Source organism: Eubacterium sp. An11 (genome assembly GCF_002161065.1).
Lineage (GTDB): Bacteria > Bacillota > Clostridia > Lachnospirales > Lachnospiraceae > Anaerobutyricum > Anaerobutyricum faecale.
Map to the genome: position 1 here is coordinate 1 of NZ_NFLV01000027.1, position 46161 is coordinate 46161.

Consider the following 46161-nt stretch of genomic DNA (forward strand, 5'->3'; position numbering starts at 1 on the left):
ATTTCTATAACAGTACTAAAAGTTGAGTACTGAACTATTAGCACGGATTGATAAGAATCGAGTCTATTGTCTCACATATGACTATGATTTTCGAGGTACGGAGTATTTACCGTTTACGTTGTTCCGGCAGTTCCAATAGTACTTGACACGATTGCTGTGAGAGTAGCTTTTTCTAACTGAAGACCAAAACATGCAGTGATACCTGCTAACATTGCAACTTGCTCTAGTATAAGAACAGTAGCATCAGAAAACGGGATTGGCACGACTCCTGTTGCCGCTGCGGCTGAGGCTGCCGCAACTACTACGGCATATGCTTTTTCAATTTTTAATTCCAAATTTACAGACTGAATTGCAACAAATGTTTTTTTTACTGCATCTGGAATGACACTATTCATCATTGAAGCAAGAGTATCCAACCCAAAAGATTTAGCAGTATATTCATTATTCATTTCATAATCTTCAGCTAGTACCGGTACTATTCCGACAATTGGAAGATTCTCTTTTTCTATTTCCCATTTCATCTGCCTGGCAGCCTTTACAGAAAAAGATTGTGTCAATACAATAATTATGGGAACATTGTAAATGGATGTTTTATTAAGAAAATTTTTTTAAAAATCAATTTCGGTTTGTTTAAATCGGTTGGAATGAGTATTAATACAGTACCAAATACAATGATTGGCCTCGCCTACATCACCATTGCTAAATCCTTTTCTTATTATATCAATGACCTGATTCAATAAATTCTCAATATCATTTTCGCCTCCGTTCCAAATGTATATTTCCATTATCAAAATTACTAATAATTTACTAAAACCGGAGATAATTACATCTCCGGCTCAAAAAACTATTTTATAATTTGCATTCAAAGTGGGAACAAAAACTATGTGAATTAACTGTGTAATTTTTTAATCTGCACAATTTCTTTTCTCCAATAGTATATCGCCAGCATCTCGGGTTATTTTTTACTGGTTTAATAGCTGAATTCGTTGGATCGTACCAAATTTGCAGAAAGCACATTTTTTTATCCAATATTTCCTTCTTTGGCTATTCCCTGCATAACGTTCTCCTTAAAAAAATAATAAATAATTTTCTTCACGAGCATTTATTTTCATTATTCCACCCAAAACTAAATTATAAATAATAATACAATAGTTGCTATCAAAATAAGTACCCAAAAAATCATATATCTTTTTTTCATTTTTTCTGCTTTAGAATCCCAAACAGCGCATTTTCGTTTTTCTTCATCCCATTCTCTACTCCAACTCCAGGTCAGAGGATTTGTCCCAAATTATTTTAAGACTTTCCTGTAATTATTCTCGTTCTCCATGCACAATTGCGACATATCTATATCCGAATCGACATGATTATCCTCTACCATAGAGCACCATTTTGACAATCCCAGTGCCATATACAGAGCGGTACATTTTGAGCATCTGCTTATAAATGATACACGGTTCATTATATGTGCATATTAGAATACTCTTTATTAAAAAAATGCAACAAATAGGTTGAATTTCTCCTATTTTTGGATATAATAAAAATAATAAAAGCGAAGGAGGTTTTCTCTATGAAAATTAATACAAACAATCTGATCTCTATTACTGAAGCAAATCAGAACTTCTCCAAAGTTGCTCGCCTTGTAGATGAGAGCGGCTCAGTAGTTATCTTAAAAAACAATGTTCCTCGCTATCTTGTTATGGAATTTTCATCTGCTGAACAGGAACAGTTGGCTAATGATGAGGATGTCATGTCCATTTCCAAGCGCTTAATTGAAAAGAATCGTCAGGCTTATGAGGTACTTGCCAAATGATCATATTATCCAAATCTCAGGTATTGCTTATTCACGATCAGCTCATTACCGAGACCGGTGGTTCATACGGATTACGAGATGAAGGTATGCTGGATTCCGCATTGAATGCTCCGTTTCAAACTTTTGGTGGAGAGGATGTGTATCCGTCTCTTCAGCAAAAGGCAGCCAGACTTTGTTTTGGCCTTGTGAAAAACCATCCCTTTATAGACGGAAATAAGAGGATTGGTGCACATGCCATGCTGGTATTTCTTGCACTCAACGGTATAGAATTACAACATTCACAGACAGAGCTTTCCGATATAATCCTTCAGCTTGCTGCCGGAGAAATTGGTGCCGAAGATTTGCTGTACTGGATTCTTTCACATGAGATTTAATTCTTTCCGCAAATCAGAAGAAAACGCATACCCTTCATTTTTGATTTTGCACTAACATTGCACTAACAAATGTGCATCTGAATTGTAGTTTTTGTTCATGTGGTTTTTTCAGACGGATGTCCGTTATACGGCTTCAATAAAGGCTCTGGGTAATCTCAGACACTTTCAGAGAATCTCAGATAAATCTTTCATGACAAGGTTCGGGACGCAGAGGCCGTGGGTTCGAGTCCCGTCGCCTCGATTATATTTTAAAAAGCCGGATAACCGCATTTAAGCAGTTGTCCGGCTTTTTCTTGTGCAGACAGAAAAGCGGCTCTGTTGCTTTCCTGCCTGTCGTATTAAGAGGTTATCTCATGTCATCAACCAAAAGTCTCATCTGTCATGTTTTTGTCTGCGCTGTATCACAAGAATAGCTGCAGCTATGGTAAGGCTTAAAATTCCTATGAAAATCAGCGGGTAAATCGGAGTCGTATCTCCAGTCTTTGGCACACTGTCTGAGACTGACGATGAGGGTTGTTTTTCGGCAGCGATTTGTATCGCATCGCTGTCCTTCGTATACTCTGTCTCAGCTACCGAAGTTCCGTCATATTTTTTACCGGTGACTTTCACAGTGTTCTTCAGAGTATCTTTCGAGACCTGCTTCGCTGTCACCACAGCTTCAAATGTAACCGTCACGCTGTCGTTTGGCTTCAGCGTATCCAGAATCAACGTATTGTCTGTCTTATTCTTTACCCGGATTAAATTACCTTTGGCTGTTTCCAGTACTTCCCCGACAGATGCAGTGAAGCCTTCCGGTTCCAGAGCTTTTTTCCACGCTGCGGATGGAATTTCTTTTATCTTAATCTGGTTTACTGTTGCTGTTCCATAGTTGGAAACTGTGATCTTATAGGTAACACGGTCTCCTTCATAATAAGTGCCCGGTTTTCTCTTTCCCTGATAGCGGCCTTTTTTCAAAGTAATTCCTTTTGTTTTATCTGCTTTTTTTGCCACACGCAGATCAGGCTCACCCGGAATGTTGACATGATCCTGATCCTTCATCAATTCTGTCACAGGAATTGGCGTATACGGACTTTCTGACAGTTCATCTCCATCGTAGGAAGGGCTATCCCCATCAAAACTGCTCTTTGGCAGTTCTTCCCAGACAGCATAAAAGACGGTATCGCTGTCAGACACAGTATATGCACATCCCGGATAGATAATATCCGCCTGTTCCATGGCTTGTTCCCAAGTCATTTTTTCTTCATTTGATGACTGCTTCTGTTGCTCTGCTTTCAATGGTGCCAGCTTTTCTGTGCTCCAGCCGAGGAAACGGAAACCTTCTCTCACAAAAGATGACGGATTAATCCGAATACCTGTGTTGGACACGCACGGAGTCTCTTCATCAAGGAGCCTTCCATCTGCTTCCGCTTCAGACGAGGTACTTGTTCCCCCGTTTCCATCGTAATATACTTTATGGCTTCCGGCTTCTTCCCATACTGCATAAAGAACAGTATTTCTGGCCGGCTGTTCAAAACGCTGACCTGGCTTCAGAAGATTCTCCGAGTCCGCTGTAGCCTTCTCGTCTGAACTCCAACCCACGAAAGCCGCCTCTTTATTTGAAAACGGATTTGCTATGATCGTCTGAGGTGTACCTGCCGGCGATGGAGAATCCGGAGCCGCTTCCCAGACTGCCCCTTCTGTATTGGAGGAGTACATCAGAGTATATTCTTCACAATCGTCTGTCCAGATGGCGTAAAGCACGGTGTTAGTACTAATGGTATATTGCACTTCCGGCGTGATCAGCTCAGAACTGCCATCCGGTGTCAGACTCCAGCCAAGAAAACGATGACCATCGCACTGAAAACTACAGCCATCAATCCGGATAACCGTCTGTTCCGGACACGGAGTCTCACTGTCGATTCTTTCTTCGTGGGGTTCTCCCTCTTTTCTATTCGGATAATTTGAGACATACGTAAGCGTATGTTTTTCTGTTTTCTTCCACTGAGCATATAAATGCACATTCCGGTCCGGCATCACGAAGGTATCACTGATATTCCATGATGTTCCGGTGCCATCAGCTTTCGTATTCCATTCAGTGAAAACATACCCGTCATATACAAACAGATTATTTGAAAGAACCACAGCAGTTCCTGCGGAACACGGAGTTCCAAAATCCACAAAAGAATCATTGGTTTCGTTGTTTCCATGATACGTCAGCCGATACCTGAACTCTTCCTCTCCATCCTTCTCCTTTTCCCAAACAGCATACAAATCTGTATCTCTCTCCAAAAGGATCGTGTCCTGTGGATAAAACTCTGCTTTCGATGCTTCCTGCTCCCGGCTCCATCCAACAAAAACAGAATCCTCTCTCTCAAATTCACACTGTTTCACCGTGATCTCTGTTCCTTTTGCACACGGAGTCTGAAAATCTGTTTTTGTCTGCTCCTGTTCCGGAATGCCGGAGTGATAAGTCAGACTGACCTTGGCATCTTTTTCCCACTGTGCATACAAATGCAGATCTTTTTTCGGCATACGGCAGGAATCTCCCGGCTGCAGCAGTTCTTCCCTGTCATCAGGCGTCATGCTCCATCCCACAAAGTGATATCCATCATAAACAAACGAATTCTCATCAAGAAGCACCGCAGTCCCTGCAAAACATCTGGTCTCACTGTCCGGACGGGATTGAGACAGCGGATTATTGGAATGATAGATCAGCGCATAGGTATAGTTTTTCTTTAATATACTGCCCTTGCTTCCCCATCTGGCATACAAATGTACATCCTGCGCAGGCATTGTATATTCTGCTCCCGGAGCATAATCCTGACCAGTTCCATCTGCCTTGGTATTCCAGCCTAAAAATTCATAGTTCTCTTTTGTAAAAGGATTGCCATTAATATGTACAGCCTCCCCTTCATGGGCTGGTGTCTCACTGTCCGGAGTTTTTTCGTCAGTTCCGTTGTTGGCATGATATTCCAGCACATAGGAATGTCCTGCAGCTTCCGCTTCCTTTTCGTACTCCTGCTGATACTGTTCATTGCCTTTTCGGTAATGTCCTGTTACATATACCTTATTTTCCAGATTAAATAAGTCTCCCGCCTGCTGACTGACTGTCGCCCTTAACAACAGATTCACACTGTCGCCGGCCTTCAGATGATCCATCAGCAAAATGTTCTCATTCTTAGCTGTAGTCTCGATGCTATCACCTTTCATCGTGGTATACCTGCCATCCTGAAAACGAATGCTATCTTTATCCAGGGCGGACAACAGCTTTTCTTCCATCACATCACGGACTTTCAGATCATATAAATCCGCGGTACCAGAATTGGTAACAGTAATGGTGTAGACAATTTCATTGCCATTATCATAGCTGCCTGTTATCTTTTCATTCTGATATCTTCCATCAATAAGAACAGCTCCCGTAGTCCGGTCCGCCAGCTTTGCGATTTTTGCTTCCGGCACGCCCGGCAGCTCAATCAGATCAGTGTCTGACTTTTCCGGAACAGGCATATCTTCTTCTCCTGTAAAATAAGAAGCATTTACGATGACCTTGTTCATAAGATCATAAAAATTCGCAGCATCTTTTTTTACTTCCGCATAAAAATGCAGTACAATGGTATCTCCCGGCCGCAGACTGCCCTTCCCCGTCACGTCATCTACATTTTCACAGAGAATTATCCGGGCAGCATCAATCTGGCGGGCAGACACATATTCCCCTTGTCCTGTCAGAAGGGTAACTTCTGAATCATTCTTATCTTCTTTTTTACCCTTGTCCTCCGACGGCCGTTCATCTTTAGCCGGCTCATTCTCCGTCAGTTCCGCTGCCCGTTTGTCTTCTGTCGGATCATTTTCTGCCGGTTTGTTCTCTGTCGATTCATTCTTTGATGGTTCATTTTCCGTTGATTCATTCTTCGATGATTCATTTTCCGTTGATTCATTCTTCGATGGTTCGTCCTCCGTTGATTCATCTTCCGCTGGCCTGGCCTCGCTATCCAGACGGAACCCGGCCGTATTCTCCCGGATCACCTGTTTCAGGTCCTCAGACATCACATCGGTGACAAGGATATTTTTGAGGTTTGCTGTTCCGGTATTTTTGATATGAATATCAAAACGTACTGTATCCCCATCATAATAGAGACCCGGCACTTTGGTTCCATTCAGCTCACCATCGGTGACGAGAGCGCCGGTGGTTCTGTCCGCAATTTTTACCACAGACGTGTCCGGGGTTCCCGGAATATGAATCTGATCTTCATCTTCCGTCAGAGGATTACCTTCTTCATCCACCAGATCTTCTGTGTTTACAGGGATCAAATGCTGTCCCGGCCGCTCCTCATTATTATCATAACTTGCCGTCACCTTTACTTTATTGATAAGCTGATATACATTGGCTGCACTGTCCAGAACAGGCACTTCAAAATAAAGCTCCACGCTGTCTCCCACGGGCAGTCTGCTCAGGAGCACCATCCGTCTATCTTCTTCTGATACAGACACTGTGATTTTGCTGCCCTTTTTCGTCTCATAGCTTCCGGCAGCAGGAACGACGAAGGACGCCCGGTCTTTGTCCACATAATCGGACAGTTTCTGACCTGCCGCATTGGGTTCGTCCATGCTGTCATAAACACGGACATGGTACAGATCTGTATTGCCTGTGTTGGTAACGGTGATCCGATACCGTATGGTTTCCTTACCACGATAGATTCCCGGTACCTTTTCCTGGGTATATCTTCCGGTACCGGTGTCAAATTCCACTTCTCCGCCTTCCGGATTCCGGGTGCGTTCCGCCAGCTTCGCCACAGCCAGAGAAGGACGCATGATGACATTTCCTGCCTGTACTGTCTCTTCCACCACCGGGACATCATCCTTCTCCGGATATGCAAATGTGACCTCATACACTTCTCCGGACGGAACATGATCCGGTGCACCGCCGGTTTCCGTTATGTGATACCGACCGATGTAAAGTGGATTTGATACTGCGCTTCCGTTTTCATCTGTCGTCAGATACCCGCAAACCATCCCTTTTGGTACCAACGGCTCCTGGTTCGGGTCTGCAGTTCCATCTTCCTTATACTGCCACGGGGCATAAATATCTTCTGCTGCCTTAATTTCAAACAGCGCTCCTTTGACAAGAGCTCCTTCATCGTCTGTTTTGACAATTTTGAGAATTCCCTTCTGAAGATTATTATGATAAATCAGCTCCCCTTTCTGCGTTCTTTCCCGGCCATTTTCTGACGTATAGAGAAATTCTATGTTCTTTTCATCCTGAACATAGGCATCTGTGGTCACAAACGTCCAGCTCATCCCGGCATTATAACAGCCATAGGGCGCCTGCTCTTCTTTCACCATAAATCGGCCCAGATTATCTTCTGTGGCTGTGATATCTTCCGGATTGCGATAATACATCTGCCCTTCTTCATCTGTCGCTTCCTCAAGATCACAAACCTTCATATAACTTTTTCCCGCTGCAGACCACTGGTACAGAGCGAAAACAGCACCTTTCAAAAAATCACTGGTTTCTTTGTTCTTTTTTCTCACCCGGACGGTATATTTTTTGAGAATCTTCGCCACATCCTCCAGAGTGGACACACGTTTATCTCTCTCTTCTCCGTAGATAACCGGGTTACCTTTGTCGCTGGAAAAAGTATACTTCCATGTTTCGTCCAGCAGATATACATTCTCGAACTCTCCTCTGGATATTTCACGGACATAATATGGCCCGGCTTTTCCAGACAAGTCGAAAAATGACGCGGCCTTAAAATGTGCCACTCCGTCATCTCCCGTTACCGCCGTCATCAGCGGTTTCTCTTTATGGATATCCGCATCCGGACGGACAAAAATCCCAAAGGTGACTCCCTTCACCGGTTTCCCTTCTTTATTGACTTTTCTTACTTTAATCTGCTGCGGAATCACAGTCTCCACCTTGTTGGATGTATAATTCGTTCCTGTAGACAGCACAGCATGATTGTCAATGACATATCTGCCGGCCCTGGCTCCGCTGTTCACGTACCGTCCGGCAAAATCGAGTCCCAGGCTGTCCAGCTGCGCCTGAGTCTTAACCCGTACTGTGATATACAGATCATACCAGTTCTTCTCATAGAAGGACTGGGCTGCCGGATCAGAAGCCGTTGCTGTCACCACAGTGGAACCATCTCCCTGTACCTGCGTCTGTATTTTAAAATCTGAAGCCTGGCTGCCAGTGCCATCATAAATCACCGCCTGCTCCACCTTGAGATACGGGCTCACCTGATCCGTGACAACCCAGGAAGCATAGTGATGCTCCGAAGCATCTTCATATGGGCACACTGTCCGTACCTTATATGTAAATACATCGTTTACACTGGACAGCTCATTGGAAACTGCTGTGTGCGGTGTGCGAACTTCCGACTGTATATCACTGCCGTTAAACACAGACTTTTGAATCTCCGGCTGCGCCAGATAAGGCTGTCTCGCATCAAAGCGAATGTACCCACTGGATGAACTGGTAGAATAATCTTTCACATCCGAATTGTCAAACGGAACCTTATATTTTGTTAGATCACTGCCATTCTGCGGGCCTCCGTCATCCTGTCTGCTGCATTTGGCAAATGTATAGCGCAATGTCATCTGGGAACCTGAAAACAGGGTATAAAAAGAACTTCCTGCATTGCCTGAAACGGCTGCAGAGCTTAAAGAATAAATATACGCCTTGTTACCCTGTTGATACACCCCTTTGCTGTATCCCAGATATTGATTGGCTGCGTTGATCGCATAAAAATAGTCTGCTTCTTTTGAAAACTCAATTCCCTGCTGTGCATCCACATCTCGGAATCTGGTAAATCCCTTGACCTGAATCGGTGTCTGCGTACCATGAATATAAAAAGAATACCGGAGAGTCACTGCATCGCAGAAACTGGTCAGAACCCCGATGGAGCCGACAGACTTTCCACCGATAAAACAGAACAGCGGGCCTCCGGTATCATCCAACGCACCATCCGCAATGGCATTCCTGACATCTTCTGTTCCTTTTGGCTTCTTAGTAAAATCCGTGACTACCGCTTTCATATCAATCGCGTACGATCTGCCAGAACTTCTGTCATAGTATCTTCCCACATTGTAGTAGGTACAGCTTAAATTATTCTTCATGGAAGCCGTCAGCTTATACACCCGGCCGCCTACAATATTCGGAGTCATGGTTGCCAGACCGATGCCTCCCACATGCTGAGCCTTTTTGGGATCATTGACATAATAACTGGCATTTCTGGAACCATTCTGCGTGGATAAAGAAGCCGTGGTATCGGAACCCCAGTGAGGAGTAAAAGATACGTACTCGTTGTGCTTCTCTGTGATATCATTCTGAATGGCCTTTCTGGATGCGAGCATCGTCACCTTGCCGCTGTTCCCGATCTTCTGCCCTTTTCCATTCTTTCCCTGCAGAATGAATGTCTCATACGTCGCCTTCGGCATATTAAAATCATTCTGCGCCCGGGCGGCTGCACGCAGAAGGTTCCGGTTTAAAAGCTGATCAAACACCGTATTCTCTTCCCCGGAATCCGGCTGAGATTCCATCTCATGATTCTTCCCGCCGGCCGTTCCGTCAGAAACTCCGGAGTCTTCCGCTGCAGTTTCTGGATCTTTTCCGGAGTCCGAGGCAGCTCCTTTTTCACCAGACGCTTCCTCTGAAGAGTCCTGCCGACTGTTCCCGGAAGCCTCTTCCTCATCCTTCTTATCTCCTCCCGGCATCTCTGACTGATCCCCGGAAGAGGAAGTGCCCGGTCGATTCTCTTCCTTGTTCCCGCCAGGATTCTTACCTTCCGAACTCTCTCCATTCTGACCTTCCGGATCCTCCTTTCCGGAACTTGCCTCCGGATTCTTATCTCCTGCACCGCCTCCCGGGTTCTCCCCGCCGGAACTTCCATCCGGGTTCCTGTCTTCCGGGTTCCCATCTGAAGGCGTCATTCCTGTGCCGCTTTCTCCGGAATCTTCCTCTTCTGAATCATCCGCACTTTCATCTGAATCGTTCTCTCCTGTGCCGCTTTTACTTCCATCCGAATAACCTTCCCTGCCGGCGGCACCGCTGCCCGCGCTTTTATCTTCCGCCTTCTTTTCCGAGACTGCAATCCGGTTTCTTCCGAAAGGCATCTGCACGTTTCCTTTTTGTCCCGTTCCTGCCGTTTGTACCGTATCATTGTTCCTCCTGATCTTCTGTGTTGTCTCATCGGCTGTTCCCGCTTTCTCCTTCGCATCAGTAAAGACCGCTGTCATTCCTGCCGCGCCGACGTACAGAGGCGCCGGGACCTGCTGAAAAACCAGACACATGGTCAGCAGCAAAAGCAGCCATCTTTTCAGATGATTCTTCATAATTTCTCCTTTCTTTATTGGAAATATCTGGAACAGTTTCCATATTTATAGTACCATTACATTTGCGCAAAGTCAATCTTTAAAATTATTTATATTTTAAAAATATATTTTCATCAAACAAAAAGACCCTTTCCCCCGGAGCATCTATATTGCTTCTCTGGGGAAAAGAGTCTTATCCTGTCTTTATTCTATGGTGTATGCCGCCATATTATCTGGCTGTTACGTGTTATCTGGCCGTTATGGCCTGCCTTCCCGTTATGCCGATCTGTTCACTATATTTTATCTGTCCGTCATGCTTATGGATTCGATGGCAACGATACCACCGCGGACAATCTCCACCTGATCAAACTTACGGTTCAGCAGATTGATCAGATCATTGTTCCGGCCTTCTGTGGCCACACACTCCAGGAGCACGCTGTTGATACCGTAGTCAATGGCCTTTGCTCCGAATACCTGGGCGATACGGAAAATTTCTCCCTTCTCAAACTCGGAACATTCATGGATCTTAATAAAAAGAATCTCTTTCATGTGTGTCGGCGCATCGGTGATATCATTAAGCTTGATGACTTCCACACAGCGGTTCAACTGCTTTTTGATCTGTTCAAATGTGGCGTCATCAGAACTTAAACCGATGGTCATCCTTGAAACCGTAGGGTCCTCCGTCACACCGACGGTGATACTGTCAATATTATAGGATTTGCCGGACATCATGCCAGAAATCCTTGCCAAAACGCCAATACGGTTCTCCACATACATGGACACCCATCTTTTTCTTTTGGTATGATTCACTTCTCTCATGCTTCCGACCTCCTAATATATAATCTCTTCAAAGCTTGCCCCGCCGCGGATCATCGGCAGTACCAGCTCCTCCGGTGAAACCGCACACTCGATGATAACCGGCTTGTTATGCTCTTCTGCGTAATCTCTTGCCTCAATGATTGTCTTTTCCAGCTGAGAATCTTCTGTTACCAGATATCCCTTTGAGCTATAGGCTTCGGCGATCTTTACAAAGTTCGGGGAATACTCCGGACAGGTCCAGCCTGGCTTGCCGCATTTGCCTTTGCAGGACTTATGATAACGCAGGCAGGTAATGGTATAGCGCTTGTTATGGAAAAGATCCTGCATCTGACGAACCATTCCCAGATAGTTATTGTTCAGCACAATATTAACCAGCGGCAGTTCCTGATTGATAGCCGTCGCCATCTCCTGAATGTTCATCTGGAAGCCGCCGTCGCCGCTGATGGATACCACTGCTTTGCCCGGACATCCAATCTGGGCACCCACTGCGGACGGAAGCCCGAATCCCATAGTTCCAAGACCTCCGCTCTGCACCAGCCGGTGGGTGGCATCCAGTTTCAGATACTGGCAGGCCCACATCTGATGCTGCCCTACGTCGGAAGTGTAAATGGTGTCTCTGTCCGCATATACTTTATTCAACGTCTCCATGATACACTGAGGATTCACCCCTGCTTTTACCTGGATACCCAGAGGATGCTCCTTATCCCAGCTCTTCACTTCCTCAATCCATTCTGTGTGCTTCATCGGTTCTGTGTGATCAAGAATCTTCCGAATCGCCATCTTGGCATCCGCCACAATCGGAATATCCACCGTGACATTTCTGGAAATGGCCGCCGCCTCAATATCGATGTGGATGATCTTCGCATTAGGCGCGAACTTCGCCACATTTCCCGTCACCCTGTCGTTAAACCGGCATCCGATGGAAAACATCAGATCACATTCATCCGCTGTTTTGTTGGCGGCATAGGAACCATGCATACCGATGTTTCCTATGTACAGCGGATGGTCCGTAGGAATCGCTCCCCGTCCCATTACTGTGGTAACCACCGGTATATCAAGCTTCTCGCAGAGTTCTGTCATCTCCTCCTGGGCATGCGCCAGATTGACACCGCCGCCAATCAAAAACATAGGCTTCTTCGCTTCTTCTACCAGGGCAATGGCTTTTTTCAGCTGTCCCACATGAACGCCCTTATTCGGCTTATAACCGCGGATATTCACCTCAGTCGGATAAGATGTGGAACCAAGTTCCGCCATCACATCCGTGGGCAGATCCACAAGTACCGGTCCCGGTTTACCGGAACGGGCAATATAAAAAGCTTCTTTGATCCGCTGCGCCAGCATCTCTCTGTCTCTGACCATAATAACGAACTTGGCCACATTCCGGGTGATACCTACGATATCCACCTCCTGGAACGCATCATTGCCAATGAGATCTTCCGCCACCTGTCCGGTGAAACAGACCAGCGGAATACTGTCATAATTGGCTGTGGCGATTCCGGTTACCAGATTTGTTGCTCCCGGACCGCTGGTGACGAGGCAGACGCCGACCTTTCCTGTCGCTCTCGCATAACCGTCTGCCGCATGAATCAGCCCCTGCTCATGTCTTGGAAGCACCAAATCAATACTATGACAATCATGGAGTGCATCTAAAAGATTGACGACCATACCGCCCGGATATGCAAAAATAGTATCCACGCCTTCTTTTTTCATTGCCGTTACGAAAAGGTCATTTCCTGAAATCTTCATGGTTCCCACTCCTTTATATTGATAATTTTGCAAAACCGCTCTTTTTTCCCTTCAAAAAAGATGCGTAATGAGTTAATGATATAACATTATTTGCCGGATTGTCAACTATTGTTTGCAGATTCGTACAAAAGAAGACAGCACGGAAACTCCCGTCTTTCACAGGACATCCGTGCTGTCTCTAAATTAAACATCCGATTATCTTTAAAAATCCGATTATCTCCGGTTATAGTTGATCAGACATCCTTTCAGGATGATCTCTCTCTCATCATCGGTAAGCTCACCCATATGTAAGGTAAACTCATGAAGAGCGCCGTCTTTTACCTGGTAAACGGTAAACTCTGTGGCTTTGTCTTCCACCGCTTTGCGGACATCCGGTACGAAGAGGTAATCGCCGTTGGCAAACGGAAGATCTTCTCCGTCAATCAGGAATGGAAGCATACCCCAGTTGATCAGGTTGGAGCGGTACCGTTTTGTGGCATACTCGTTGGCGATATTGGCCCAGCCGCCCAACACTTTCTGGCAGGAAGCCGCCTGTTCTCTGGCGGAACCATCGCCTGGTTTTACAGCAAAAATAGTGCTGCCGACTCCCATGTTACCTGCATTGACTTCCGGATACTTCGTATGAATGGCATCCATGACCTCCTGCAGTTCTCCCAGCGCCTCCGTCGGGTTTTCTCCCGCTTCAATGGCTTTCTGCGCTTTCTGCACTTCTTTCGCTCTTCCCACATAGGCCGGATCCTTTCTGGAGAGAGTAAACTCTGCCAATCCGAGAGGATTAGAACGGTAAGAAGAAGTCTCGCCGGACGGAATCAGCTCATCGGTGGTGGTTACCGGATCATGAATCTCAGATACCACCTTGAGGATCAGGTTTTCCGGCAGCGGACTCATGGCCGGCCAGTCCTTGATGTTCGGTCCCATTTTGATTTCCACCGTAGGATCTGCCACGCCTTTGCTATCAAAGACACGGTTTGCATAAATGCTGCTGTCAAAGAAATATTTTCTTCCCTTGATCTCCACATCAAGATCGGTAGCCGGGGTCAGGAAGCCCTTGTTGGCTGCTGTCGCCGCGATAGAACGGGCATCCATCAGCGCTACGGAAGCAATCTGTCCGTTCTGGAGTTTGGAACCTTCTCTGTTCGGGAAGTTTCTGGTGGAGTGACGGATACTCAGGCTATTGTTGGAAGGTGTATCTCCTGCACCAAAGCACGGGCCGCAGAAGGCTGTCTTAACAATGGCTCCGGCTTCCATGAGGTCTGCCACCGCGCCGTTTTTCACCAGTTCCATGAAGATTGGCGTACTTGCCGGATATACGCTCAGGGAGAACTCATCCGGTCCGATGGAACGTCCCTTTAAAATATCCGCTGCCGCGCAGAGATTCTCAAAACCGCCGCCGGCGCATCCGGCGATGATTCCCTGTTCCACATACAGTTTTCCGTCATGCACTTTATCTTTTAAGGTAAAGTCTACCTGGCCGTCCAGGCTGACAAGGGCCTTTTTCTCACAATCTTCCAGCACATCCATCAGATTGGCATTCATCTCTTCAATGGTGTAGGTGTTGCTTGGATGGAACGGCATAGCGATCATCGGACGGATGGTGCTAAGATCAATCTTGATCATTCCGTCATAATATGCCACGTCAGCCGGATTCAGCTCTTCATAATCCTGTTCTCTTCCATGAATCTCATAGAATTCGCGGATGGTCTCGTCCGTTCTCCAGATGGAGGAAAGGCAGGTGGTCTCTGTGGTCATAACATCCACACCGATACGGAAGTCAGCGCTCAAAGATGCCACGCCAGGACCCACGAATTCCATCACTTTATTATTCACATAACCGTTTTTAAATACTTCACCGATGATGGCCAGGGCCACGTCCTGCGGTCCCACGCCCGGAATCGGCGCTCCGGTCATATACACGCCGACCACGCCTGGCATGTTGATATCATATGTCTGATTTAAAAGCTGTTTTACCAGCTCCGGTCCGCCTTCACCCATGGCCATGGTTCCCAGCGCTCCGTAACGGGTGTGGGAATCGGAACCAAGGATCATAGCGCCGCCGCAGGCCAGCATTTCTCTGGCAAACTGGTGGATGACCGCCTGATGAGGCGGAACATAGATGCCGCCGTAACGTTTTGCGCAGGTCAGCCCGAACATATGGTCATCTTCATTGATAGTTCCTCCTACCGCGCAGAGACTGTTATGACAGTTAGTAAGCACATACGGCATCGGGAACTTCTCCAAACCTGATGCTCTGGCCGTCTGAATGATACCCACATAAGTGATATCATGGGACGTCAGTTTATCAAAACGAATCTTCAGCTTGTCCATGTTATCGGACGTGTTGTGGGCTTTCAGAATTCCGTAAGCGATGGTTCCCTGCGCTGCCTCTTCTTTGGAAGGAGCAGTACCCAGCATGTTCTGAAGCTGTTTTTCCGCTTCCGGTGTATCTTCCACGATCTCACTGCCGTGAACCAGATACGCACCGTGTTGTAATAATTCAATCATGTTTCTGTCCTCCTGTGTGTCTGTGATGTTTTGCAATGAAAAATACTGCAAAATCTATATTTCAAGGCAAAATTACTGCCCTATTTCACTCAGTTTTTCCGCCTTCACAACAAAATATCGCTCTTATTTTATCATTATCCCTGAAAGTTGACAAGAATGTTCCTGCAGAAATGCAAATTTGTCGTTTTAATCCACAGGCATTGAAATTATCCAGGTGCGAATGAAGCAGACGGGATTTGCGGCTTTGTATATATCATAGAAAAACGCAGTCAGGGAAGTCTCCTCCTCCACTTCGGCAGGCTCATAATAAGCCCTCTTTTTACGACTACGGCCACGCCTGCGCTCACAGTCGTCGTCGATCTTCCCCGATCCGTTTTTCTATCATCATCAAACCATGCCGCAAATCCCTGTTATCTGCATCACCCGGATTATAGCAAAGTCACCGGATTCAAACTGATCGCAAAGCTACCCGGATGGCTTTCTCACCAGGTTGTCACTACCCCGCACAGACATTGCTTTAGATTTTAAAATCAAAGTATTTGTATGTTTCCATAGCCAACTGCTTTGCCAACGTAGCACAGGATTTTTGTAAATCTCTATACACGCAGACTGCATTTGGAGAAGACAAGTCATTGATGGGGTTTGACGACGACTGTGAGCGCAGGCGCCGCTGGCAGATATAAAAAGGTGCCGGTTATCCGCCTGCCGAAGTGGAGGAGGAAAACTTTTATCAATGACTTGTCTTCGGTAAAACCGTTTTCTGTGAGTTGCAAGGAGATTTACAAATCCCTTTTTCTCCGCAGCCACTGCCACCAGAGTTCTTTCCACAGGGCAACGCCGCCGCACACCAGGGAGGAAATCAAAAACATCCAGTGGAAAGTGTCCCGGGCTCCTTCAAAGATACCTGCCAGGAGCATGACTCCGTTAAAAATGCAGAGAGCCGCCAGAACTTTTTCCTGTATTTTTTCTGTTCCTGTCACAAAAGCATTCCACAAATATTCTCCCTGAAGCAGCTGAAAGAGACCTTCACTCCAGTGTTTCCGGAAATAGAACTCCCGGTCCAGGGCTCTTCCATCCAGAAAACCCAGCCAGGAAATCTTTTTCTCTTCTTCCTGCCATTCTTCCGGCAGTCTCCAGCTCCGGTCCGGAAAAATGTACAGCCACTGGCAGCCGTCCCTCCATGCTTCCATGACTTTTCTTTTTGACTGCCTGTCCAGTCCCGCGTAGGCCCGGATGGTATTCATCTGGCGTTCATAGCCTTTTCCAAGACGACGGTTTTCTTCCAGATAACAGGAAAATTGTTCCGCATCAATGATATCTCTTTTATTATCTGTGACATGAAGCTGATTTAAGATATCAAATGCTGTCTCACGGTTTTGGTCTGTAAAAAAGATCAGACGGATGTCGTTTTGATTCAGAAATTGAATCAGTTTTTGAAATGCGTGCGGTCTTAAAACCGACGGAAAACATTCCGTATCCAGGATGACCGCCTTCTTTTTCCGGCTGTCCGGAAGGCAGGCGCCGTCCATCACCGTCACGCCCCTCTGAAACAGCATCTCCTGTGCCCGTAAAGGAAAGGATGCCGATCCAGAAAGAATCCGGGGCAGGATTCCCTGTTTTTTAAGAACCGTTGACCCCGGCGGGCCGGCGGCCACTGCTCTGCCGGATTCTTCCGGAAATTTCTCGCCCTTTTCATAAATGACACCGGACTTTGTGAGACTGTGTACTGTCACCGGCACTTTTGCCCCCTTTTTCAGACGAAGAATATCTCCGGACACAATCTCTCTCACATCAATATACTGGTAGGTTCCGTCCCGAAAGACCTGCGCTTTCGGCAAAAACATCGTTTTCCGCTCCTCAAGAAACCGATGATTTCTCATCACCTGCCTCATCTTCAGAATAGACACCAGCACCGGCGCCGGGAGCGCAGTCAGCCATTCTTTTTCCCCAACCAGAAACAAAAAGGCACAGAGAAAAATGAGAAAAAAGAAAAGCGGATCAAGACATTCCTGCTCTGCGCTTCGAATCCATGACCGCTTTTTCTCTTTTGCCAGATATTCCCATCGGTTTTCAGAAAGCCTCCGGTTGACCTCTCCGGCTGTCAGGCCGGTCTTCAGGCTGGTCTCATAATCCTGCTCCAGCTCTGCCGCCGGATCGGCCGCATATTCTTCTGCCGGAATCCCTTTCGCGCGGGCCGGGAACCCGGGATTTCGCGAAGGGATTTTCTCCTGATGGGGTTGGGATAATATTCTTTTCATAGAGACATCCTCCTTTTGCCATAGTGCCTGTCCCTATAAAAATATGCTGCATTTTCCCGTTCTATACCTGAGTTTTTTATTATGTATCTGGATTTTCCAGTTTTATGCCGGATAGATCCTGTGCCGGAACATCAGACCTGCTCCAGTATCAGGCCGGTCCGGTAAGCATGGAGAAGTTCTTCCAGATCTTTGATCTTCTCCTTGATCTTTTTGCCGTCTTCCGTATCTCTCACGCGCTCCCGGTGGCTGGAAAGCTCCGTGATAACAGTATCGGAATGAACATCAATCTCATTTTCTATGACATCTTCCGTGGAAGTAAATGTATTGTGAGAGACAAGGCGGAGGCCATAGGAATTATAAATCAGCGTATATCCGGCAATTCCTGTGGTCCGGCGATAGGCTCTGGAAAATCCGCCGTCAATGATCATAACCTTGCCGCCGCATTTCACCGGAGATTCTCCCTGTACCGTTTTTACCGGCATATGTCCGTTGATAATATGAGAATGTTCTGTATCCATGCCGAATTCTTCCAGAATCCGGTTAGCCACCTCTTCCTTTTCTATGAGCTTATAGTAATAATCTTTCTTTTCCTCCTGGATAGCCTTATCATCAATAAAATACCGCTCAAAAGTAGCCATCTTCTCCTTGCCGTACACAGGAGAATTCTCATTGGACCAGATATACCACATGATATCCTTCCCGTATTCGTGTTCTTCCTCGTTATCCTGCTCGTAATAACCTTTTCTGGCGTAATACTCCAGAACATCGTAAAGCTCCCTGCCGGAATATTCCTTACTGCCAAGCTTTACCTTGCGGAAATAGCCGTTTTCATCCAGAGGCACGCAGCCATGGTAGAGCAGATTGGAATTATACCGCAGATACATGCTTCCTTTATTAAAAAGAAAACGTACATGCTCCTGCAGTTTGTCACAATTCCGGAAATTCATCCGGAGACGCTTCATCACATTTTCTTCTTCTTCGGAAAGCCGGTACGGATCTGCCGGGTCGATGGTCGGAAAGGACTTATCCAAAAGCTCGTAGGTCTTTCCATCAATGGTGATGGTTCCCTTTTCATAGTCGATCTTATCCAGGAGCATCCGGTTATCCATGTTAAACTCCGGCCGTCTTCTGATCACCTGACCTTCCAGTTTAAACTGGATCACAGCAATGGCCTTGTGCATTTTTTTATTGAGCGCAATCTCTCTGGGATCATGGTGATCTTCCCCGTGGACGCCAAAGCAGTCGCACGGGTCATCGGCATAGGTTTCAATGGCAAAACTTGCCAGAGGGATCAGATTGATACCGTACCCGTCTTCCAGCACATCCAGATTGTTGTAACGGGCAGACAGCCGGATTACATTGGCAATGCAGGCCTCATGTCCGGAAGCGGCGCCCATCCACACCATGTCGTGGTTTCCCCACTGGAAATCCACATTTTCCAGCTTCATCAGATGATCCATGATGATATGCGGACCCGGTCCACGGTCAAAAATATCCCCGATCACATGGAGTCTGGTGACGACCAGACGCTGAATGGTCTGTGAAATGGCCACGATAAATTCCTTCGCCCGGTTAATGCGGATGATGGTATCAAAGATCTCATTGTAATACTGTTCCTTCTGCACCACCCGGTTATTCTCGCTGAGCAGTTCTTCCAAAATGTAGGAAAAATCCGGCGGAAAACTTTTACGAAGTTTGGAGCGGGTATATTTGGCGGAGCTTTCTTTGCAGACCGCGATCAGCCGGTTTAAGGAGACCTTATACCAGTCCAGCAGATCTTCATTGGACAGCTCCATCTTCATCCGTTCTACCTTCTGTTCCGGATAGTAGATAAGCGCCGCCAGGCTTTTTTTATCTCTGGCACACAGCGTGTTGCCAAAAACATCTTCGATCTTATTGCGAATGGCACCGGAGCCATTTCTCAAAATATGTAAAAACTGTTCGTATTCCCCATGGATATCCGACACAAAATGTTCGGTCTCCTTGGGCAGATTCAAAATCGCCTGAAGATTGATGATCTCCGTGGATGCTCTGGCAATATTCGGGTACTGGGTTGCCAGGCTTTCCAGATATTTAAAATTCAAATGCTGCATAGAAAATTTAACCCCCTTCATTCATTATCTTACAGCCGCCTTCTCTGTCTATCCCTGCTGTTGATAATCGTCTTTCTGCTGCAGCTGCAGGTACTGCCGCATCTCAATGATAGGCAGACCGTTGTTGCGGATATAGTCTTCCGTGATGATCACTCTTCCGATGTTATCATCCTTCGGAATCTCATACATGATATCCAGCATAAACTTCTCTATAATGGCCCGAAGCGCTCTCGCCCCTGTATCCTTCTCCAATGCCTTCTCCGCAATGGCGTAAAGCGCGCCGTCCTCAAATTCCAGATCCACTTCATCCAGTGCCAGAAGCTTCTGATACTGTTTTAAAATAGCGTTCTTTGGTTCTTTCAGAATAGCAACCAGCATCTCTTTTGTCAATGGCTTCAAGGTGAAGACCACCGGAAGACGGCCGATAAACTCCGGTATCATACCGAACTTTCTAAGATCTTCCATGGTCACATACTGAAGAATATCTTCTTCTTTGTCATATTTATCCTTGAGTTCCGCTGCAAAACCGATGGAGGATTGTTTGTTCAGCCTCTCTTTTATGATCACATCCAGATCCGGGAATGCACCGCCGCAGATGAAGAGAATATTTCTCGTGTTCATCATGACCGTAGGCACCATGGCATTTTTTGAGCTGGCTCCTACCGGCACTTCCACCTCGCTGCCTTCCAGCAGTTTCAGAAGGGACTGCTGCACCGATTCACCGCTCACATCCCGGCTGGTGGTATTTTTCTTCTTAGCGATCTTATCAATCTCGTCGATAAAAATAATACCGGTCTCCGCCTTCTCCACATCGTTATCAGCGTTGGCAAGAAGTTTGGACAGCACGCTCTCCACATCATCGCCAATGTATCCGGCTTCCGTCAGAGAGGTGGCATCGCAAATGGCCAGCGGCACATTTAAAAGTCTTGCCAGAGTTCTCACCAGATAGGTCTTTCCGGAACCCGTCGGCCCGATCATCAGCATATTGGACTTATCGATCTCAATCTCATCCATAGTGTTGGTGATCACTCTCTTATAATGGTTATACACAGCCACGGACATCACCTTTTTGGCGTAATCCTGTCCGATCACGTATTCATCCAGCTTCTCCTTGATCTGATGAGGCGCCGGAATATTTTTAATGGAAAGCTTCTCCTTCGGTGCTTTATCTTTTTTCTTTTTCTTCTTAGCTTTCTTCGGCTTTACCTTCTGGGCAGTCATATTGCCGGCCAGAAGATCTCCCAGATTCATATTTCTCAGACTGTTCATGTCCATGTTAGACAAATCCACAAACTGAATGCCGCTGTTGCTGCCGAAGCCGGAGCTAAAAGTGTCAAAGGACTTCTGCATACAGTCCGTACAGATACTCATATTATTCGGCATCCGCAGCAGCTTCGCTCCCTGACTCTCTGTCCGGTGACACATACAGCAGTATTCCGTATCTTTTTTCGGATCATCATCATCGTCATCCTCTTCCGCGGCCGCAAGTTCTGCAGAATCCTCTTCCCCGCCGGACTCCTCTTCGGTTCCGTCGCAGGTTTCATCCGATTCGTCGTATTCTTCGATGAGTTCGTCATTCAGTCCCTCTGTCATGTATTCCAGTTCATCTTTCTTCATTCTCACCGCTCCTGTTTCTTCTCTTTTATGGTTTTTGAGCTTTGTTCATGTTCTTTAAAATAGCTTCTCCCAGTATAAAATCACCGGGAGTGGTCAGTTTAATGTTTTCATAGCTTCCCATGGTCATCTTCACCCGGCGGCTGCCGTATTTCTCCATGACCATGGCGTCATCAGTCATGGTATTGTCGCCGCTTTCCAGCATCCTGCGATAGGCTTCTCTGATTTCCGGCAGACGGAAACACTGAGGCGTCTGCATCTGCCACATCACCTTTCGGTCCGGCGTGGAAACGGAGTACTGCTCCTCATCCACAATTTTGATGGTATCCTTCACCGGCACCGCCATGACGCAGGCGTCATAAGCGATCACATCCCGAATGCACTGGGCGATCAGTTCCGGCGTGATAAAGGCTCTGGCACCATCATGAATGAGAGCATAGGTACTGTCTTTGGCTGCGCAGAGTCCCTTATACACAGATTCATATCGTTCTTTGCCGCCAGTGACAATCTGAGAAACTTTTGTGTAGCCAAAATGATCGACGATCTGCTTCCTGGCGAAGGGAATCTCCCCTTCTCCCACCACGAGAATAATATCATCCACCTGGCTGGCCTCAAAGGCATCCAGGGTATAGGCAATGACCGGTTTCCCCAGTATAGTGGCATACTGTTTCTGTATATCCATGTGCATCCGGCTTCCTTTTCCTGCCGCCAGCACAATGGCTGCTGTTGTTGCTTTGGTTTTCATTTCCCCCGCTGTATCCTTCCCATATCTTTATTTTCTCTCGCCGATTTTTAAATTCGGCACGGCATTCAAATCCCAGCCGTCCCGAACGCCTTTTTTGTACTCATAATAACCAGCCACACCGATCATAGCCGCGTTATCGGTACAGTAGATCGGGGACGGATGATAAAATGTCAGATGATTTTTTCTGCACATTTCTTCCATCTGTGTCCGGAGAGAGCTGTTGGAAGCCACGCCCCCGGCGATGGCAACTTTATCGATCCCCAGACGTTTCGCCGCGCCGACGGTATGCTCTGTGAGCACATCGATGACGGACTGCTGAAACGAGGCGGCCACATCGGCCTTATTGACCTCGATCCCCTTCATCTCACATTGATTAAGATAATTGAGTACTGCGGATTTCAGACCGCTGAAACTGAAATCGTCCGGTGCGTCGGCAATCTTTGCCCGCGGAAAAGAAATGGCATTTTTGTTTCCCTCCCGGGCCAGTTTATCAATCTTCGGACCGCCGGGATAGCCAAGGCCGATGGCTCTCGCCACCTTATCAAAGGCTTCTCCCGCCGCGTCATCTCTGGTTCTTCCCACAATCTCATAGACTCCATAGTCTTTCACCAGAACCAGATGGGAATGACCGCCGGATGCCACCAGACATAAAAATGGCGGTTCCAGTTCTTTGTGCTCAATATAATTGGCGCTGATATGCCCTTCGATATGATGGACACCGATTAACGGTTTGCCGGCGGCATAGGCGATCGCTTTTGCCTCCGCCACTCCTACCAGCAGCGCTCCCACCAGACCCGGGCCGTAAGTAACCGCCACCGCATCGATGTCAGCCAGAGTGACGCCGGCCTCCTTCAATGCCGCCTCAATGACAGGATTGATCTTTTCTATATGCTTTCTGGAAGCAATTTCCGGCACCACTCCGCCGAAAACGGTATGCAGTTTTATCTGTGTGTAAATAATATTGGACAGAATCTCTCTTCCGTTTTTTACTACCGCTGCCGCGGTCTCATCACAGGAAGTCTCAATTGCGAGAATCCGCACATCCTTTTCTGTCTGCTCCATGTTTTCACTTCCCTCTATTTTCAAATATCAACTATAAATGTAACTTGTTATTTTTCTTCTTCAAACATCAATGTGACGCTTCTGCCGTCTTTTCCCGCGCTGACCGCCGGAAAAATCTCCTTTGCTTTCGGGATAAACTCTTCCGGGTATACCAGGGAAGGACTATAATGGGTCAGCCATAGCTCCTTCACCTGAGCATCTTTTGCCAGCTGCGCCGCCTCATAAAATGTCATGTGTTTATATTCCACTGCTTTTGCCTGTTTATCCGGCTCGCCGTACATACCTTCACAGATAAATAAATCCGAATGCATGGCATGGGCCGTAATGGATGCGGTCGGACGGGTGTCCGTGGTGTAGGTACACTTGATGCCCTTTCTGGCCGGCCCCATGACCAGATCTCCGGTGAGCGTCCGGTCCGGGAGCTCGATGGTCTCTCCCTTCTGCAGACGGTTCCAGTATTTCATCTCCACCTGATTGGCCTTCGCCCGCTCCACATCAAACTTTCCTGCCCGGTCAATCTCGATGGTATATCCATAACAGATCACATTGTGATTGACCCGGAACGCCCGGAGACGGTAACCGTCCATCTCGATGGTCTCTGATTTCTCTCTCAGCTCCCGAAATTCAATGGGAAAGGGAAGATCCGGCGCAATGACCCGAAGAGCGTTGACCACTCTCTCCAGTCCTTTCGGCCCCACCATCAAAAGAGGCTCTGTCCGCTGGGCGTTTCCCAGCGTCAGAAGAAGCCCCGGAAGACCACTGATATGATCTGCGTGATAATGAGTAAAACAGATCACATCGATGGGCTTAAAGCTCCATCCCTTTTCCTTGATTCCCACCTGCGTACCTTCGCCGCAGTCGATCAATATACTTTTTCCGTTATATCTTGCCATTAACGAAGTCAGTCTGCGGTGCGGCAGGGGCATCATGCCCCCGCATCCCAGCAAACATAGTTCCAGCATAATTTTCCTCTCTTTTCTAAGCTCTGCTTACAACAGCTCGGTCTGCATCTTTTTGTCCACCGGGATGCAAAAATGTTCCGTCAGCCTGTCATAACAGGATTCACATAGAATGAAATGATGAATCTCCCCGTCTTTCCGTGAGAAATATCCCCATTCTTTCTCCACTTCCAGGTATTCCTCCCGGTCTGCCATCGGTTCTACATGAATCTCTTTTCCACAGCAGTTGCAAATCTTTCTCTGTTCTTTGTTTTCCATATTGTACCTCCAGTCGTCAGTGACTTTTTCAAACGGTGTCTTTCCTGTGCGGCAGGTCATGCCTCTCGCACTCATTATAAAAGATACTGTCGAAAAAAGCGTTAGTAACTATTGGAAGAACATTTTCATAATTTATCCCATACCATGATGCATGCGTCTTCTTTTGGTTTTTCGTAATAGTTCTTTCTTTTATCTATGATCTGAAAACCTGCCTGACTGTAAAGGGCGAGCGCCGCCTCATTGGAGACCCGCACCTCCAGAAAAATCCGCTTTACATTCCTGCCGGCCGCTTTCCCGAGGAGGTCTGTCAGAAGCATCTGACCGATTCCCCTGCGACGCCACTGAGGATGCACCGCCACGTTTGTGATATCCGCCTCGTCAAGGACTGCCTTGATGCCGATATAACCGACGATGCTGTCGTCTGTCCGGGCAGTCAGACTCAGATATCCTTCCGTGGTAAACATCTCCCGGATACTTTCCATAGACCACGGCGTGGAAAAACATGTTTTTTGTAATTCCCAGACCGCCGCACAGTCTTCTTCAGTCATTTCCGTGATCATTATTTCTGTATTCATCCGCCACTCAGCCTCCGGCGCTTTTATTCCAGTGTTTTGCCTTTTGCCAGAAGTTCTCTCTCTGCCTGGGACTTTCTAAGATACACCGGCGCATGTTCCGCCGCTGTCTCCGTTTTATTCTCACGGATATAATCAAAGGCACGCATACCCACGGCGCCGGCTCTCTGACGGCTCATATGAGCCGGAGCAAAGGCATAAGGTACCCTCACCGTTTCCTCAATGATGGAACGGCAGACCGGCACGCCGTCTCCCAGGAAGACCACTTTCCGGCCCCGGGCGTTGCATTCTTCCAGAATCTCTTCCACCGGACAAGCCGTCTGCTCTTTGAGAACCTGCATCTTTCCATCAACGAAAGTATATAATCCCGTATATACCTGCTTTCTTCTGGCATCCATCATCGGACAGATGACATCCGGGCATCCGCAGAGATTAAATGCCAGCCCCTCCAGTGTCGGCACCGGCACCAGCGGCTTATCCAGAGCCAGCCCCAGTCCCTTGGCGGTGGCGGAGCCGATACGCAGTCCCGTAAAGGAACCCGGACCGGCCGCCACGGCAATGGCGTCAATCTCATGTAAATCAAGTTCGGTCATTTTTACCACTTCATCCAGCATGGGAAGCAGCGTCTGGGAATGCGTTTTCTTATAATTGACCGTGTACTCCGCGATCATCCGCTCCTCCTCAAGGACTGCCACAGACGCTACCAGTCCTGAGCTGTCAAAGGCCAATATCTTCATGGGTATTCTCCCCTTCCTTTTTTTCTGTTCTCGTGATCAGGCGGTAGTCAAATCCTTTGGACAGATCTTTTTCTATGGTGATCTCCACCCTCTCTTCCGGCAGAATCTCGTCAATGAGTCCTGCCCACTCGATAAAACAGACGCCTCCGCTCTCCAGATACTCATCAAATCCCACTTCGAACATTTCCTCCGGATCGCTGATGCGGTACACATCAAAATGATAAAACGGAAGCCGTCCTTCTTCGTATTCCTGCACGATGGTGAATGTCGGACTGGTCACCGGCTCTTCAATTCCCAGCCCTCTGGCAAACCCCTGGGTAAAAACGGTCTTTCCCACACCCAGATCTCCGTAAAGGCAGAACACCTGTCCCGCTTTCGCCTCCCGGCCGCATTTTTCACCGTAGGCGAAGGTCTCCTCCGCGCTGTAACTTTCTATTTTCATGTTTCACAACCTTTTTCTGTTCTATTATTTCTTTTTCATTTTCTTAATAAATGCATTGATCTCCGCCGTCCGCTCGCCCATGGCTGATGTCGGAATCAGAAAAGCGTTGACCTTTCCCGTATAAACGGCGGTGACAGATTTTAAAAACATGCATTTATACACTTTACTCCATTCCAGATCGAGGCACTCATCTCCCAGTTCCAGATGCAGTCCCCATTCATCCACCATATAGTGGAAGGTCTGCTTATAGGACGGATTGCTCCTGGCAGCTTTCTTTCCTCTGCTCCATGTGGAAAGAGGAAGGGCCAGAAGGACAATGGCCGCCAGCGCAATGGCCAGCATCATATTGTTATCATGTCTTACGATGATCATAACCGGCCAGATGATTGCGACAGCCAGGGCCACGAGTATCAGCGGCTGCCGGTAATTATGGCCGAACAAAAATGCCAGCAGCTCTTTTTCTGTAATTTTGGCATCCATGTAATAATGCTCTCCCACCGGCTGACGCATATGCTTCTTTGCCTTCGCAGTGGTCTGTGTTCCGGCAGTGCCGGCTGCATCGGTTCCCTCCACATCAGCAACTGTGACTTTCTCCGCGCCGTCTTCTCCATCAGCCGCATCCGCTGTCTGTCCGGCACTATCCGGCGCTTCCTGTCCGGATACCGCAGCATCTCCGTCCGGATTTCTGTCTTCATCATCCGGATGGTTTACATTATCCGGCCTGTCCAGATCAGCCAGATTCATTTTGCTGATTTTCTCAAAACTCTGCATCTCTTCTTCCTTTCTTTTCTGATGGGAAACACGCGCTTCCCTGTCTCCGATTTGCTCTATTGACTTACCCTGTATGGATACATTTATTTTACCTTCATGGTCAGCTGGATTCGTTTCTTCTTTACATCCACGCTCATGACCTGTACATCAATGACATCGCCGACACTGACAACCTCCAGCGGATGTTTGATATATTTATCTGACATCTGAGAAATGTGCACCAGACCGTCCTGATGAACGCCGATATCCACAAAGGCGCCGAAATCAATCACATTTCTCACAGTGCCTTTCAATACCATTCCTTCTTTTAAATCCTTCATCTCCAGGACGTCTGTCCGGAGAATCGGTTTTGGCATGTCATTTCTCGGGTCGCGCCCCGGCTTTTCCAGCTCATCCACAATATCCTGCAGAGTCAGGACACCGATATCCAGCTCTCTGGCCAGCGCATTGATATCTTTTATCTGTTTTTTCAGATGACAGCCGCCCTCCGCGCCGATCTGCTCTTTCTGATATCCCATGCGGGAAAGCAGTTTGTCCGCCGCTCCATAGGACTCCGGATGGACCCCCGTATTATCCAGAGGATTCTCTCCACCCGAAATACGAAGGAAACCGGCGCACTGCAGAAAAGCTTTCGGTCCCAGTTTCGGCACGTTCTTCAGTTCCTCTCTGGAATGGAAACTTCCATTGGCCTCCCGGTAAGCCACGATGTTTTTGGCCACCGTTTTGCTGATACCGGAAATGTACGACAACAGGGAGAAGGATGCGGTATTCAGATCCACTCCCACTTTATTCACGCAGTCTTCCACCACGCCGTGGAGCGTCTCCTCCAGCTTCTTCTGATTCATATCATGCTGGTACTGTCCCACGCCGATGGCCTTCGGCTCAATCTTTACCAGTTCCGCCAGAGGATCCTGCAGTCTTCTCGCGATGGAAGCGGCGCTTCTTTGTCCCACATCAAATTCCGGAAACTCCTCCGTGGCCAGCTTGCTGGCGGAATACACGGAGGCGCCGGCCTCATTGACGATCACATAGGACACCTTTTCCGGTATCTCTTTTAAAAGCTCCGTGATCACCTGCTCCGATTCCCGGGAAGCGGTTCCGTTTCCCACACTGATCAGTGTGATATGATATTTTTTAATCAGATCATGGACGGTTTTCTTGGCTTCCTCCACCTTAAACTGCGGTGCAGTCGGATAAACCACTACGGTATCCAGCACTTTTCCGGTGGCGTCCACCACCGCCAGCTTACATCCGGTCCGAAAGGCCGGGTCCCAGCCCAGTACCGTCTGCCCTTTGATCGGCGGCTGCATCAAAAGCTGTTTTAAATTCTTTCCAAATACAGTGATAGCTCCGCTCTGTGCCTTTTCTGTCAGTTCATTCCGGATATCTCTCTCGATGGCCGGCGCGATCAGCCGATGATAGCCGTCCACAATGGCATTTTTCAGCACTGCCGCCATCGGACCTTCCTCATCCCGGATCATTGTCCGGCACAGTGCCTGAAGGATCTGCGGCTCCGGCGCTTCTACCTTGACATTGAGATACTTTTCCTTTTCTCCCCGGTTGACGGCAAGCACGCGGTATCCGGTCATCCTGGAAAGCGGCTCTCTGAAATCATAATACATCTCATACACGGATTCAGCCTTTTCATCCTTTGCCTTCACAGAAAGCCAGCCTTCTTTCATCGTCCAGTCACGGATACTTTTGCGGTAATCGGAACGGTCAGCCACCTGCTCCGCTATGATATCGCTGGCACCGGCAATGGCATCCCGAACGGTTTCCACTCCCTTATCCGCATCCACATAAGGAACTGCTTCTTCCTCTATGCTTCTTTTGGTTTTCTGCAGCAGTATAAGATCTGCCAGAGGTTCCAGCCCTTTTTCTTTCGCGATCATAGCACGGGTCCGTTTTTTTGGCCGGAACGGCCGGTACAAGTCATCCACGGCCACCAGCGTCACCGCCTCGGTAATCTTCTTCCGAAGCTCCGGCGTTAATTTTCCCTGCTCCTCTATGGTCTGGATCACCTGTTCCTTTTTTTCTTCCAGGTTCCGCAAATATTGAAGTCTCTCATGAAGATTTCTCAGCACTTCATCGCTGAGGGCTCCCGTAGCCTCCTTCCGGTATCTGGCAATAAAAGGAATGGTATTTCCCTCGTCAATGAGCTGTACGGCGGCTTTCGCCTGTTCTTTTCTGATCTGCAGCTCATTTGCGAGCTGGTTAATAATATCCATAAAAATTATCCTTGCTTTCTATTTTTGTTCCGTCTGCTGTCCAGCGCTGTTAATATACCGGAGATACGCGTTCATAAACTGGTCCAGATTGCCGTCCAGCACACTCTGCACGTTTCCGCTCTCCTCACCGGTCCTGTGGTCTTTGACCATGGTGTACGGCTGCAATACATAAGAGCGGATCTGGTTGCCCCAGCCGTTATCGGACACCTCACCCCGGATGTCGGAAAGTTTTTCTCTGTTTTCCTGCTCCTTGATGAGATACAGTTTCGCTTTCAGCATCTGCATCGCTTTCTCTTTATTTTTGTGCTGAGACCGCTCGTTCTGGCACTGTACCACCACTCCCGTTGGAATATGAGTAATACGGATGGCGGAATCAGTCTTGTTGATATGCTGTCCGCCGGCGCCGCTGGAACGATAGGTATCAATCCGGATATCTTCATCAGCGATCTCCACAGACAGATCCTCTTCGATATCCGGCATCACATCGCAGGAAGCAAAGGAGGTCTGCCGCTTGCCCGCCGCATTGAACGGGGAAATACGCACCAGACGATGCACTCCTTTTTCGGATTTCAGATATCCGTAGGCATTCTCCCCTTTCACTTCGAAAGTAATGGATTTGATGCCCGCTTCCTCTCCGTCCAGGTAATCAAGCACTTCGGTCTTATAGCCGTGACTTTCCGCCCATTTGGTGTACATACGATAAAGCATGCCCGCCCAGTCGCAGGACTCCGTGCCGCCCGCTCCGGCGTGGAGGGTGACAATCGCATTATTACTGTCGTACTCGCCGGAAAGCAGTGTCTTGATCCGCATTTGCTCGAACGTCTCCCTGAACTCGCGAATCATCTCCTCAATCTCCGGAATAAGACTGGCATCATTCTCCTCATATCCCATCTCAATCATGGTATACGCATCATCCATGGTGCTTTCCAGTCCGGCAAAAGCCTCCACTGTATCCTTCATGCCTTTAAGCTCTCTGGTAATGTCCTGGGCCTTCTCCGGATCGGACCAGAAATCCGGTTCTTCCATCTTGGCTTCCAGTTCCTCCATCCTGGCCTTTTTGCGGTCCAGTTCCAGAGAAGCCTTTAACTCCTCCATGGGCTCTTTGTATTGATTAAGTGTAAATTTAAACTGATCTAATTCTACCAATTGCAGGTTCCTTTCTGATTCAATCTTTTCATATTTTCTCACTGGCGGCACCCGGGCAGCTGCCGCGTGATGCCAAAAGGGGGATGCCGCGAGAAAAGCGGCAGCCCCTTATCATTTTGTCTGCGTGTTTACTGTATCTGTTTTTATATATTCTGTCTGGCAGCTTACTCTGCGAATCTTCCGCAGCACTGTTTATATTTCTTTCCGCTGCCGCACGGACAAGGATCATTTCTGCCAATCTTAGCTTCTTTTCTCTTGTATGGTCCCTGAGCCACACTATCATCCTTGTTGGTGCCTGTTGCCTTGGCAACCTGCTCTCTTTCCACCTTCTGCTGGATACGCACGTGCATCAATGCGCTGACCGTATCATGGCGGATATTCTTTGTCATCTCCTCAAACATATCGTAACCCAGGAACTTGTACTGTACAACCGGGTCCTTCTGTCCATACGCCTGCAGACCGATGCTCTGACGAAGCTGATCCATATCATCGATGTGGTTCATCCACTTGCTGTCGATAACTTTCAGGAGAATGACTCTCTCCACCTCCCGGATGCCTTCTTTGTAGGCGGCGGCGTTATCATCGGCCAGCAGTGTCTCTTCCGGCAGATCCGCCTGACTTCTGGCGAAATCTTCGAATTCTTTTTCTTTGGCGTGATAAAGCTCCATGGCCTCATCCTGCAGCCGCTCAATGATCGCATCTTTATCTTTAGATGCTTTCTCCTCCTCTGTCAGCACGATCGGCTGCAGCGGAATCTCCCTGCGGAGAGTTTCATTAAGCTCTACCATATTCCATTCGTCCGGATTGGTCTCGCCGCCGATCATCTCCACGTCGTCCTTAACGGTGTCTTTGATCATGCGGTAAATAACATCCTGCATGCTCTCGCCGTCCAGAACCCGGCGTCTCTCGGCGTAGATAACCTCCCGCTGATCGTTGTTAACCTGGTCGTAATCCAGCAGGTTTTTACGAATACCGAAGTTGTTATTCTCAATCTTTTTCTGTGCCTTCTCGATCTGCTTGGTGATAGTTTTATGATGGATTTCTTCCCCTTCCGGAATACCCAGGGCTTTGTAAACATTCATCATACGCTCAGAACCAAACAGACGCATCAGATCATCTTCCAGGGACAGGAAGAACTTGGACTCTCCCGGGTCTCCCTGACGTCCGGCACGTCCACGGAGCTGGTTGTCGATACGACGGCTCTCATGACGCTCTGTACCGATGATCTTCAGTCCTCCCAGTTCTGCCACACCGTCTTCCAGCTTGATATCGGTACCACGGCCGGCCATGTTGGTGGCGATGGTAACGGCGCCCCGCTCGCCGGCGTGGGAGATAATCTCCGCCTCCAGCTCATGGAACTTGGCGTTCAGCACGTTGTGCTTGATACCTCTCTTGGTGAGCATGCGGCTGACTTCCTCAGATGCGTCAATGTTGATGGTACCCACCAGCACCGGCTGGCCTTTCTCATGGGCCTCCACGATCTCATTGATGACCGCGTTGAGCTTCTCCTTCTTGGTCATGTAAATGGAATCATCTTTATCCACACGGATCATCGGCTTGTTGGTCGGGATCTCCACAACGTCCATGCCGTAAATATCCATAAACTCTTTATCTTCTGTCATGGCGGTACCGGTCATACCAGCCTTTTTCTTATATTTGTTGAAGAAGTTCTGGAAAGTGATGGTTGCCAGAGTCTTGGACTCTCTGTTTACCTTCACATGTTCCTTCGCCTCGATGGCCTGATGAAGTCCGTCGGAATAACGACGTCCCGGCATGATACGTCCGGTGAACTCATCGACGATGAGCACCTCGTTATCTTTTACCACGTAATCCTGATCGCGGAACATCAGGTTGTGGGCACGGAGAGCCAGGATAATATTGTGCTGAATCTCCAGATTCTCCGGATCAGCCAGGTTATCAATGTGGAAGAACTGCTCTACCTTCTTCACACCTTCCTGGGTCAGCATTACATGCTTCTCTTTTTCATTTACAAGGAAATCTCCGTCTTCCTCAATGTCAATACCCATGATGGCATCCATCTTGGACAGTTCACCATCGGAAGTACCTCTCTGCATCTGTCTGGCCAGCACGTCGCAGGCCTTATAGAGGTCTGTGGATTTACCACTCTGTCCGGAAATGATAAGAGGAGTTCTTGCCTCATCGATCAATACGGAGTCGACCTCATCGACGATAGCGTAGTTCAGATCTCTCTGTACTAAATCTTCTTTATATATAACCATGTTGTCACGAAGATAGTCAAATCCCAGCTCATTATTTGTAACATAAGTAATATCACAATTATAAGCGGCCTGACGCTCTTTATTATTGTAGCTGTTCAGGATCACGCCGACGGTAAGTCCCAGGAACTCATGTACCTTGCCCATCCACTCCGCGTCACGCTTTGCCAGGTAGTCATTGACTGTCACGATATGCACGCCTTTGCCTTCCAGGGCATTCAGGTAAGCCGGCAGAGTTGCCACCAGAGTCTTACCTTCACCAGTCTTCATCTCTGCGATACGTCCCTGATGAAGGATGATGCCGCCCATGAGCTGTACTCTGTAGTGTTTCAGATGAATGGTTCTGTCCGCTGCCTCTCTGACGACCGCAAAGGCTTCCACCAGCAGATCATCCAGTGTCTCTCCATTGGCCAGACGTTCTTTGAACTCTGTGGTCTTCGCACGCAGTTCTTCGTCGGAGAGCGCCTGCATCTGTTCATCCAGAGCTTCTATCTGATCGACTGTCTTTGAAATTCTTTTTATTTCTTTTTCGCTTTTATTTCCAAAAAATATATCTGCGATTCCCATATATACCTCCTGTAGGTCACTATTAAAATCTAAACATACGAAGTATATTGTAACATTGATAAACGTCCATTTCAAGCCGGGAAATCTTTAAATATTCTTACTATTACAGGGATTTTTCTATATACAGATTTTACAAAAGAAGCGGGAACGCTTCCTGCGTCCCCGCTCTGTATTAGTTTTTATGGTTATACACCACGCATCTCGATTCGCTTCGCTTCTTCTAGAATTCCGGCTCGATCAGTCCGTATGTCTTATCTTTCCGCTTATAGACTACATTCACCTCAAAAGTCTCGGCGTTGCGGAACACATAGAAATTGTGTCCGAGAAGTTCCATCTGTATACATGCTTCCTCCGCATCCATCGGCTTGATGGCAAACCGTTTACTCCGGGTGATGCTGATTGTCTCATGATTATCCACATCTTCCTCAAGGAATTCATCGGTAAAGGTTCCGATGCCCTTTCCATGGCTGGAGATCTTTGTCTTATATTTGCGGATCATCCGCTCCAGAACATCTACCGCCATATCTATAGAAACGTACATATCCGTGCTTGTCTGCTCTGCCCGCAGGATTGTTCCTTTCATCGGAATTGTTGCTTCCACTGTCTGATTTTCTCTCTGCACACTTAATGTGATCTGTACTTCGGTATCCGGTGTAAAAAACTTATCCAGCTTGCTGAACTTATCATTAATCGCCTGCTTTAAGCCTTCCGATACCTCTAAGTTCTTTCCATAAATGATGTAACGCATAGGATCACACTCCTTCTTTTTTTTCTACGGTTTCATTATACCAACTTTTTACAAGAGTTGCAATCAAATAGTACAATTTTCAGAATTTTTTACTTATTATTTTTAATTTACTCATATCAAATTCTTTTCTCTGAAAATAAATTATGGGATATTTTGGTAATTTTTAAGAATTACACAAAACGCATGTTTTATCTTGACGAATCTTTCCACAATTTCTGCACACACATAAAATTGTGGATAATGTGGATAACTTGCATTTATCCCGATTTTTTCCTTTTTTTTCGGTGGACAACTTTATCAACTTATCCACAAACAAATTTTTCCAACTCTTTATTCTTCAAAAATCGACATTTTTCTTAGATATTTTGCACAAACTTTACAATACTCTTCCAAAATAAGCTCTTTTTACATTTTCAGAAATCGTTCCGGAAAATCAGTTCTTTATTCTGAATTTTTGGCAGACAAAAAGGAGTAGTCCGCCAATGAAAATACAAAAGTCACTGATGTTAAAAACCAGCTTACGGAGATAGGACACCGGACATTTTGTAAAACGGATGTAATCTGTCACCGTTCCCTTTTTCACCCGGTCCACAAAGTTACAGAGACCTCCTCCCAGTATCAGAGCCAATCCTACTCCCGCCGCGGAAACCGGTTGTTTTTTTCTTTCTTTTAACAGCAAAAGGCCACCGACCGACAGAATGGCCCCGCTGCATATTTTCAGTTCTTTTTTATGATTGGATAAAATTCCCGTGGCCGCTCCGCCGTTTTCCAGCCGGCGGATCACAATACCTCCCGGCAGTTTCCACTCTTTCTTTCCTTCTTTTTCTTTGTCCGCAATGTACTGTTTAATAAAAGTCTCTCCGGCCATGATCGCCGCTATGATTTTTAAATATGCCATACTTCCCATTTCTCCTTTTTATTTATTTCTGCAGGATATCCGGCTGTCTGTCCGTGGATTGCCGGATCAGCCGCTGCCTTTTGCACCCATCAGTCATCCGGCTCTCCTTCATGTTCAACATATAATCATCCACTGCATATTTTAAATTATAACACTTTATGAAAGGATTGAGACATTTTGCTGCCTGAAAAAGTTTTTTTATCTGTCAGAAATCTCTCCCATACCTATCACACAAAAAATGGCGAGACCAAAGCTCTGACAGACATCAACTTCGATCTTTTTTCCGGCGAATTTGCGGCCATTGTCGGTCCCTCCGGCTGCGGCAAATCCACACTGCTGGATCTGGTCGCCGGCTTTATTTCCGTACAGACCGGCAACATTCTCTACCCTTCCAGCACCAGCCCGCCTGCTGTGGGATATATGCTGCAAAAAGACCATTTATTAGAATATAGAACCATTTATAAAAATATCATTCTGGGTCTGGAAATCCAGCACCAGCTCACCGAAGAGAATTTAAGCTATGTCCGTTCTCTTATGGAACAGTACGATATCGCTGATTTTGCCGACGCTCATCCCCACGAACTTTCTGGAGGCATGCGCCAGCGGGCGGCTCTGATCCGCACCCTCGCCGGTCATCCTTCTTTTCTGCTGCTGGATGAACCTTTCAGCGCTCTGGACTATCAGACCCGGCTGGACGTCTCCAGCGACATTGTAAACATCATCCGGGAACAGAAGGTTACCGCGCTTTTGGTCACCCACGACCTCTCGGAAGCCATCAGCATTGCCGACCGTATTCTCATCCTCGGAAAGCGTCCAGGCTCTATCCGCTCCATCGTCACCATCGACTTTGAGACCGAACACCGTCTTTCTCCCCAGAAAGCAAGGCTTCACCCGAAATTCCAGAAATATTTTGATCAGATATGGAAGGAGCTGAAATCAGATGAGAGCATTTCATAAATTGTCACAGGGTCTCCGGGAGGAGCGGGAAAAGGCGGCTGCGACACAATTTCGGGATCCATCCGGTCTGCAGGCCGCATCCGCTGAAAAGTCCGGTCCGGACAGTGCTTTGCTGCCGGATTCCCCTTCTCTGAGCCCGGCACAGGCTCTTTATGTGAAAAAAATAAAACAGCACCACCGGCTGGTACTGTTTATCCAGATCTTTCTTCTTATATTTATTATTGCTGCCTGGGAGATCTGCTCCGACATCGGCTGGCTGAATTCTTTTATTTTCAGCAGTCCGTCCCGCATGATCAAAAGCGCCGCAGAGCTCTACGCAGACGGCAATCTGCTGGGACACATCGGCATCACCCTGGCAGAAACCTTCGGAAGTTTTCTTCTGGTAGCGATTTTCACCATCCTGATCGCCGTCCTTCTCTGGTGGAATCAAACTTTCAGTGAAATCCTGGAGCCTTATTTCGTCATCTTAAACAGCCTGCCTAAATCCGCCATGGCCCCCATCTTCATCGTATGGCTGGGCAACAACATGAAGACTATCATTATCACAGCCATCTCCCTGGCGGTCTTCGGCAGCATCCTGAACCTGTATACGAGTTTCATGTCCACGGACCCGGACAAAATCAAACTCATCAAGACTCTTCACGGCAGCCGCATCGACTGTCTCACCAAAGTGATCCTGCCGCTGAACCTGCCTGCCATCCTGAGTATTCTCAAGGTGGACATCGGTCTTTGTCTGATCGGCGTGGTCATCGGAGAATTTCTGGCTGCGAAACAGGGATTGGGGTATCTGATTATTTATGGCTCACAGGTGTTGCAGTGGGATAACTTTTAGGCCGAAAATGATAAAATGGGCAGCGTGACCGGAAACAAAAATTCAACGGCAGAAATATTATCCTGCCGTTGCCAGTGGGACGAACTTCATCCTTTTATGATATTTTCTTCACCAGACATTCCTTCTTATAAAATGCAATCCCATAACAAAGGACACTGCGGTACCCCTCCCGCTCCAGTCCTTTGTCGTACTGTTTTTTCTTGATCTGTGCCAAAGCGCTGTCACAGTCTTTTTCCAGCATAGCTTCATCGGCAGCGTGTTTGGCTTCGAACAGGATTGCCCGGCGGTGTTTTCTATCTTTGATCACCACATCGGAACGCCCCAGTCCATGTTCATAATTGGATTCCACAATGTAGCCTGCACCAGAAAACAGACCGGCCAGAAAAGCGTGATAAAAACTTTCCTGATAGTCATGGTAACTGATCGTATCAAACAAAATGTCTGACAACATTTCAGTCAGCACTCCAGCTTCCCCGTTCCATGCCGCATCAAAAAGTTCTTTCCGGTCGTTTCGCAGAGATTGCTCCTGAAACCATTCCAGGGCCATCCTGCGGAAAATGAGCATGATTTCTTCATTGGGAATGCGCAGTGCCGTTCTTTCGTCGCCTCCCTGTTCTGCTTCAGGATATGCTGTTGTTAAATATCCTGTCAGATACAAAAGACTCCATAAATTCTCTTCGGAGGAATGCAGGGTATCATAAGTAAGATTTTCCACCAGTTCTGTTTTCACACAGTCCCCTGCCAGAAGTTTCTCAAATTTATCCTGCACTCCAAGATCCGTCCGTTCCATAAAAGAACGAATGATACTGTTATCACTGGTATTCTCCCAGAAACTCTCCGGCTTGGCCTTCTTATCCTCAGATAATTTCGATACATAGTTCAGTACGTCCCACGGGCAGTAAATCTCCACATTTCCGAACCGATATCCATCATACCACCGGCGCATCTGCCTGAGTCCACCCGACAGCCCGGTATCAGCAAGAAGCTTCTCTACTTCCTCCTCTGTAAACCCAAAATACTCTGCAAAACGATGATCGGATATGGTATCCGAGACAAAATTATTGGTTCCCGTAAAAATACTTTCCTTCGCAATCCGAAGGCAACCCGTCACCACTGCAAATCGCAGAGCCGGATTGTCTTTCAGCGCCTGCCCTAAAAATCCCCGTATCATATCCAGCATCTGCTCATAATATTGACGTTCGCTGGCCTTTGCCAGAGGCACATCATACTCATCAATCAGAAGAATCACAGGTTTTCCATAATATTCTCTCAACATGAACATCAGTGCCAGAAGGCTGTTCTTTAACTCTGTATCCGAAATTTCTCCTTTGGCGGCACGGATAAATTTTTCCTTGTCAAGATCATTGACTTTCTCGCTGTCCAGCAAATAATAATGCTCTTTATAAAGCCTGACAACCGCTTCCATCAGCATACCGCGGGCAGATGCAAAATCCAGTCCCTCGACATTTTTAAATGTAAAATACACTATCGGGTACTGATTCATCCATGTATCACAGAGCATCTTATCCTTTGCCACTTCCAGCCCGGCAAACAGCGCCGCACTGTCTTTCCGTATATCAAAAAACTCTGCCAGCATGTTCATATTCAGAGTTTTGCCGAAACGGCGGGGACGGGTAATAAGTGTCACCTCATCGGGATTACTCCTTAATAATTTCCGAATTAAACCTGTTTTATCTATATAATAATAGTTATTCTCTCTGATTTTAGCAAAACTGGCAATGCCAACCGGCAAAGATATTTGACCCATGATATACCTCCCTTCCTGCTTTTTATAAACCAATACAATTTTCATTACACAAAACTTTTATTAATATGATTATAGTCTTCCATTGATAATAATACAACCAGATTTTTCTATTCCATTAAAAAAATCATCAGGACGCAAAGACCAGAACTGTCCGACTTACCATTTACGCTTCCAATAAAATTTTTTAAAATGTCTTCTCAGCTTGCAATTTCCTCAATTCCCTAAATCCTTCTAAATCGTTTTCCGGTTTTTATCGTAAAACAATAAATAATTATTGATTTACAGATATTTCTGTGTTATACTCAGCCTATCAAAGGCCCAGTCCGTCAATGGCGAGCTTGTCAAAGGCAGCCAGTCTGTCAAATACATAACAGGAGGATTCAACATATGAAACAAAAAAATCTTTCAAGATGGTTAAAATGTATTCTTTTGGGTGTTGGCATTTGTGGTCTGATCATCTACGGTGTCATCCTGCCCCTGTACGGTGATTCTTTGGCGGCATCGTATCCGGAATTTGCCAACCGCTTCTGGCCCTGGATGGGGTTTCTCTGGGTAACGGCGGTTCCCTGTTTTGCCGTCCTTGTCCTGGCCTGGCGTATTGCCACCAACATTGGCCGGGACCGGTCTTTTTCCAATGAGAACGCCAGTCTGCTGAAATGGATTTCTGTTCTGGCCGCCGCAGATGCCACTTTTTTCTTCCTGGGAAACGTGGTAATGCTCTTACTGGATATGAGCCATCCCAGCGTGGTACTGGCTTCTTTTATCATCGTATTCGCGGGTATCGCCGTTGCGGTCATATCCGCTGTATTATCCCATTTAGTAAAAAAAGCCGCCGTTCTGCAGGAAGAAAGCGACTTGACCATATAGGAGGCTGTTATGGAAGGAGAAATCATTTTCAATATTGATGTGATGCTGGCAAAACGAAAGATGAGCGTCACAGAGCTGGCCGAGCGCGTCGGAATCACTATCGCCAATATGTCCATTTTAAAAAATGGCAAAGCTAAAGCTCTGAAAATCTCGACACTTATCAAACTATGCGAAGCGCTGGACTGCCAGCCGGGCGACCTTTTAGAGTACAGGAGGAAGGAAGATCATGAAGAGAAAGCATAAACAACTTGCTATAGTATTACCGGGCGTTTTGCTTCTGGTCATCGCCGTTATTGGAGCTTTTTTATACTTTGGACAAAGTACGGATTATTCGTCCACACTAAAAGCCAACTGGGGATTCTCTCTGCCCGCTGACTCTCACTGCCAGGAAATCTACAGCACAGATTCCGGCGACAGCTTTCTTGGCGACGGCATCCGCTATCATGTTTTTACATACAAAGAAAACGCCCCGGTAAAAGCAATGTTTGACTGGCAGACCGATGAAAACGAGACCAGCAATAACGGCGCCAATGGCAGCGGCAATATTGATGACGGCAACAACAACAATCATAATGACAGTAATTACGGCGGCCGCTGCTCTGCCAAAGTGGAGGGCTGGCTTGATGACATCCATGTCCCGTCCGGGGAACGTCCCGACTATGCGTCCTGCGTATACTGGTATCAATCCCAGGACGACGGCAGTGAACTCATCGTTTTATGGGATGAGAGCCGGAAGAAATTATATACTGCGGAATCATTTCTTTAATCCCAGGAACCAGGAGCTATCAGATCAGCTCCTGGTCTTTTCTATTTTTTTACACATCCGGATATGCGGGCAGTGTTCTTCTAAAAAATCCTCTCCGTCCGCCGAATATCCTGCTTTCTCATAAAATCCTTTTGCCTGCACCTGGGCCGCCAGCCGGATTTCTTTTGCTCCCAGAGCTCTTATCTGTCTCTCTGCTTCCTGCAGGATGATCCCGCCATAATGTTTTTTGCGATACTCTTTTAACACGGCGATCCGTCCAACAGTATAGACATTTTCACCACTCTTAAAAAAACGCCCCGTTCCCATTAGCGTGCCATCATCACCATACAGGACAAGATGCGTCGCAGCTGCGTCCTGATCATCAAATTCATCTTCAAATCCTTGTTCTTTCACAAAGACCATCTCGCGGATCAATCTTGCGTCATCCGGCAGAGTGTTATCGGTCTTAAAATAGTACATAAATTTATCTCCTCACAAAAAATACGGAAAACTCATTTTGATCATTCGTATATCGTCTTGCCAAACTTGTAGGCTTTTTCCAGATAATCGGTCTTATCAATCTGCGGCTTTCCGTTTGTATCTCCGCATCCGCCAGCAAGCAGCATGCCTCTGTCATGAAAACCGATATAATTTACCAGAGCAAAATTATAATACGAAACTGCCTGCTCAAATGTCCAGAAATAATCATCCGCCGATGTCATCAATAAGGCACAATCCCTGACCGGATATTTTTCATAACGGCCCAGCGGCGGCGCGTCGTCCTCTTCTGCAATACAGTAAAAACGCTCAATAAAAGCCTTGATCTTTGAGGATAAGGTCCAAAAATATAGCGGAGATGCAAATACGATCAAATCCGCATTTTTAATTGCCGGAATCAGAGAATTAAAATCGTCTTTCTGTACACAAGGTTTTCCGAAACGGCAGGCGTTACATCCAATGCAGCCGTTTACCTGCTTTTCATTCAATGAAACTACTTCCGTCTGATGTCCGGCGTCCACAGCCCCTTTTACAAAAGCATCCACCAACTGCCTTGTATTTCCTCTGGGACGGCCTCCGCCTAAAATTACTAAAATATTTTTCATGAATCATCAACCTTTCCTTATATATTATAAAAAATCGGAAGAGCAACGCCTGACACCGGCGCATCAGGCGTCATTCCATTTTTATGACTTCATACAGTTTTTCCTATCGGTCATTTTAATTTAATGGTCACTGTCATTTTCTTGTTGCTTCCATCTGTCGCCATGGCCGTGATCTTCACTTTTTTGCCTTTCCCAGGCTTCTTTGTCTTCACCTTGCCGGACGCGGATACGGTGGCATATTTCGTATTACTGCTGGTCCAGATCAGCTTCTTGTTGGCGCCTTTGGCAGCCGTCACTTTCGCTTTCAGCTTCAGTTTTTGTCCTGCTTTCACCGTCCGCTTCTTAGCTCCCGCTATGGTCACCTTCTTTACCACACCTTTCATAGATTTGATGCGGAAAGTGGCTGCAGCCCCGCTGCCATCAGCAGCTCTCGCCGTAATAATGACAGATTTGCCGCCAGTCTTTTTCTTCACAGTCACCACGCCGGACTGACTGACGGTTGCCACCTTCGGATTGCTTGTTGACCAGATGAGCCGCTGGTCAGAGGCATTGACCGGGGAGATATCAGCTGTCAGTTTGACACGTTTGCCCGCGGCGATTTTGTTGGAGATGGCAGAAAGACGCATGGCATTAATCTTTATTGGTCTTTGCATGTTGTCAGTGTGCACAGTATTTTGTCCAGCATTTTGTCCCGAAGAGGCTCCCGGAATGGTCTGATTATTTCCCTTATCTGGTTCTGTCTGATGCCCGCCTCCCGGAGTGTCTGGTTCTTCCGGCTTATCCTCGGAAACATTCCTGACAGTAATCGGCATATTTACCTTTCTTGTCCGGTAAACCTCCTCGTAAGTGATGACCAGCTCCTTTTCTCCCGGAACTTTCATATCGATATCCGATACATTTGTGGTGTAATCAGTAACGATCGCTTCGCTTCCATCTGTATACACGGCTCTGATTTGCAGATCATTCAGATTCAAAACCTCACCTTTTTTATATTCTGCTTTCATCTTCGAAGCCACCAGATGATCCAGCGTTTTCAAAGTGTCTTCTCCCACATAAATGGAAGCGGTATTGTTAAATGGAAGCAAATCCTGTTTTCCATTCGTAACCTCAATCTCAAGAGTATCACTGCCCAAAGCTGCCAGGTTTTCTCTTGTAAAGCTCCGGGTGAACTGCTCACCAGCGGCGATATTTCCCAACTCTTCCGTTCCGAGAGTCTCACCTGTTTCATTTTTTATGAATAAGGAAGCTGTGGTATCATAACCGCTCGTATTAGAAACAATCACAGAAAATGTATCCATGTCCGGCTGTTCTACAGTCAGATTCATTTCCGCACCTCCCGCGGTGATCTGCTGTGTATCATCGCTTCCACCTGCCTCAGAAATAGTCTGCACCGTTAACTCTGCATTTTCCGGTAAATTCTCAGGCATATCAGCAGTAATTTCTACCTGTTCCGTCTGTCCCGGTTCCATTTTCTGACTCAATACAGCTTCTCTGATCACTTCTGTTCCACATACAATCTGCACTTTGTCATTTGTACCTGTGCTTTCCAAACCATCATTGGTCACCGGAACCGTCAGCACTGCAGTATCTCCCGGCATCATATCTTCCTCGGTATATTCTATCGCTCCCATCTCCAGTTTACTCTGAGGGAGGACAGAAGAAATGCACAGATCTGTCGTTGTCTCCATGCCCAGTTCACCGTTGAAGGCAGCATCTGTCCTGGTAAATAAAAATTCAAAATCTGTTTCATTCCAGATGCCCGACGGATTCGCCGCATAGCCGTTCACATCTGTCAAAGTTACCGGCTCACTGATCTGACCTTTTCTCATCACATAGGCATAAAGGTTACTTCCATCCGTATCTTCTTCAGGTTTATTGGATGCGCATACAACCAGCTCACAATCATTTCCCTCTATCACGTTATAATCGGAAGTAATCACTGCATCTTCCAAATATGTATGAATCTCCCCACCGGGAACGTCCGCATATTGTAAAGAAGCTGCGCCATCGGCATCTTCGGCATACCAAAGAAGAACATTTTGTTCATTGATCCGGGCAAACGATGGCTTTTGATTCTGCGAACGACTGGCCACTTCCGTCACCGTTCCCTGCATATCCATCACCGAGATGGTAGTCTCCAAATTTTCTTCTGTTCCGGAAGAACATTCCCACGCGGCCATTATATCATTCCCCATGGACCCTATTGCCACTGACTGTACAGGAGCATTCACCTCATAAGATGGCCGCGGTACAAAAGCATTTTCCTCCAAAGCAGCCACATGGACAATGTTCGTGCCTGTTCCTTCCAAAATATCATTGTTTTGGTTCTCATACCATGCAATATATGGGACATGGTTATTTACCGTAACAGCCGGTTTCAAATCTGCGTAGTCATTATTCGTTAACTGATAAATGGCCACCTTTTCTCCCGCGGTTCCCTCCAGGTTCAATCTTGCCACAGTAATCTCGCAGGCACTTGCCATTTCTTTCATAGAATTCTCAGTTTGTGGCTCATCTTCCGTCTCTGTAAAGGTTCTCTTTGCGTCAGACCAGGCAATATAAACATTTTCGCCGTTCACAGCCGCCACTGCATCAAAATCAGCGGTTTCATCATCGTCCACCTGTACCGGATCAGACCAAGTTGCAGTATTCTCATCATATACGGAATAGACCACTGCCGTATGATTCCCTGTGGTTCTGCCTGAAAGATCCGCCGTATAAATCAATACCTTTTTCCCACTGTCTGTCTGCAATAGTGTCGGTTTCGCACTGGCATATATATCCGATTGCAGGACCTGCACCGCTGATTCTTTCGTTGCTTCCACACCGTCAGTGTTTGCCGCTTTCGCCCTGCTTTTCTTCTGAGAAGACATCTTTCCGTTCCAGGCCGAACTGTCTGTCCGCTTTATCTCCCACTGGCCTTCATCAGGCAAGCTATATGGGGCACTTTTTGATCTGGCTTTTGCATTCTCTGATGAATAATATTCCCAATCACCCTCCAGCAACGCTTTCTCATAGGAAAAGCACAATGCAGTGGCGCTGACACCAAGTTCTCCTGACAGCGTACCGGTGAATTTTCCCTTCGGAGCGCCATTTCCCGGCGCTTCCATCTCGGCTGTCAAAACATTTTTTCCGGAACCATATACGGACACATCCGCAATATAGGCAACACCGACGCCGCCGGACAATTTCAGCTTTGGCAGCGTCAATTCTACTTCTCCTGAACTATATACACTGCTGTTGGCCAAATCCAGTCCAAGAGAAGTTGTCACCGCCACGCCGGCTTCTCCCGAGAACTTCACCACAACCGGAACGACAACAACCACTGTCTGCCATTTCTGCTCCGCTTTCGCTTTAATCTCTATGAAAGACTTTCCGCCAAAAGACTGGATTCCATCTTCTGTGATCGTGCCTTCCGCATAAGCAAAGAAGCTGATATCCGGCTTCACCTTCATTCCCATGGAAGCCGTTCCGTGTTTGCTGGACAAAAGTGCCTTGCATCCTTTTCTATAAGATTCTTTCTGCGTCTCTATGAACTTTTTAAAGGTTGCCCATCCATTTTCATCCAAATCCTCTAAACTATCGACTCCCACGCCGAGCCGGAACTCATTTCCTTCCCGTTCAAACTGCACCGGGATTTCTCCAAAATCCAGCGAGACCTCTCCGCCGCCGATCAGAGGAATATTATCGGGAACCTCAAACTCCACATCGCCGCCGACCGTCAACTCCATGTCATTTTCTTCGGTATCATCTCCGGTTACGGTAGTATTACCGGATGGCAGCGGTGGCAGCGGAACATCATCCGGACAAGTACTGCTGTAATGAATGGCAGCAGTTTCTAAAGCGACATTATAGTCTTTGATCGTAATGTTTTGCCACGCTTCTTTATTGCCGCCATAATAGACATCTGTCAAACTGTCACACATATGAAATGCATATTCATCTATCCCCGTCACACTTTCCGGAATTCCTATGCCTCTCAAACTGATACAATTGCAAAATGCAGTATCTTCTATCTTTGTTACGCCCTCCGGAATCTCATACACGGTCTGCTTTTTCCCAATGGGATAACAAAGTAACGTGGTTTTTTCTTTATCAAATAACACGCCATCTTCTGAGGAATACGCCGTATTATTTTTATCTACCTTTATGCTGCGCAGACCGCTGCAATATCCAAACGCACTATTTCCAATGCTTGTCACGCTTGCCGGAATCTCTATATTGTCCAAACCAACACAATTTTGAAATGCCTCTTCCCCTATTTTTCTTGTTTTGTCCGGAATCTCTATGCTGCTCAGATTGCCACAGCCCCAAAATGCCCAGCTCTCTATTTTTTCCAAATTTTTCGGCATCTTCACACTATTCAAACTGCCGCAATTGTCAAATGCAAAAGCTTCTATCACTGTCACGCTATCCGGCAGCTCTACACTGCTCAAATTGATACAACTTCCAAATGCTCTGATTCCCACTTCCTCCACTAAAACTCCTCCAATGGTATCCGGAATAACTGCCTCCGTGACACTCTCATCACAGTCCGTAATGGTTCCCGTGGACATATCAAACGTTATATTTCCTCCTGTAACCGCATAAGTAATTTCCGTATCCGCTGCTTCTATCTTCAGTCCAGGCACAGAAAGAACCATAGTGAGCACGACTATCATTGCCATCATACAGGAAATCAATCTTTTTTCCCACATCATTTCATCCATCCCTCTTTTCTCTGCAAGATTAATTCTTTTATCGTTTCTTCGCTGAAATATCTTTTCTTCCTCGCCACCTCGCTTTTGAACACAAAATGTAATAAAATTATATCATAACTTTGGAATTATTGGCCTATTACTTTATAAGCAGTATCTCTCAATCATTTTATCATTAAAAAAAGGATACGGCGCATAATGATATGCTCCCCTTTAGGTAGACAGTTGAAATAATAAAACTGTTTATCTGGAGGGGAGTTTTATTATGCCTAGAGGAATATTACCAGAAGTGAAGCTACGGGCCGTAAAAGATTACA

The 46161-nt window shown here is 46.9% G+C and carries 32 protein-coding genes; 7 read left to right on the top strand and 25 right to left on the bottom strand.

Annotated elements, in window-relative coordinates:
• Positions 1–113 precede the first annotated feature (113 nt).
• A complete protein-coding gene (locus B5E53_RS15030) occupies positions 114–521 on the bottom strand; it encodes a hypothetical protein (RefSeq protein ID WP_087316505.1) in 408 nt (135 codons plus the stop codon).
• A 1046-nt stretch (positions 522–1567) separates the two neighbouring features.
• Between B5E53_RS15030 and B5E53_RS15035 the strand changes: the two genes are divergently transcribed.
• Positions 1568–1810: a type II toxin-antitoxin system Phd/YefM family antitoxin gene (locus B5E53_RS15035; RefSeq protein WP_087316507.1), complete on the top strand. Its 243-nt coding sequence runs from the start codon at positions 1568–1570 to the stop codon at positions 1808–1810.
• Positions 1807–2184, top strand: coding sequence for a type II toxin-antitoxin system death-on-curing family toxin (locus B5E53_RS15040; RefSeq protein WP_087316509.1), 378 nt, complete (start codon positions 1807–1809; stop codon positions 2182–2184). The genes B5E53_RS15035 and B5E53_RS15040 overlap by 4 nt, the downstream gene beginning before the upstream one ends.
• 372 nt (positions 2185–2556) lie before the next feature.
• On the opposite strand, the gene B5E53_RS15045 is transcribed toward B5E53_RS15040, so the two are convergent.
• From B5E53_RS15045 to B5E53_RS15140, 20 genes are all read right to left on the bottom strand, one after another.
• Positions 2557–10494: an InlB B-repeat-containing protein gene (locus B5E53_RS15045; protein ID WP_087316511.1), complete on the bottom strand. Its 7938-nt coding sequence runs from the start codon at positions 10492–10494 to the stop codon at positions 2557–2559.
• Positions 10495–10773: 279 nt separating this feature from the next.
• Positions 10774–11292 carry an acetolactate synthase small subunit gene (gene ilvN / locus B5E53_RS15050; RefSeq protein ID WP_087316513.1) on the bottom strand — a complete coding sequence of 173 codons (519 nt, stop codon included), beginning with the start codon at positions 11290–11292 and terminating at the stop codon, positions 10774–10776.
• 12 nt (positions 11293–11304) lie between these two features.
• Positions 11305–13038: a biosynthetic-type acetolactate synthase large subunit gene (gene ilvB / locus B5E53_RS15055; RefSeq protein WP_087316515.1), complete on the bottom strand. Its 1734-nt coding sequence runs from the start codon at positions 13036–13038 to the stop codon at positions 11305–11307.
• A gap of 213 nt (positions 13039–13251) precedes the next feature.
• Positions 13252–15540, bottom strand: coding sequence for a hydratase (locus B5E53_RS15060; protein WP_087316518.1), 2289 nt, complete (start codon positions 15538–15540; stop codon positions 13252–13254).
• 779 nt (positions 15541–16319) lie between these two features.
• Positions 16320–17798: a cation-transporting P-type ATPase gene (locus tag B5E53_RS15065; protein WP_087316520.1), complete on the bottom strand. Its 1479-nt coding sequence runs from the start codon at positions 17796–17798 to the stop codon at positions 16320–16322.
• A 131-nt stretch (positions 17799–17929) separates the two neighbouring features.
• Positions 17930–19891: a fructose-1,6-bisphosphatase gene (locus B5E53_RS15070; RefSeq protein ID WP_087316522.1), complete on the bottom strand. Its 1962-nt coding sequence runs from the start codon at positions 19889–19891 to the stop codon at positions 17930–17932.
• Positions 19892–19939: 48 nt separating this feature from the next.
• Positions 19940–21508 (bottom strand): ATP-dependent Clp protease ATP-binding subunit ClpX, encoded by a 1569-nt coding sequence (gene clpX, locus B5E53_RS15075; protein WP_242963766.1) that lies wholly within the window; start codon positions 21506–21508, stop codon positions 19940–19942.
• A 25-nt stretch (positions 21509–21533) separates the two neighbouring features.
• Positions 21534–22250, bottom strand: coding sequence for a 2-C-methyl-D-erythritol 4-phosphate cytidylyltransferase (ispD, locus tag B5E53_RS15080; protein WP_087316524.1), 717 nt, complete (start codon positions 22248–22250; stop codon positions 21534–21536).
• A 27-nt stretch (positions 22251–22277) separates the two neighbouring features.
• Positions 22278–23312 (bottom strand): tRNA (adenosine(37)-N6)-threonylcarbamoyltransferase complex transferase subunit TsaD, encoded by a 1035-nt coding sequence (tsaD, locus tag B5E53_RS15085; protein ID WP_087316526.1) that lies wholly within the window; start codon positions 23310–23312, stop codon positions 22278–22280.
• 47 nt (positions 23313–23359) lie between these two features.
• Positions 23360–24274 carry a ribonuclease Z gene (locus B5E53_RS15090; RefSeq protein ID WP_087316528.1) on the bottom strand — a complete coding sequence of 305 codons (915 nt, stop codon included), beginning with the start codon at positions 24272–24274 and terminating at the stop codon, positions 23360–23362.
• A gap of 27 nt (positions 24275–24301) precedes the next feature.
• Positions 24302–24529, bottom strand: a complete 228-nt coding sequence (locus tag B5E53_RS15095; RefSeq protein WP_087316530.1) for a hypothetical protein — start codon at positions 24527–24529, stop codon at positions 24302–24304.
• Positions 24530–24654: 125 nt separating this feature from the next.
• A complete protein-coding gene (gene rimI, locus B5E53_RS15100; protein ID WP_087316532.1) occupies positions 24655–25104 on the bottom strand; it encodes a ribosomal protein S18-alanine N-acetyltransferase in 450 nt (149 codons plus the stop codon).
• A 23-nt stretch (positions 25105–25127) separates the two neighbouring features.
• Positions 25128–25838, bottom strand: a complete 711-nt coding sequence (tsaB, locus tag B5E53_RS15105) for a tRNA (adenosine(37)-N6)-threonylcarbamoyltransferase complex dimerization subunit type 1 TsaB (RefSeq protein WP_087316534.1) — start codon at positions 25836–25838, stop codon at positions 25128–25130.
• Complete coding sequence (gene tsaE, locus B5E53_RS15110) at positions 25819–26280, bottom strand: tRNA (adenosine(37)-N6)-threonylcarbamoyltransferase complex ATPase subunit type 1 TsaE (RefSeq protein ID WP_087316536.1); 462 nt, start codon at positions 26278–26280, stop codon at positions 25819–25821. Before tsaE ends, tsaB begins: the two co-directional genes overlap by 20 nt.
• Positions 26281–26304: 24 nt before the next feature.
• Positions 26305–27051, bottom strand: a complete 747-nt coding sequence (locus B5E53_RS15115) for a YcxB family protein (RefSeq protein ID WP_087316538.1) — start codon at positions 27049–27051, stop codon at positions 26305–26307.
• A gap of 83 nt (positions 27052–27134) precedes the next feature.
• Positions 27135–29279 carry a Tex family protein gene (locus B5E53_RS15120; RefSeq protein ID WP_087316540.1) on the bottom strand — a complete coding sequence of 715 codons (2145 nt, stop codon included), beginning with the start codon at positions 29277–29279 and terminating at the stop codon, positions 27135–27137.
• A gap of 18 nt (positions 29280–29297) precedes the next feature.
• The gene (gene prfB / locus B5E53_RS15125; RefSeq protein ID WP_087316567.1) at positions 29298–30425 is read right to left on the bottom strand and encodes a peptide chain release factor 2; all 1128 of its coding nucleotides are present in this window, start codon (positions 30423–30425) and stop codon (positions 29298–29300) included.
• Between the two features lie 164 nt (positions 30426–30589).
• Positions 30590–33229 (bottom strand): preprotein translocase subunit SecA, encoded by a 2640-nt coding sequence (secA, locus tag B5E53_RS15130; RefSeq protein ID WP_087316542.1) that lies wholly within the window; start codon positions 33227–33229, stop codon positions 30590–30592.
• Between the two features lie 220 nt (positions 33230–33449).
• Positions 33450–33977, bottom strand: coding sequence for a ribosome-associated translation inhibitor RaiA (raiA, locus tag B5E53_RS15135; protein WP_087316544.1), 528 nt, complete (start codon positions 33975–33977; stop codon positions 33450–33452).
• A gap of 433 nt (positions 33978–34410) precedes the next feature.
• A complete protein-coding gene (locus tag B5E53_RS15140; protein WP_162611934.1) occupies positions 34411–34875 on the bottom strand; it encodes a signal peptidase II in 465 nt (154 codons plus the stop codon).
• Between the two features lie 177 nt (positions 34876–35052).
• Between B5E53_RS15140 and B5E53_RS15145 the strand changes: the two genes are divergently transcribed.
• Together B5E53_RS15145 and B5E53_RS15150 are read left to right on the top strand one after the other, a co-directional pair.
• A complete protein-coding gene (locus tag B5E53_RS15145; RefSeq protein ID WP_343215668.1) occupies positions 35053–35832 on the top strand; it encodes an ABC transporter ATP-binding protein in 780 nt (259 codons plus the stop codon).
• Positions 35816–36664, top strand: coding sequence for an ABC transporter permease (locus B5E53_RS15150; protein ID WP_087316548.1), 849 nt, complete (start codon positions 35816–35818; stop codon positions 36662–36664). The genes B5E53_RS15145 and B5E53_RS15150 overlap by 17 nt, the downstream gene beginning before the upstream one ends.
• Before the next feature lie 94 nt (positions 36665–36758).
• Here B5E53_RS15150 and B5E53_RS15155 read toward each other — a convergent pair whose 3' ends face one another.
• Positions 36759–38432: an AAA family ATPase gene (locus tag B5E53_RS15155; RefSeq protein ID WP_087316550.1), complete on the bottom strand. Its 1674-nt coding sequence runs from the start codon at positions 38430–38432 to the stop codon at positions 36759–36761.
• Positions 38433–38819: 387 nt separating this feature from the next.
• Between B5E53_RS15155 and B5E53_RS15160 the strand changes: the two genes are divergently transcribed.
• From B5E53_RS15160 to B5E53_RS15170, 3 genes are read left to right on the top strand one after another with little or no spacing between them, the layout of a single operon-like run.
• A complete protein-coding gene (locus tag B5E53_RS15160; protein WP_087316552.1) occupies positions 38820–39299 on the top strand; it encodes a DUF2975 domain-containing protein in 480 nt (159 codons plus the stop codon).
• A 9-nt stretch (positions 39300–39308) separates the two neighbouring features.
• Entirely contained in the window at positions 39309–39542 is a 234-nt protein-coding gene (locus B5E53_RS15165; RefSeq protein ID WP_087316554.1) for a helix-turn-helix transcriptional regulator, read from the top strand.
• The gene (locus B5E53_RS15170; protein WP_087316556.1) at positions 39526–40065 is read left to right on the top strand and encodes a hypothetical protein; all 540 of its coding nucleotides are present in this window, start codon (positions 39526–39528) and stop codon (positions 40063–40065) included. Before B5E53_RS15165 ends, B5E53_RS15170 begins: the two co-directional genes overlap by 17 nt.
• 24 nt (positions 40066–40089) lie before the next feature.
• Here the strand turns inward: B5E53_RS15170 and B5E53_RS15175 are convergent, their stop codons facing one another.
• From B5E53_RS15175 to B5E53_RS15185, 3 genes are all read right to left on the bottom strand, one after another.
• On the bottom strand, positions 40090–40524 hold the full coding sequence (locus tag B5E53_RS15175) for a GNAT family N-acetyltransferase (RefSeq protein ID WP_087316558.1): 435 nt from the start codon (positions 40522–40524) through the stop codon (positions 40090–40092).
• A gap of 41 nt (positions 40525–40565) precedes the next feature.
• Entirely contained in the window at positions 40566–41147 is a 582-nt protein-coding gene (locus B5E53_RS15180) for a flavodoxin family protein (protein ID WP_087316560.1), read from the bottom strand.
• 110 nt (positions 41148–41257) lie between these two features.
• On the bottom strand, positions 41258–45817 hold the full coding sequence (locus tag B5E53_RS15185) for a leucine-rich repeat protein (RefSeq protein WP_162611935.1): 4560 nt from the start codon (positions 45815–45817) through the stop codon (positions 41258–41260).
• Positions 45818–46161: the final 344 nt, after the last annotated feature.

Coding starts and splice junctions, on each gene's coding strand:
- B5E53_RS15030 (WP_087316505.1), bottom strand. CDS start 521: ATGAAATGGGAAATAGAAAAAGAGAATCTTCCAATTGTCGGAATAGTA.
- B5E53_RS15035 (WP_087316507.1), top strand. CDS start 1,568: ATGAAAATTAATACAAACAATCTGATCTCTATTACTGAAGCAAATCAG.
- B5E53_RS15040 (WP_087316509.1), top strand. CDS start 1,807: ATGATCATATTATCCAAATCTCAGGTATTGCTTATTCACGATCAGCTC.
- B5E53_RS15045 (WP_087316511.1), bottom strand. CDS start 10,494: ATGAAGAATCATCTGAAAAGATGGCTGCTTTTGCTGCTGACCATGTGT.
- ilvN (WP_087316513.1), bottom strand. CDS start 11,292: ATGAGAGAAGTGAATCATACCAAAAGAAAAAGATGGGTGTCCATGTAT.
- ilvB (WP_087316515.1), bottom strand. CDS start 13,038: ATGAAGATTTCAGGAAATGACCTTTTCGTAACGGCAATGAAAAAAGAA.
- B5E53_RS15060 (WP_087316518.1), bottom strand. CDS start 15,540: ATGATTGAATTATTACAACACGGTGCGTATCTGGTTCACGGCAGTGAG.
- B5E53_RS15065 (WP_087316520.1), bottom strand. CDS start 17,798: ATGAAAAGAATATTATCCCAACCCCATCAGGAGAAAATCCCTTCGCGA.
- B5E53_RS15070 (WP_087316522.1), bottom strand. CDS start 19,891: ATGCAGCATTTGAATTTTAAATATCTGGAAAGCCTGGCAACCCAGTAC.
- clpX (WP_242963766.1), bottom strand. CDS start 21,508: ATGAAGAAAGATGAACTGGAATACATGACAGAGGGACTGAATGACGAA.
- ispD (WP_087316524.1), bottom strand. CDS start 22,250: ATGAAAACCAAAGCAACAACAGCAGCCATTGTGCTGGCGGCAGGAAAA.
- tsaD (WP_087316526.1), bottom strand. CDS start 23,312: ATGGAGCAGACAGAAAAGGATGTGCGGATTCTCGCAATTGAGACTTCC.
- B5E53_RS15090 (WP_087316528.1), bottom strand. CDS start 24,274: ATGCTGGAACTATGTTTGCTGGGATGCGGGGGCATGATGCCCCTGCCG.
- B5E53_RS15095 (WP_087316530.1), bottom strand. CDS start 24,529: ATGGAAAACAAAGAACAGAGAAAGATTTGCAACTGCTGTGGAAAAGAG.
- rimI (WP_087316532.1), bottom strand. CDS start 25,104: ATGAATACAGAAATAATGATCACGGAAATGACTGAAGAAGACTGTGCG.
- tsaB (WP_087316534.1), bottom strand. CDS start 25,838: ATGAAGATATTGGCCTTTGACAGCTCAGGACTGGTAGCGTCTGTGGCA.
- tsaE (WP_087316536.1), bottom strand. CDS start 26,280: ATGAAAATAGAAAGTTACAGCGCGGAGGAGACCTTCGCCTACGGTGAA.
- B5E53_RS15115 (WP_087316538.1), bottom strand. CDS start 27,051: ATGCAGAGTTTTGAGAAAATCAGCAAAATGAATCTGGCTGATCTGGAC.
- B5E53_RS15120 (WP_087316540.1), bottom strand. CDS start 29,279: ATGGATATTATTAACCAGCTCGCAAATGAGCTGCAGATCAGAAAAGAA.
- secA (WP_087316542.1), bottom strand. CDS start 33,229: ATGGGAATCGCAGATATATTTTTTGGAAATAAAAGCGAAAAAGAAATA.
- raiA (WP_087316544.1), bottom strand. CDS start 33,977: ATGCGTTACATCATTTATGGAAAGAACTTAGAGGTATCGGAAGGCTTA.
- B5E53_RS15140 (WP_162611934.1), bottom strand. CDS start 34,875: ATGGCATATTTAAAAATCATAGCGGCGATCATGGCCGGAGAGACTTTT.
- B5E53_RS15150 (WP_087316548.1), top strand. CDS start 35,816: ATGAGAGCATTTCATAAATTGTCACAGGGTCTCCGGGAGGAGCGGGAA.
- B5E53_RS15155 (WP_087316550.1), bottom strand. CDS start 38,432: ATGGGTCAAATATCTTTGCCGGTTGGCATTGCCAGTTTTGCTAAAATC.
- B5E53_RS15160 (WP_087316552.1), top strand. CDS start 38,820: ATGAAACAAAAAAATCTTTCAAGATGGTTAAAATGTATTCTTTTGGGT.
- B5E53_RS15165 (WP_087316554.1), top strand. CDS start 39,309: ATGGAAGGAGAAATCATTTTCAATATTGATGTGATGCTGGCAAAACGA.
- B5E53_RS15170 (WP_087316556.1), top strand. CDS start 39,526: ATGAAGAGAAAGCATAAACAACTTGCTATAGTATTACCGGGCGTTTTG.
- B5E53_RS15175 (WP_087316558.1), bottom strand. CDS start 40,524: ATGTACTATTTTAAGACCGATAACACTCTGCCGGATGACGCAAGATTG.
- B5E53_RS15180 (WP_087316560.1), bottom strand. CDS start 41,147: ATGAAAAATATTTTAGTAATTTTAGGCGGAGGCCGTCCCAGAGGAAAT.
- B5E53_RS15185 (WP_162611935.1), bottom strand. CDS start 45,817: ATGATGGCAATGATAGTCGTGCTCACTATGGTTCTTTCTGTGCCTGGA.